The sequence below is a fragment of the Belnapia arida genome (assembly GCF_016773205.1).
In the GTDB taxonomy this organism is placed as follows: Bacteria; Pseudomonadota; Alphaproteobacteria; order Acetobacterales; family Acetobacteraceae; genus Belnapia; species Belnapia arida.
This window is the reverse complement of sequence record NZ_JAETWB010000001.1, coordinates 432,744-488,356: the sequence shown is the minus strand read 5'-3', so window position 1 is coordinate 488,356 and position 55,613 is coordinate 432,744. Positions and strand designations below refer to the sequence as shown.

Here is a 55,613-nt window from a genome sequence, read left to right as displayed (position 1 = left end):
CGGGCGGCAGCTCGCGTTGTCCATGGGCAAGGGGCTGGGCGGTGGCTCGAGCATCAACGTGGCGGTGTGGGCGCGCGGGCACCGTAGCGACTGGGACTTCTTCGCCTTGGAATCGGGCGATCCGGCCTGGGGCTACGAAAACGTCCTCGACATCTACCGCCGGATCGAAAACTGGCAGGGCGCGCCTGACCCGAAATTCCGGGGGACCGGCGGGCCGGTCTGGGTGCAGCCCGCGCCTGATCCGAGCCCGATCGCGGGCGCGATGCTCGACGCCGCGAGCGAGATCGGCATCCCCACCTTCGAACATCCGAACGGCCGCATGATGGAGGGTGATGGCGGTGCCGCCATCAGCGACATCCTAGTCCGCAACGGCCGCCGGCATTCGCTGTACCGGGCCTATCTTCGCCCCTGGCTCGACCGGCCCAACCTGACCGTGCTGACCGGCGCCTTCGTGCGTCGCGTGATGTTCGACGGCCGCCGTGCAACAGGTGTCGAATTCCTGCGCGACGGCCAGGTCACGACGGTGGGCGCCAGCACCGAGGTCGTGCTGTCGCTGGGCGCGATCCAGACGCCGAAGGTGCTGATGCATTCCGGCATCGGCGATCGCGAAGAACTCGGGCGGGTTGGTATCCCGCTCCTGCAACACCTGCCGGGCGTTGGCCGGAACTTCCAGGACCATGTCTCCTTCGGCTGCACCTGGGAGTATGCCGAGCCGATCGCGCCCCGCAACAGTGGCAGCGAGGCGACCCTGTATTGGAAGAGCCGGCCCGACCTCGATGCGCCGGACCTCCTGTTCTGCCAAGTGGAGTTTCCCGTCCCGAGCGACAGGACGGCAGCGCGGGGCGTGCCGGCGCATGGCTGGACGATGTTCGCGGGCCTCGCACAGCCCGTCAGCCGCGGGCGCCTGCGCCTGCGGGGTCCGGACCCATTGGCATCGGTTGCTGTGGATGCGGACTTCCTGTCCGATCCAGCGGACATGACAACGGCAAGAACCTGCGTCGAGCTTTGCCGTGCCTTGGGTAATGCGCGAGCCTTCCGTCCCTTCGTGCGCGGCGAAGCCATGCCTGGCGAGCTGAAAGGCGAGGCGCTCGACCTCTACATCCGCGATGCCGCCGTCACCTACTGGCACCAGAGCTGCACGGCCAAAATGGGGCGGGACGAGATGTCGGTCGTGGACAGTACGCTGAAAGTCTACGGCGTGGACGGCCTACGGGTGGCGGACGGCTCGATCATGCCGCGCGTGACGACCGGCAACACGCAGGCGCCCTGCGCCATCATCGGGGAGCGGGCGGCGGAGACGATCCGAAAGGCGCACGGATTGTAGCCGTCGCCGGTGCTTCGGGGCCCCTTGGCGTTGGGGTCCCGAAGGCGTCATCGGGCCAGCGGCAGCCTTGCCGCGCGGCGTAGGGCGGATCGCGATGATGGATATTGCGCCCCATTTTCCTCAGAACGGAGGTTCCGTGCGCCATCCTGCAATTCCCGAGCGCTGCGGGCCGGAGCCGTTTTGCGCCGACGGCGCCGTTCCGGGACGCGTGCTTGTGGTGGACGATGATCCCGGAACCCGCGGCATGTCCGTAAGCTACCTGGCCAGCCGTCAGTGCCCGTCCATCGGCGTCACCCACGCGGACGCGGCGCGTCATCTCAAGCGGGGTCTGTTCAGCCTGGTGGTGGTGGATGTCCGCGCCCTGCATGACGACGGAGCCGAGATGCTGCGGAGGATCCGGACGCAGTCCGAGGTGCCGGTCATCCTGGTCGCGGGACAGCACTGCACCGTCTTCGACAGGATCGTCTCCCTCGAACTCGGCGCCGACGACGTGCTCTGCGCGCCGTTGAACCTTCGCGAGCTGCTTGCGCGCGTGCGTGCGACCTTGCGCAGGCAGGAGGCGGGGCGCCGCGCCATCGCGCCCGGCTTCCAAGGTGGCTACCGCTTCGATGGCTGGGTGCTGGATCAGCGCAGCAGGACGCTGAAGAACCCGGCAGGCCGGATGGTGGATGTCACGAAGACCGAGTATGCGCTGCTGCTGGCGCTGCTCGAAGCGCCCCGCCGGCCGCTCGCCCGCGCGCAGCTCATGCGCGCGACCCGGGCGCATGAGGACATCCACGACCGCACAATCGACGCGCAGGTGATGCGGCTGCGGCGCAAGATCGAGGCCGATCCTTCCGCGCCGAAGCTCATCAGGACCGGCCGCGGAGCGGGCTACATCCTGGACGCCCGGGTCGAGACGGTCTTCTGATCACCTTTGACGGCCGGCCTTTCGAGTCCTGCAGTCCCGCGCTCCAGCTCACCGAGGAAACGTCCCACCAGGGCGTTGAAGGTGTCGGCGGCATGCCAGAACGGGGCATGGCCTGCCCCGTCCAGGCGATGACAGCGCCCTTCCCACAGGTTGCGGTAGGCAACGCCCTCGAGGTAGTCGAGCCTGATCAGAGGATCGGTCGCGCCATTGATGACGGCGATCGGCAGAGCGCTGCCTTCGACCGCGAGACGCTGATCGACGCCGAGCCCCGCCCGCGAAGCCTCGAAGAGTCCCTGTCGGCAGCGGCCGTCCGAGCGACCGATCGCGCCCTGGAGGAAAGGCTCGACCGGCGTGCCGAACATAGCCTGGGCGAAGGTGTCCACCTCCGCCTCGGAGAGGTGGCGGCGCCCCGCCAGGCCATCAGCCGGCGAGGAGACGAAGCCTTCCACGAAGCCGCCGCGCCGGATCGGAGGCGTGCCTGTGAGGATCAGGCCTTTCATGCCCTTGAACCGGGACAGCATCTCGATGGCGACATGGCCGCCGAGCGACCAACCCAGCACGACGGCGCTGCTGACCTCGAGACGCTCCAGCAACTCCACCGTGCAGTCGGCAAGTCCCGGCAGGGAGTAGGTGCGGGCGGGATCGTGCGCGTCCTCGGACTGGCCATGGCCCGGGAGGTCGAAGGTGATCAGGCGGCATCTCGCAGCGAGGTCGCTTCGGAGCTGCCGCGCGAAGACTTGGTGACTTGATGAATTTCCGTGGATCAGCAGTAGTGGAGTGCCGGAACCCCCGCCATCCCAGACGGACAGCTTGCCGTGTGATGTACAAGAAAGGCGAAACGGCTCAACTTCATACGGTATGGCCATGCCATGTTCCATCTCGGTATTCCGGCGCGTGCAGCGGTTAAGTTTACCTGCCATGGAGTGCCTGGCTTTCATCCGCCCCGTCAATTGAATGACGGCTTACTGTTTCAAGCGTAGTCAATATCAAAGCACGGACCAGGGCGGCCGGGCCGGCCGTCTCAGGGCTTCTGTTTGGATGCGACATCCCGGCGGCCCGCGTTGCCGCGGAGCGCCAGGTGAAATTCCTGGTTCAGCTGCTGGCACGGCTACACCGTCGGGATGGTTCCGCCGTCTATGACGTATTCCGCGCCGTGGATCGCCGACGCCCGATCGGAGGCGAGGAAGGCAATCAGCTCCGCCACATCCTCCGGCTTGGCGGGGCGACCGAGCGGGATTCCGCCGAGTGCATCCAGAATGCCCTGGCGCGCGGTTTCCGGGGTGCCACCGCTGCTGGCCGCGATCCGCTGCACCAGCGCATCCGCCGCTTCCGTGTAGATCCAGCCCGGCGAGACGACGTTCACCCGCACGCCCTTTGGCCCGACTTCCTTCGAAAGTGCCTTGCTATAGGTCGTCAACGCGGCCTTCGCCGCGGCATAGGCCGTCGTGGACTCGTGCAGCGGCAGGCGACGCTGAATGGACGCGACATGGATCACCGCTCCTGAACCGCGCGCGATCATCTGCGGCAGGAGCAACCGATCGAGCCGCACCGCCGGCATCAGGTTCAGGTCGAATGCAGCGCGCCAGTGTTCCTCCGTCAGGGCGGCAAAGCCCCCGCCCGGCGCAGTGGAGCCGCCGAGGACATGCACCAGCACATCCACGCCACCGAGGCGTTCCGTAACCGCCTCGGCAAGAGCACGCGCTCCGCCCGGCTCCATGAGGTCGGCCGCCACGAAGTCGGCGCCCATGGTCTCCGCGGGCCTGTGGCGCGCCGCGCTCATCACCCGGGCTCCCGCATCCAGGAAGCGTTGCACGGTCGCTCGACCGGCACCCTTGCTGCCCCCGGTGACGAGGACGCGGCGCCCCTCGAATTCGGCAGGATTGCTGTGCGGCGGCATCAGGCGATCTCCAGCCCGGCAATCGCGCCATCCCGCAGCATGAAGCTGAAGGTGAAACGGGTCGGGCTGCCGGGGAAGTCGCCGGCGGTCAGGCCAGCCACGACGATGCAGCCATCTCGTACGTGCCAGGTCTCAGGGGTAAAGACGGCTCGGCTTGCGACCGTTGCTGACTGGATCCAGGTCCTGATCTCATCAAGGCCCACATGGCGGCCGCCATCGTCGCGGACAACCGCATCCCGGGCGAATGGCGCCAGCATGCCGTTGGCATCGAGCCTGGCATTCGCCGCAACATAGGCTGTGATCGGTGTCGGCAGATCGCTGTTCATGGCATGTCTCCGAGGCTTTCTTGCGCTGGGATGAAGCTGTTTCTAGGCTGCCCGAATGACAAGAACGGACGAAAAGGTAAGCGACTTACCCCGCAGTAAGCGTGTGCCCTACACGCCGGAATCGGCCGCGCAGGGCGTGCAGAACGTCATCAGGGTGCTGGAAGGACGCTGGAAGTTGGTGATCCTGTTTCAGCTCTTCGGTGGACGGATCCGCCGCTTCTCCGATCTCGAGCGGGCCATTCCCGGCGTCTCGCAGAAGATGCTGATCCAGCAGTTGCGCCAGCTCGAGGCGGACGGCGTCGTCGCACGCATCGTCCACCACCAGGTGCCCCCCAAGGTGGAGTACCATCTGACCGATTGGGGGCAGTCGCTCTGCCCGGCGCTTGATGCCCTGCTCGCTTGGGCGGAAAGTGCGCCGTCCGAGATGGGCTCCTGACTCATCGAGGCGGCACGTTCCGATGAGCCAGGTCCACGCTGGCTTGTGGGCAGGCAACTGGCCCATCGATCCTTCGCCCGCCATGCTGCCGATCCACACCAGCAGGCCGCGCTTCGCGTCACGCATGTGGGGCAGTCGTCGCTGGCCGGAAACCTGCTGCCGCTGGAGTTCACGGTCGACGGCGGCCCAGGCGCCACGCTATCGCTTCGCGGCGGAGCTCGCCTCAGGCACGCCGATGGAGCTCCTCCCCGACTACCCGCCTGTCCTCACACCGCTTTACGCACTCCATCCGTACAACCGAAAACTCTCTCCACGCCTGCGTGTGTTCCTGGACTTCGCGGTCGGGACCTTCGCCCGAGCCGAGCTCCAGGGCGTTCACGCCGGCGCTTACAGCTCACGGAGACCACACCAGCGCCTTCCGAGACTGCACACCTAGCCATCGCGGCGGATGATGAAGCCGTTGGCAACGCGCTCCATGCCGAGCTTCGGGTACCAGCTCATTGGGTCGGGCGCAGAAAGCAGCAGCAGCATGCAGCCGGGGCCGATGATGCGCTTGGTCTCGGCGATGAGGCCGCGGCCGATGCCCCTCCCCTGCCCGGCCGGTTCCACGCAGAGGTCGGAGAGGTAGCAGCCATAGGCGAAGTCGGTGAAGCTGCGCGCGGCGCCGATCAACCTACCCGCCTCGTCTCGGGCGGTGACAATGAGGTTGGAGCCGGCAACCATCGCCGCCATGCGAGCCGCGTCGTCCACCGGGCGGACCAGGCCGGAGGCGCGGACCACTGCGGTGTATTCCATCGGGTCGAGGCGGCCCTCCTCGCGGGCGAAGGTGATGCCGGGAGGCGGCGCGGCGAGCGCGGCCCAGGCGGCGTGGCCGTTGACCAGGGAGTGGCCGGGCACCGGCGTCAGGCCCATAGCTTCGGGTTGCCGAGCAGCTCGGCCATGCGGGTGGCGATGGCATCGAGCAGGCGCTCCCCCTTCTCGGCTGTCGCCACGCGCGCATCGCCAATGACGCCGGAGGGCGAGATCGCCTTGAAGGAGCGGCGAAGCGCGAGGCCGGTGGGCTGGCCCTCGACGCGGGTGGAATGCGGGCCATGCGCCTCCGCCAGGCGCCCGGTACGAACGCTCTCGGGGCGGAGGTGGAGCATCAGGCTCGTCTCCGCCTCGCAGGCATGCATGAGGCCGGCCTGTCGCTCCAGGATGGGGGCGATCACCTCCGGCACCGCATGCCAGTAGGTGGCAGCGGCGACGCGGATGCCGAACTCGATCGAGAACTCGCCGGCGGCGACGGCCACGGCCTCGGCGTTGCCGCCATGGCCGTTCAGCAGCATCATCCGCCTGAAGCCATGGCGGGCGGCGGAGCGGACAATGCCGCGGAGGACGCCGGCGAAGCTCGCATAGTCCAGCGTGACGGTGCCGCCGAAGTCCATGTGGTGCTCGGCGAGGCCGGTCCAGACGCAGGGGGTAACGACGACCGGGCCACCCAGCCGGCGCGCCGCCCCTTCGGCGACGGCGGTGCCGAGGATGATGTCGACGCCGGTCGCCATGTGCGGGCCGTGCTGCTCGAGCGAGGCGACGGGGATGATGACCAGCGCATCCTCGGCGGCGCGGGCACGGAGTTCCTCCGCGGTGAGGCGCATCCATTCGATCTCGTCGGCCATGGTCCCCCCGGTGCTATGGGCGGCGATGATGCGCCGCGGCGAAGGCGGGTCAAGCCTCGGGGCGCATCTCTGGGCCGGCCAGGAAGCCAGCGGCCTGCGCCTGAAGGGCGGCGCGCTTCTCGGAGGGCATCTTGCGGAGGGTCTGCAGCGGCATGGCCATGCGCGGGTTGCCGGCGAAGCGGTGTTCATGCCGTGCGATGAAGTCCCAGTAGAGGGCGTTCATCGGGCAGGCGTCGGGGCCGGTCGCGGCCTTCACGTCATAGGCGCAGAGGCGGCAGTAGTCGGACATGCGGTTGATGTATGCGCCGCTCGCCGCATAGGGCTTGCTGGCGATGACGCCGCCATCGGCGTGCAACGCCATGCCATGGGTGTTCGGCAGTTCCACCCATTCATAGGCATCGGCGTAGACGGCCATGTACCACTCGTTCACCTCCGCCGGGTCGAGGCCGGCGAGCAGAGCGAAGTTGCCGGTGACCATCAGCCGCTGGATGTGGTGGGCATAGGCGAGGTCGCGGGTCTGCCGGACGACCTGCCTGATGCAGTTCATCCGCGTCTCGCCGCCCCACCAGGACCAGGGCAGCGGGCGGGTTGCCTCCAGCGCGTTGAGGCGGGCGTAGTCGGGCATTTTCAGCCAGTAGAGGCCGCGGACATACTCGCGCCAGCCTAGGATCTGCCGGATGAAGCCCTCGACGGCGTTCAGTGGGGCGCGGCCGGCGCGATAGGCGGCTTCGGCGGCCTCGCAGCAGGCGCGGGGGGAGAGCAGGCCGAGATTGAGGCTGGTTGAGACCAGGGCATGGAAGAGGATGGGCTGGCCCGCCGCCATGGCGTCCTGGTGATCGCCGAAGCGGGCGAGGCGGTGGGTGATGAAGTCGGCGAGCGCCGCCTCCGCCTCGGCCGCAGTCACCGGCCAGGCGAAGGCGTCCAGCGTGCCGAAATTGGCCGCGAAGCGGGATTCGACGAGGGCCATCACATCCTGGGTGATGGCGTCCGGCGCCGGACGACGGGGCGGCGGCGCGGCTAGGCCGGAGGTGAAGGGGCGGCGGTTCTCGGCGTCGTAGTTCCATTGTCCGCCAACGGGTCCGTCGGGATCCATCAGCAGGCCGGTCTCGTGGCGCATCTCGCGGTAGAAGAATTCCATCCGCAGCTGGCGCCGGCCCTGCGCCCAGCGGCGGAAGCGGGGGAGCGGGCAGAGGAAGCGGCTGTCCTCGCGGATCTCTATGGGGAGGCCAAGGCCCTCCTCCCAGCCGCGCATCGCCTCCAGCACCCGCCACTCTCCGGGGAAGGTGCAGATGATGCCCTCCGGTCGGTGGCGGGCGATGGCGCGCGTCAGCTCGTCGGTCAGGGTCCCGCTGTTATCGGGGTCGTCCAGGCGGATGTAATCGACGGCGATGCCTCGGGCGCGGAGCTCCGCCGCGAAATGCCGCATGGCGGAGAGCACCAGCACCAGCTTCTGCTTATGGTGCGGGACATAAGTGCATTCCCGCATGACCTCGGCCATGAGCACCACGTCGTGGGCGGGGTCGAGGCCGTCGAGGGCGGCGATGTTAGGAGAGAGCTGGTCGCCGAGGACGAGGCGGAGGACGCCCATCAGGCCCTTTCATAGGTGACGAGGCTGCCGTCGTCGCCCTTGGTGCGCCAGGCAAGCCAGGTGCCGCCGGCGGCGTACTGCCCCTCCCCCTCCTCGTCGCCGGATACGCGCCAGGTGGCGCCGGTGCCGGGGCCGGGGGTGCGCGTCCATTGCAGACGGAGAGGCTTTCCGGTCTCGCTGTCGAACAGCGGGCGGTCGAACCGGCGCGGATCCCACCAGCTCAACGGCGCCGCCTCGGCGGAAAGGCGGAGCGGGCCCTCGGGTCCCTGGACGAGGATGGCGCCGCCCTCGGCCCGCGCCGTCATGTCCTTCACCGTGCCGTTCCGGTCATGGTGCGAGGCGACGGAGCGGAGACGGTCGCCGGCCCAGACCTCGGTGAAATTGTGAGTCAGACGGAAGACGGTGATGCCCACGAGCTTCACCTGCACGATGACCTCGGTGCGGGCGGTCAGTTCGCCGCCGGCCTCGCTCAGCGTCACCGTATGGCTGCCGATGGCGCTGCCCTCCCGCATGATGCGGAAGCGGGTGACGGTGGGGATGGCGCCGGCCGGGCTGGCGAGCAGCGGCAGCGCCAGCAGCGGCAGGTGGCGGCGGCGCATCAGCCGCGGCCGCGCAGGCTGGAGCGGCCGCCATCGACGCCGATCACCTGGCCGGTGATCCAGCCCGAAGCGTCGGAGAGGAGGAAGTCTGCCAGCGCCGCCGCATCCTCGGCCTCGCCGAGGCGGGGGATGGGGTGGAGCTTGGCGATGGCCTCGGCCATCTGCGGGTTCTTCGTCATGGGTGTGGCGATGCCGGTGCGGGTGAGGCTGGGAGCGATGCAATTCACCCGTACGGATGGCGCCAGTTCCGCGGCGAGGGCAAGCGATAATCCCTCGACCGCGGCCTTGGCCGCGCCGATCACGGCATGGCCGGGAAAGCCGGCGCGGGCAGCAACGGAGGAAAAGAGGACCACGCTGCCCTGCCCGGCCGTCAGCGCCGGAGCGGCGGCCTGGACGGCAATCGCGGCGGCTGTCGCGTTGAGGGCGAAGGTCTCGGCGAAGTCGGTCGGGGTCGTCCGGGCGAGCGGCTTCATCACGATGGAGCCGACGCAGAAGGCGAGGCCGGCGAGCGGCGTGCCGGCTGCGACAAGGGCGGCCTTCAACGCCGCCGGGTCGGTGACGTCGCAGGGAGCGGAGGGAGCGCCCAGTTCCGCGGCCAAGGCGGCGAGACGAGCGGCGTCGCGGCCGATGAGGAAGAGCGGGGCACCGCGCGCGGCGAGGCGGCGGGCGAGCGCGCCGCCGATGCCGCCGGTGGCGCCCAGAATCGCAATAGGTCCCGCCATGCCCTCTCCTGATCTTTCGCCTCCGAGATGGGGCTGCGGGGCAGGAGCGGAAGGGGCCTCTTGCCGCGGCGGGACGGCGGGGACAGGCTGCGCGCCCTTCCCTTCGACGAGGCCCGCATGAGCACCGAATCCGCCGTCACCGCCTGGCTCGCCACCCAGGAGGAAGCCATGTTGAAGGTGCTGGAAGCCATGGTGAACACCGATGGCGGCAGCTACGACAAGCCGGGCGTCGATGCCGTCGGGCGGATCGTCCGGGACTTCATGGCGGCCGAGGGCATACCGGTCGAGCTGGTCCCGCAGGAGATGTATGGCGACTGCCTTAGGGCCCGCGTGGCCGGCGGCGAGGCAACCTCTTCAGGCAACGAGAAGCAGGCGATCGTGCTGATGGGGCACCGGGACACGGTCTTCCCCAAGGGCGAGCCGGAGCGGCGACCCTTCCGCATCGAGAACGGCATCGCCACCGGGCCGGGCGTCGCCGATATGAAGGCGGGGCTGGTGATGAACATGTTCGTCCTGGCTGGATTCCAGCGCTTCGGCGGGGCGCCGGGGCCGCTGGTCGGGCTCTTCACCGGCGACGAGGAGATCGGCAGCCCGGAGGGCCGGGCAGTGATCGAGGCGACGGCGCGGGAGGCGCGGGTGGTCTTCAACTCGGAGCCCGGACGGCCCAATGGCGGGGTGGTGACAGGGCGTAAGGGCGGCGTGTTTTCGATCTTCGACATCGAGGGGAAGGCGGCGCATTCGGGCGGCAATTTCGAGGCCGGCATCAGCGCCATCGGCGAGCTGGCCGCCAAGGTCACCGCACTGCACGCGCTGACCGACCTCGCGCGGGGGATCACGGTGAATGTGGGCCTCGTTTCGGGCGGGCAGAGCGTCAACACGGTGGCGCCCTGGGCGCAGGGACAGATCGACCTGCGTTACAAGGATCCATCCGACCGGGACGAGGTGATGGGGAAGATCCATGCCATCATCGAGCGGGCCCATGTCCCGGGGACACGGGCGCGCCTCACCATCCGGGGCGAGTTCCTGCCGCTGAACGAGACGCCGGCCTCGGCCCGGCTCTTCGGCATGTACCGGGACGCGGCGGCGGAGAGCGGGCTCGCCGTCACCGGCGAGTTCAGCGGGGGCTGCGCCGATAGCGGCTTCACCGCGGCCCTTGGGGCGCCGACCATCTGCGCGGTCGGGCCGGTAGGCGGCAAGGCGCACAGCCCAGAGGAATACTTGGAGGTGGCGAGCCTCGTGCCGCGGGCACAGGCCATGGCAAGGGCGATCCTGCGGCTCGACCGGGCGGGACTGTAATATTTCTTAAAGATGACACGTCGTTCATGTTCGGCTATCTCGCGGACGCTTCAACCCTTCGGGAGATGTCCATGTTCGGCATGTTCAAGTCGCAATCCGCAGCACTCGACCTCACGCCGCGCACCTGCCTCGCCGTCTCGCTGATCTATTGCATGGCGGCGGATGGAGAGATGGACGAGGAGGAGGTCGGGCACCTCCTCTCCGCCCTCGGCCGCGGGATGACGCGGCAGGGGCTGGATGCGGCGCTGCGCTATGCGCAGGCGACGAAGCCGGAGCAGTTCCTCGCCGATGCCACCCCGCGGCTGCGGCCGGAGCAGCGGCTCTGCATCCTGCTCAACATGATCGACAACGCCATGAGCGACGGCGAGGCGGAGCAGGGCGAGCAGGACCTCGTCCGCCGCTTCGCCGAGGCCTGGGGCCTGTCGGAGGAGGCGCTGGCGCCGCATTTCCGCACCCTCGTCGCCAAGAACCAGCGCAGCGTCCTCGATGCGTGAGGGTCCGCGCCCCTTTGCGGGCGGCGCGGTTTCGCCTAGGTAGCCCCTGAATTCAGGGAGGCTGGCATGGCGGATCGGGTAGAGGTCGCGGGGCTCGGCGTCGAACGAGCCCTCAAGGAGTTCATGGAGCAGGATGCGTTGCCGGGCACCGGGGTGTCACCGGAGCGGTTCTGGTCTGCCTATGCCGCCATCCTCCGCGACCTCGGCCCGCGCAATGCCGCCCTTCTGGCCAAGCGGGACGAGTTGCAGGCGAAGATCGACGAATGGCACCGGGCGCACCCAGTCCGGCCGGTCGATGCCGCCGCCTATACCGGTTTCCTCAGGGAGATCGCCTATCTCGTGCCGGAGGGGCCGGCCTTCCAGGTCGCCACCACCAATGTCGATGCCGAGTTCGGCACCGTCGCCGGGCCGCAGCTGGTCGTGCCCGTCTCCAATGCGCGTTATGCACTGAACGCCGCCAATGCGCGCTGGGGCAGCCTCTATGATGCGCTCTACGGCACGGATGCCATCCCGGAGACGGATGGGGCCGAGCGCGGGCGGGGTTTCAACCCGAAGCGGGGCGAGAAGGTGATCGCCTTCGCGCGTACGACGCTGGACAAGGTTGCGCCGCTGGCGGGCGGGGCCTCCCATGCAGAGGCGAAATCCTATGCGATCGCCGCCGGGGCGCTGGCGGTCGGGCTGAAGGACGGGCGGAGCGTCGGGCTCGCGCAGCCGGGGCAGTGCGTCGGCTATCTGGGCGAGCCGGCGGCACCTTCGGCCATCCTCTTCGTGCATCACGGGCTGCATGCGGAGCTGGTCATCGACCGTGACCACCCGATCGGCAGGGACGACCCGGCGGGCGTCGCCGACCTGGTGCTGGAAGCGGCCGTCACCACCATCATCGACTGCGAGGACAGCGTCGCAACGGTGGATGCCGAGGACAAGGTGGTCGTCTACCGCAATTGGCTCGGGCTGATGGCGGGGACGCTGGAGGCGAGCTTCGAGAAGGGCGGCAAGACGCTCGTTCGCAAGCTCAATGGCGACCGGACCTATCTGAAGCCGGGCGGCGGGGCGATGACGCTGCACGGGCGCTCGGTGATGCTGGTGCGCAATGTCGGGCATCACATGATGACCGATGTGGTGACGCTCGACGGCGCCGAGACGCCGGAGACCATCCTCGACGCCATGTGCACCGTCGCCATCGCGCTGCATGACCTGCGCGGCCAGGGCCGCGGGCGGAACAGCCGGGCGGGCAGCGTCTACATCGTTAAGCCGAAGATGCACGGGCCGGAGGAAGTGGCCTGGGCGAACGAGCTGTTCGGCCGCGTGGAGGATGCCTTCGGCCTGCCGCGGGCGACGTTGAAGATGGGCATCATGGATGAGGAGCGCCGGACGACGGTGAACCTCATGGAGTGCATCCGCGCCGCCAAGGACCGCGTCGCCTTCATCAACACCGGCTTCCTCGACCGCACCGGCGACGAGATCCACACCTCCATGGCCGCCGGCGCGATGCTGCGCAAGAACGACATGCGCGGCACGGCCTGGATCAAGGGCTATGAGGAGTGGAATGTCGATGTCGGCCTGGCCTGCGGGCTGCGCGGGCGGGCGCAGATCGGCAAGGGCATGTGGGCCGCGCCGGATGCGATGGCCGAAATGCTGAAGCAGAAGGTCGGCCATCCGAAGGCCGGCGCCAACACCGCCTGGGTCCCCTCCCCCACCGCCGCGGTACTGCATGCGCTGCACTACCACGAGGTCGACGTGGCGGCGCGGCAGGAGGAGCTGGCGCAGGGCGGCCGCCGGGCGAAGCTCGACGACATCCTCAGCATCCCGCTGGCGAGCGACACCAACTGGCCGGCGGATGCGGTGCAGGCGGAGCTCGACAACAACTGCCAGGGCATCCTCGGCTATGTCGTGCGCTGGATCGACCAGGGCGTCGGCTGCTCCAAGGTGCCGGACATCCACGATGTCGGGCTGATGGAGGATCGGGCGACGCTGCGCATCAGCGCGCAGCACATCGCCAACTGGCTGCAGCACGGCATCACCACCGAGGCGCAGGTGATGGAGACGCTGAAGCGGATGGCGAAGGTCGTCGACGGGCAGAATGCCGGCGACCCGCTCTATACGCCGATGGCGCCGGGCTATGAGGGTGTGGCCTTCAAGGCGGCTTGCGACCTGATCTTTAAGGGTGCGGCACAGCCGAATGGCTACACCGAGTTCATCCTGACGGCCCGCCGCCGCGAGGCGAAGGCCGCAGCCTAGAACTCGAGGGGTCCAGGGGCCCTTCGGCCCTTGGCGGGTGGAGCTTGAGGAGGGCACCGCCCTCCTCAACCTTGCTTCCGAGACTCCCGCCGCGCAATCCAGCTCGTGCTGGCGAAGATGACGAGGCCGCCGATCCAGGTGGCCGTCCCCGGCACGTCGCCCCAGACGGCGAGGCCGAAGAGCGAGGCCCAGACCAGTTCGAGGAATTTGATCGGCTGGGTCACCGACATGTCGGCCAGCTTGAAGGCGCGCGTCAGGCAGATATGCCCCGCCGTGCCGACGACGCCGCAGAAGGCGAAGGCGGCCCATTGCGCAGGTGTCGGCCAGTCCCAATGCGGCAGAGCGAAGGGCAGGCTGAACAGCGCGACGGCTAGCGACTGCCACACGACGATGACATGCGGCGCGTCCCGCCGCGTCAGCGCCTTGGTGATGAGGAAGGAGGCGGCAAAGAGCGGCGAGGAGGCCAGCATCACGAAGCCATAGGCCCCTGCCCCGCCCGAGAGGTTGGGCGAGACGACGATCAGCACGCCGCAGAAGCCGATCAGTGCCGCGACCCAGCGGGCGGCGACCATCCGCTCGCGCAGGAAGACGACGGCGCCGAGCATGATGAAGAGCGGCGTGGTGAAGCCGAGCGCCGTCATATCGGCCAGCGGCACATGCGGCACGGCGATGAACCAGAGCAGCAGGCCGGAGGTGTGGATGGCGCCACGCCAAATCTGGCCCGAGAGATTGGCCGGGCGGTAGGCGGCCCAGCCGGCGCGCAGGATGAAGGGCAGCATCACCAGCACGCCGAAGCTGTAGCGCAGGAAGCCGGTGACGAAGGGGTCGAGCTGCTGCGCCAGCAGCCGCAGCGTGCCATTCAGCAGGATGAAGAGCAGGCCGGAGGCGAGCATCCAGAGGATGGCGCGGGCGGTGTCGCTCGCCGCGGCGAGCCGGGGCAGGCTCAGGCTGGTGCGGCCCAGGCTCATGCGGCGAGGAAGTCGAGGGCGGTCAGCGCATGCACCTGTGCGACCTGGCGCAGTTCCTCGACCAGGACGTACTCGTCGGCACCGCCCATGTTGTGGGGCGTGGGGCCATAGACGATGGTCGGGAGCCCGGCCATGCGAAACCAGCGTGCGTCGGAACCGCCGACGCGCATGTTGACGGCGCAGGGGCTGCCAAGCACCTCGCCCGCCGCGGCAGCGGCGCGGCGGGCGAGCTCATGGCCCGGGTCGGTATGGTTCGGCTCGAAGCGGCGGAGGATGCGCCAGGCGATGCCTTCGCGCCCGTCCAGCGCTGCTGACAGGGCGGCCTCGGCGGCGGCGCAGGAAAGGCCGACGGGGAGGCGGATATCGATCCCGGCGCGGGCTCCGGCGGGCACGAGGTTGGTGGAGGTGCCGCCCTCGATCCGGCCGATATTGACGGTGACGCTGCCAAGCACCTCGGCCTCGCCGGCACCGGATAGCGGCTCGGAGACGGGACGCGCCGCGGCGATGGCGGCGGTGACGGTGGGCGGCGCCTCGGGCCGCAGGGCGCGCAGGCCCCGCACCGCATCAAGCGCGGCGCAGAGACGGTCGAGCGCGTTCACGCCGAGATGCACATGAGCGCCATGGCTGGCGCGGCCCTCGGCCTCCACCTCGATCCAGAGGAAACCCTTCTCGCCGAAGCGCAGGACGCGTGGGCTGCCGGCATCGCCGATGATGACGGCATCGCCGCGCGCCTCGGGGATGTGGTCCATGAGCCATTTCGTGCCGAGCGGACCCATGGATTCCTCGTCTCCGGCCAGGGTCAGCACGGCCTCGCCGCGCCAGAGCCCGGGATGGGCGGCAAGCAGCGCGAGGGCGGTAACGGAGGCGGCGATGCCGCCCTTCATGTCGGACGTGCCGCGGCCGTAGAGGCGCCCGTCGCGCAGCAGGCCGCCGAGGGGCGGCACGGTCCAGGGCAGGGCCTCGTTCACCGGATAGGTATCGAGATGGCCGTTGAAGATCAGGCGGCGGCCGGGAGCATGGCCCCGCACCACGGCGACGAGGTTGGTGACGCCCTCGCTCGTGGGATGGAGGGCGACCTCGGCAGCCGGGATGAGGCCGCGAATCAGCCCGGCGGCCGCCTCGGCGCAGGCGCGGACATCGCCAGGCGGGTTGGGGGATGGGATGGCGACCAAGGCCCGGGTCAGGGCGATGACGCGCTCCTCGCAGGCGGCGGCCTCGGCGGCAAAGGCGGTGCGACTCATCCCGCGAGTGTAGCGGACAACGCGTCCGCTGCCGCCATGCCGCTTGCCCAGGCGCCGCCGACCGTGCCGGCATAGCGGGTATGGCAGGCCTCACCGGCGAAGCGGATGCGGCCATCGGCAAGCCGGGCTTCGGCGAGCGCTGCGCGGGCGCCGGCGCTGCCAGGGCGGGCATAGGTATACGCGCCGAGGAAGAGTGGGTTCTCACCCCAGTCCGTAGCGACGGCCGGATGCGGGAAGGCACGCGCCAACCCGGCCTCGCCGAAATAGCGGGCGAGCTCGGCGCGGGCATTGGCCTCCGCGGCAGCGGGGCCCTCGCGGGCCAGCGCCCAGGCCGCCTCGCCGCCGAGGAAGCCGATCGCGTGGTCGCGGCCGAAGGGACTGACCACCCAGGACATCGGCCGGTCCCCCTCCCCTTCGACGCGGCGGCCGAGACGGGCGAAGGGGTCGAGGCCGAGCCCAGCGCCGCCCCGCAGCGCGATCTTGGAGAGGAGTGCCATGGGCAGGCCATGGATGGCGGCCTCCACCTCCGCCGGCAGGCCGGGAGAGAAGCGGAGGGCACCCGATGCCAGCACGCCGGTCGAGACGGTGACGATGCAGCCGCGGGCGCGGATCGTGCCGTGGGGGCCTTCCAACGTGATGTGTCGGTCGGCCTCCAGGCGATGGATGGGGGCCGCCAGCTGAATCGGCAAGCCCACGGCAAGGCGGGCGACCAGGGTGCCGAAGCCTTCCCTCACCTGCGGATTCTCGCCGTCGAGGCCGGTGTCGATGTAATCGCGCAGGCTGTTCCGCTCGGGCTCCACGCCGCAGATGGTGGTGCCCAGCCAATGGGAGACGGTCGCATCCCAAGGGCCGCCATGCGGCACGGCCTCGGCGATGGCAATGTCGGGGCCGCCCTGCGCAGCGCGAGCCTCGGCCACCGCCTCCCAGGTATCGCAGGCGGCGTCATGGGCGGCCTTCTCGGCGGGCGTCGCCGGACGGTCGCCGATCAAAAGGATGTCGCGGCGGCGGCGCTCGCCCTCGAAGAGGGTGAAGCCGAGGCGCCGGGCAATGGGCGTCAGCGGGTTGTGCTCGGCGACATGCACCCAGGAGGCGCCGTGGTCGAAGGGCGTGCCGAGGCTGGCGCTCTCGGTAAAGGCGCGGCCGCCGGGGCGGGTGCCCGCCTCCAGCACCAGGCAGGACCGGCCGAGTTCGGCGAGGCGCGTGGCTGCGGCGATGCCGGCGGCGCCGGCGCCGATGATGGCAATCTCGGTTTCGGTGGGCATCAGACGGTCCGGAAGCGGGCAACCTCGCCTGGTTCGACGCGCAGCCGACCCTGGCGTTCCAGACGGCGGAGATGGGCCAGCGTCTCGCCGACGGTGAAGCCTACCTGCCCCATCTCCTGTGCGGCACGGGGAAAGAGGAATTGCGCCGCCTCATAGGCCGTCAGCGGCTCGCGGCAGGCCTCGGCCAGGGCGTCGAGGCGCTCGCCATGGTGCGCGGCGAGCATGTCGAGGCGGCGATGCAGGGTGGTGAAGGGTTCGCCATGGCTCGGGAGAACCAGCGTGTCCTCCGGCAGGGCGCGGAAACGGTCATTGCTGGCAAGGAAGTCGCCGAGCGGGTCGGCCTCCGGCTCGCCGGGATGCAGGCCGACATAGGGGGAAATGCGGGGCAGGATCTGGTCGGCGGAGATCAGGATGCCGCGCTCCGGGCTGTAGAGCGTCGCCATGTCGGGGGCATGGCCGGCGCCGGTCACAACCCGCCACTCATTGCCACCGATAGTGACGCTGCGCCCGTCCTTCAGCGCGTGGAAGCTGCGCGGCAACTCGCCGACTGAGCGCTGGTAGAGGGCGCCTCGGCCCTCGACGAAGGCAAGGAATTCGGGTGCGCAGCCGGCGCGGGCGTAATGTTCGATCTGCTGCGCCATCATGTCCGGGCCGCTGTCGTACCAGAGCGCGCGGGCCATCAGCCATTCGATGCGGGTCATCATCGGCAGTATGCCGAAGCGCTCGCAGAGCCACCCGGCGAGGCCGACATGGTCGGGATGGAAATGGGTAACGAGCAGCGCGGTCAGCTTCCGGCCGCCCAGCGCGGGTTGGGCAAGGAGCTGGTCCCAATGGCCGCGGGTGGTGCGGCTGGCGATGGCGGTGTCGATGGCCAGCCAGCCGCCCTCATGCTCCAGGAACCAGATGTTCACATGGCCGGGGGCAAAGGGCAGCGGCATGCGGGCGCGGAGCAGGCCGGGCTGGATGGTGCGGATCTCGCCGGGCGGCGGGGCCTCGGGCGGCAGCGGGGCCGGGACATAGGCGGGGGGGTTGGTCTGGTCGGGTGGCATCCGGCTCTCCCGTTGGGCGGGAAGGATAGGGCGCTATCGGTCGGCCTGTCGATGCGGCGCTTGCATCACGGGGGTGCGGGGTGGGTATGCTCGCGCGGTTCGGTGGAGGTCGATGGATGGCGCCGGAAGTCTTCGTCCTGCTCAGCGGCGGCCTCAGCTTCGGGGTGCCGCTGGTCTTCGCCATCCGCGAGTTGCGGAACCTGCGGCGCGGCGATGGCGGCGGCTGGCGGCCGGAGCCGCGGCCGCCCTCGCCCAGGCCTCGGCCGACGGGGGGAAGCGGGAAGCCGCTGCCCGACTGTCTCATCCCGAAGCCGCAGCCGGCGAGGCCGCGGGAGTTAGAGAGGGTTTGACTACAACTGCACGCCGCGGGTGAGCGCGCCATCGATCACCAGGTTGGTGCCGGTGGTGAAGGAGGAGGCGGGGCTTGCCAGGAAGACGACGCCACGGGCGATTTCCTCGGGCGTCGCCATGCGGCCGGTTGGGTTGAGCGCCATGGCCTCGGTAAAGAGCGCCGCGTTGTTCTGCTCGATCCACTGCCAGATGCCGCCCGCGAAATAGGTGTTGCCGGGGGAGACGGTGTTGGCGCGGATGCCCTTCCCCGCCAGACGGTGGGCGAGGCCCTGGGCGTAGTGGACCAGAGCGGCCTTGAAGGCGCCGTAGGCCGGGCCGGTGAAGTCGATCTCGCGGCCGGAGACCGAGGCGATGATGGTGATGGAGGCGGATTTCGACGCCTCTAGATGCGGGAGCGCGGCATTGACCGTGCGGATGGTGTGCATCAGGTCGGTCTCGAAGCCGCGGTGCCAGGCCTCCTCGCTGTCGTCGACTGCCAACGCCGAGACATTGGCGACGACCATGTCGATGCCACCAAGGGCGGCGGCGCTGGCGGCGACCCAGGCTTCGAGCGCAGATTTGTCGGCGACATCGACGGGTTTGCCGAAGGCGGTGACGCCCTGCGCCTGGAGTGCGGCGACGGTGGCCTCGACCTCCGCCGCGTCGCGGGCGCAGAGGGCGATATGGGCGCCCTCTGCGGCGAAGAGTTCGGCACAGCGGCGGCCGATCCCCTTGCTGCCGCCGGTGACGATGGCCCTGAGGCCCTTGAGACCAAGATCCATGTCCCTCTCCTCTCGCTTTTGCCCGGGGAGGTTCGGTCAGCGCATCGGCCGGCGCAATGCCCAGAAGGCGACCGATCCCGCCGCATAGGCCGCGATGGAGAGCAGGAAGGCGATGCGGTAGCTGGCGGTGACGTCGAAGATCCAGCCCGCGGCCCAGGAGCCGATTGCGGCACCGAGACCGGAGCCGATGGTAATGACGCCGAGGATGGTGCCGAGGCGGGGGCCGGGGAAGAGATCAGCCGTCTTCGCCGTGATGGCCGGGCCGCGGGCGCCCCAGGTCAGGCCGAAGCCGCAGCCATGCAGCCAGAGCAGCAGGTGCTGGTCGGGCGAGGTGATCAGCAGCGCGCAGACCACGCCGAGGATGGAGATGCCGTAGGTCAGCAGCGCCGAGGCCTCGCGGCCGATATGGTCGGAGAGGGTACCGGTGAGGATCACCCCGGGAAAGGCGAGGAAGGCCCCCATGCCGAGAACGCTGGCCGCATAGAGCGGGTCGAAGCCGATATCGACGGCGAAGGCGATCTGATGCAGCGAGACGAGGAAGCTGCCGATGCTGGTGCACATGTAGACGAGGAAGAGCAGCCAGAAGGCGCGGGTGCGGATGGCCTCGGCGAGGGTCCAGTGACGCGGCACGGCGGTTGCCGCACCCTCGGCCGCGGCAGGGATCTCGGGGCTGCGGCGGAAGATGGCGGCGAGCGGCAGGATCAGCACCGCCATCGCCGCGGCGGTGGCGAGATAGGCGCCACGCCAGCCCAGGCCGCTGATCAGCATCTGGCTCGTAGGCGCGGAGAGGGCGCGGCCGAAGGCATTGGCCGATTGCAGCACGGAGACGGCCATGCCGCGCCGGCGGTGGAAGATGCGCGAGACCAGCGGCACGAAGACCAGCAGGCCAAGGCAATTGGCCCCGATGGTCATCACTACGCCGTAGAGGAAGACAACGTGCCAGAGTTCGCTGGCGAAGGCGCTGCCGAGCAGGCCGAGGGTCAGCAGGCAGCCGCCGAGCAGCACGCAGCGGCGGGCGCCGACACGGTCCACCAGGCCGCCGACGAGGGGCGAGCTGGCGCCGCCGACGAGCTGGCCGACCGAATAGGCGAGCGAGCTCTCGGCCCGGGACCAGCCGAAATCGGCGACGAAGGCGAGCAGGAAGACGGTGTAGGAATGCATCAGGCTGGCGCCGACGGTGAAGGCGGCGAAGGCGCCGGCGAGCATTAGCCAAGCCTGGCGGGAGGGTCTTTCGGCGGTCCCGGCTTTGACTGGCATGGCGTCATGCTGCGGGCGCCGGGCAGGCCGGTCAATCGGCGGACCTCGGAAAGTCGATACGGGAATCGGCGGCGGAACATGCCCGGCCGCCGGTATGCGGAGGGCCGGCATCGCGGTAGAGCAGCGTGGCAGGCCTTCCAGAGGACTCGTATGCGGCGTCGGTTGATGGCTCTCCTTCCTGTCCTGATCGTCACCGGCCCGGCGGCACGGGCGGCCGAGTTGGAGGTGGTAAGCGCCCGGACGATGGAGCCGGGGCTGGCGCCGGCGGTTCAGGCCTTCCGCAACGCCTCTGGCCACGCGGTACAGATCCGCTACGCGACGGCGCCGGCCATGCAGCAGGCGCTGGCGGATGGGGATACGCCGCAGCTTCTCATCGGGCCGGACTCGCTGATGGCGGGGTTGGCACAGGCGGGGCGCCTGGCTGGGCAGCCGGTGCCGCTCGGCCGCGTCGGGGTGGGGATGGTGGCGCGGCCGGACCTCGCCGTCGCGCCGGCGACGGATGCCGAGGGACTGCGGCGAATGGTGGCCGACATGCAGTCGGTCGTCTTCAACCGCGCCTCGTCCGGCCTCCACATGGAACGGATCTTCGAGCGGATGGGCCTGACGGCGCAGGTCGCGCCCAAGGCGCGACGCTACCGCAGCGGGGCCGAAGTGATGGCCCATCTGTTGCACGGCAGCGGGCCGGAAATCGGCTTCGGCGCCATCACCGAGATCAGGATGGTGCGAGAGTTGCGCTACCTGGGGCCACTGCCCGCAGAGCTGCAGTCCTACACAACCTACAGCGGGGCGCTGACGCCGGGCGCGCCGGTCGCGGCGGAGGCGTTGCTGCGCTGGCTGGCAGGGCCGGAGTCGCGCGGCAGCTTCGATGCGGCGGGGATCGAGCCGGTGCGCTGAGGGGCAAGCCCCCTCAGCGATGCCGACACCGGGAATGCGCCTCGGGGCGCATTCCCGAACGGGCTCCTACAGGCCGGCCTGGCTGACGAACTTGGTGTTCAGATAAGCCTCGATGGCCTCCGAACCGCCCTCGGAGCCGTAACCGCTGTCCTTGATGCCGCCGAAGGGCACTTCCGGCAGGGCGAGGCCGAGATGGTTGATCGTCATCATGCCGCTCTCGACCTTGGCGGCGATGGCGTTCGCCGTCTTGGCCGAGCGGGTGAAGGCGTAGGAGGCGAGGCCGTAGGGCAGCCGATTGGCCTCCTCCACCACCTCGTCGAACTCCTTGAAGGGCGCGATCATGGCGAGCGGGCCGAAGGGCTCCTCGTTCATCATCCGCGCCTCCTTGGTGACGCCCGTGAGCACCGTGGGCTGGAAGAAGTAGCCCTTGTTGCCGATGCGCTCGCCGCCGGTGCGTACCTCGGCGCCGCGCTGGCGGGCATCGGCGATGAGGCCCTCCATCCAGGGGATGCGGCGCTCATGCACGAGCGGACCCATCTGCACGCCCTGCTCCGTGCCGTTGCCGACCTTCACGGCTTTGGCGGCGGCGACGAATTTCTCAACGAAGGGCTCGTAGTGCTTCTCCTGCACGAGGAAGCGCGTCGGGCTGACGCAGACCTGGCCGGCATTGCGGAATTTGGCGCCGGCGAGGGTCTTCACCGCAAGGTCGAGATCGGCGTCGTCGAAGACAATGGCCGGGGCATGGCCGCCCAGTTCCATGGTGACGCGCTTCATGTGCTGACCGGCGAGGGCCGCGAGCTGCTTGCCGACCGGGGTGGAGCCGGTGAAGGTCACCTTCTTGATGGTCGGGTGCGGGATCAGGTACTCGCTGATCTCGGCGGGGATGCCGTAGACGAGGCCGACGACGCCCGCGGGCAGGCCGGCATCGATGAAGCAGCGGATCAGCGCGGCCGGCGAGGCAGGCGTCTCCTCCGGAGCCTTCACGATGATCGAGCAGCCGGTGGCGACGGCGGCGGAGAGCTTGCGGACGACCTGATTGATCGGGAAGTTCCAGGGCGTGAAGGCGGCGACGGGGCCGATCGGCTCCTTCACCACGAGCTGGTAGACGCCCTCGGCGCGGGCGGGGATGACGCGGCCATAGGCGCGGCGGGCTTCCTCGGCGAACCAATCGATGATGTCGGCGCCGGCCAGCGTCTCCATCTTTGCCTCGGGCAGGGGCTTGCCCTGCTCGGCGGTCATCAGCGCGGCGATCTCGTCGGCGCGGGAGCGGAGAATATCGGCGGCCTTGCGCATCAGCTTAGCGCGCTCGAAGGCGGAAACCTTCTTCCAAACGGCGAAGCCCCGCTCGGCCGCCTCCAGCGCCTCGTCCAGATCATCGCGGCCGGCATGAGCCACCTCGCCGATCACCTCCTCCGTCGCCGGGTTGATGACTTCGAGGGTCTTGCCGGAGCGGCTGGCGCGCCACTCCCCGTTGATGTGGAGCTGGACGGTCGGATAGGCCATGGGGGTCTCCTTGGCTATTTGGGCGGGGCAGGCCCCGCCGGGGTCGGGGCGCAATGTGGGCCTGTCGCGGGGCCGGGGCAACCCAGGGCGCTATAGTCACCGACCTATAGCGTGACGAACTGCCCCTGCCCCGCCCCGCGCAGCAGCGCCTCGATCAGCCGCTGCACCGCGAGGGCACTGGCGCCGGAATTGGAGGGCGGGCGGCCGGCGGCGATGGCGTCGAGCACTTCCGTATGAAGGGCACGGTGCGGGCCATGGTCGAATGCCATCGGATCGGCCCCGCCACCGCCGGCGCTGCCATGGTCGATGACCTCGGGCGCGACGTCCGCGAGGTGGAGCTCCAGCCGTTCGGAGACCAGCATGGCGCTGCCGCCGGTGCCGGCGATCTCGATCCGCTCCGGGAAGCCTGGACGGGCGACCGTCGTCGCATCAAGCGTGCCGATGGCGCCATTGGCGAAGCGGAGGGCGCCGGCGACGATGTCCTCCGTATCAATGGCGCGGAGCGGGCTGGTACGGGCGAAGGCGGCGGCCTCGGCCACGGGCCCCATCAGGTGCAGCAGCAGGTCGATGGTATGGATCGCCTGGGTGAGCAGCACGCCGCCGCCGTCGCGCGCCTTCATCCCCCGCCCAGGTTGCGCGAAATAGGCCGCATCGCGCCACCACCGGATGGTGGCGGAGGCGGAGAGCGGCGTGCCAAGCAGGCCAGCCTCGAGCGCCGCTTTCAACCGGAGGGCGGCAGGGCGGAAGCGGTGCTGGAAGACCACGCCGAGGGTGACGCCGGCACGCCCGGCCATCGCCACCAGAGCCTCGGCGCGGGCGAGGTCGAATTCGAGGGGCTTCTCCACCAGCAGGTGCTTGCCGGCCGCGGCGGCCGCCTCGGCCACGGGAAGATGGGCCGCGGGTGGCGTCAAGACCAAGACGAGGTCAAGGCCGGGGGCGCCGAGCAGGGCGTCAAGGCTGTCGAAGACGGGCGCATGCCAGCGGGCGGCAAAGCCGGCGCGGCGCTCGACCGAGGGGCTGAAGCCGCCGACGAGGCGGGCGCGGCCGGCGGCCTCGAGGTCGCGGAGCGCGAGGGCATGGGGCGCGACGGCCATGCCGAGGCCCACCATCCCGACGCCGATCATTCCTGGCATGACTTCCCTTCCCCCTCTTCCGCCTCCTATCGTGCCGCATCGGCCGGCGCGGGCAAACCGTGCGGCCAGTGCCCTGGGAGGGGTCCGATGGAGCTGGACGAAACCGCGCGGCCGATCGCGCGCCGGGACGTGCTGCAATTGCTGGGGCTGGGTGCGGGTTCGGCGCTGCTGCCGGCGGGCCAAGCCTATGCGCAGGCGCGCGGCGCGACGCTGGTGCTCGGCATCGACATCAGCGACACCATAACCCTCGATCCGGTCAGACAGGCGCAATACACGGCGCCCATGACGCTGGCCGCAACCTATGACCCGCTGGTGACGCTCACCCCCGGCGACTACATCGAGCCGAAGCCGGCCCTCGCTACGGCCTGGACGCGGACGCCCGATGGCAAGGGCTGGCGCTTCACCCTGCGCGAGGGGGTAAAATTCGCCTCCGGCGCCCCGGTGACGGCCGAGGACGTACAATTCACCTTCGAGCGGCTGATCCGGATGAAGGAGCAGACGCAGCAATACGTGAAGGCCATCGACCGCTGCGAGATCGTGGACGTCAAGACCATCGACCTGGTCATGAACGACCCGGCCTCGCCGCTACTCAACATCCTCTGCGCGCCGAGCTTCGGCATCACCGAGAAAAAGCTCGCCATGCAGCACGGCGGCAGTATGGCCGCGGATGCGAAGGAGACGGATAGGGCGACCGAATGGCTGAACCAGAACAGCGCCGGGACAGGCCCGTACCGGCTGGTGCGCTGGGAGCGGAACCAGCAGATCCAGCTGGTGCGCAACCCGCATCACTGGCGCGGGGCGCCAGCCTACGAGCGTGTGGTGATCCGGCATTTCAGCGACAGCGCGGCACAACTGCTGGCGATCCGCCGCGGTGACATCCAGGCCGCCTTCAACCTGATCCCCGAGCAGATCGCCACGCTGAAGGATGAGCCGCAGGTGCGGGCGGAGCGGCTGCCGAGCCTCGACTTCGTCTACATGGCCATCACGCAAAACCCGGAGTTCAACCGGGCGCTGGCCCAGAAGGCTTGCCGGCAGGCGATCGGGCACGCCATCGACTTCGACGGCATCGTCAACAGCATGCTGGGCGGCGCGGCGCTGCGGCCGGCGCATTTCCTCCCCATCGGGGTGAATGGCAGCACGGAGACGGTGGCGCGGGAGGTCGGGTTCCGGCAGGATCTCGACAAGGCGAGGCAGCTGCTGCAGCAAGGCGGCTTCGCGGAGGGGTTCGAGTTCGAGATCGCCTATGGCAATGCGGCGGTGGCGGGCGTCTCGTACCAACTGCTGGCGCAGAAGATCCAGGCGGACCTCGGCCGCGTCGGCATCCGCGCGAAGCTGGCGCCGATGGACCAGGTCAATCTCCGCACCAGCTTCACCACCGGGCGAGCGCAGGGCGGGGTGCTGACCTTCTGGAATCCGCCGGCGGTGGAGAACGAGCTATGGGCGGCGGCCGTTGTCGAGCGGGTGGCGAGGCGCGTCCACTGGACCGTGCCGCCGGAGATGACGGACCTCGTCAAGCGCGCGGCGCAGGAGACGGACAAGGCGAAGGCCGCGGCGCTCTGGGTGGAGTGGCAGCGGGCAATGGTCGATCAGGCGAACCACATCATCCTGTTCCAGCCCATCTATCAGATCGCCGTACGCAATGCGGTGAAGGAATTCTCGCTGACGGCGGCGGGCTGGCAGGTGGAGATCGGTCAGGCGAAGCCGGCCTAGATGCGGATGCCGAGGCGCGAGAGGCGATGCGCGCGGTCGGCATTCACCGCATGGTCCGGCAGGCGGCCTTCGGCGAGGGCCGTCACCTGACGGACGGTGTCGAAGGCTTGGTGCTCGATGGCCGCCGGGGTCAGGCCGCCGACATGCGGCGTGGCGATGACCTTCGGGTGGGCGGCAAGCTCGGGCGTCGGCATCTGGTCGGGCGCGCGGCCGACATCCATGGCGCAGCCGGCGAGCTGGCCGGCATCAAGCGCGGCGCGCAGGGCGGCTTCGTCGACGAGGTTACCGCGCGAGGGGTTGATGAAAAAGGCGCCGCGCTTCATCCGGGCGAAGGCCGCCGCGTTCAGCAGGTTCTCGGTCTGCTCGTTGGCAACGGCGAGGCAGACGACGAAGTCGCTTTCGGCGAGCAACCGGTCCTGCTCGACCTGCTCGATGCGGGCCTCCTCGACCTTGGCATGCGGGTCCGTCACCAGCACGCGCATGCCGAGCGCCAGGCCGATCGGGGCGAGGTGGCGGGCGATGGAGCCATAGCCGATGATGCCGAGCGTGCTGCCGCTGAGCTGCGCGCCCATCCGCGCCGAGGGCACCTCGCCGCGATGGTAGCTGGCCGCCGCCGCGCCGACGCCGCGGGCGAGGTCGACCATCTGGCCGAGCACGAGCTCGGCGACGGAGGGGATGAAGCCGGGCGTCGCCTGCGTGACCAGCACGCCGACGGCACTGGCGGCCGCGACGTCGACGTTGCGGATGTCGACGGCGCAACGGAGAAAGGCGACGAGGTCAGGGGCATGCTCGAAGGTCGCGGCCTCGCCGGGCGACTGGCGGTAGCTGACGATGGCCTGGCAGCCGGCGGCGGCCTCGGCCAGATCGCGCCCAGCGAGGTGACGGCCGCTCTCGTTCAGCCGGACCTCGGCCACCTGGCGCAGCGCGGCCAGCGCCCGGGGGCCGTAGTAGTTCTCCAGCGCGTCCGGCGTGTGCGTGAGATAGACCTGCATGCTTCCCTCCCCTTCGTTCGGGGCTAGACTACAGGCAAAGAGGCAGGGGAGAAGCGGGGCGGATGCTGCGGACCGTGGTCACGCGACTGGCAGGCGCCGCCGTCATGGCCGTGCTGGCGACCTTGGTGATCTTCCTCATCGCCAATACCGTGCCGGGGGACCCGGTGCTGGCGCAGCTCGGCGACATCGCCGCGAGCAACCCGGCAACTGTGGCCGAGTGGCGGGCGAAATGGGGGCTCGACCTGCCGCTTTGGGAGCAATACCTGATCTTCCTGCGCGGGCTGGCGCATGGCGATCTCGGCACCTCCATCGCCTCGCAAAGGCCGGTGCTGGAGGATATCGCGCAATACGCACCGGCGACGGTGGAGCTGGCGAGCATCGCCTTCGTGCTCGCGCTCGGCATCGGCATCCCGCTCGGAATCGCGGCGGCGGTATGGCGCGACAGCTGGGTGGATGCGGCGGCGCGGGTGGTCTCGCTGATCGGCGTCTCATCGCCGACCTTCTGGCTCGCCTTCATCATGCTGGCGATCTTCTATGGCGGGTTGCAGATCGCGCCGGGGCCGGGACGGTTGGACCCGATCGCCTTCCCGCCCGATGAGGTGACGGGGCTGTTTCTGGTCGACACGCTGCTGGCGGGTGATTGGGAGGGGTTCCATGACGCGGCGGCGCATCTGGTGCTGCCCTCGATCGTGCTGGCGGCGGCGACCATCGGCCTCATCACCCGCACCACGCGGGCGGCGATGCTGGAGGCGATGGGGCAGGACTATGTGCGCGTTTCCCGCGCCAAGGGGATGCGGGAGCACTACACCATCCTCCGCCATGTGCTGCCCAATGCGCTGATCCCGGTGGTGACCTTGGGCGGGCTCGCCTATGCCAACCTGCTGGCGGGGGCGGTAATGACGGAGACGGTGTTCTCCTGGCCGGGGCTCGGGCGCTACACCTTCCGCAGCGCGGCGGCGCTCGACTTCCCGGCGATCATGGGGATCACGCTGGTGGTCTCTGTGACCTACCTGCTGGTCAACCTCGCCGTCGATCTCTCCTACGCCCTGCTCGATCCGCGGGTGCGGCGGTGAGCGCGAGCATCGCCCTCCCCGCGCCGCGCTCGCGGCGGGCTCGGTTGTGGCGGCGCTACGGGCTGGCGGGGATTGGGGCGGGGATCGTGCTGGGCTGGGTGCTGGTGGCGGCCTTCGCGCCGTGGCTGGCGCCCTATCCGCCGGATTTCGTCGACGTGACGAACCGGCTGCAGCCGCCTTCGGCGCTGCATTGGCTGGGGACGGATGCGCTGGGGCGGGACTGCTTCTCGCGGCTGCTGTTCGGCGCGCGCATCTCGCTGCTGGCGGGGATCTCCGTTGTGGCGCTGGGAGCGGCCTTCGGCACGCTGATCGGGATGGTCGGGGCCTATGCGCGGGGCTTCGTCGATGCGGCGCTGATGCGGCTCACCGATCTCGTGCTGTGCTTCCCGCCGATCATCCTGGCGCTCGCCATCGCGGCGGCGCTGGGCATCGGGACGTCCAACACCATCATCGCCATGCTGGTGGTGTGGTGGCCGAAATTCGCCCGGCTCGCGCGCGCGCTGGCGCTGGTGCAGCGCAGCCAGGACTATGTGGAGGCCGCCGTCGTGCTCGGGCTGAGGCCGGCGCGCATCCTCGGGCGGCATATCGTGCCGAATGCCATCGGGCCGCTGGTGGTGCTGGTGACGCTCGATATCGGCAATGCGATCATCACCTTCGCCGGGCTGTCCTTCCTTGGCCTCGGCGTCGTGCCGCCGACCGCGGAGTGGGGCGCGATGGTGGCCGAGGGGCGGGAGTTGGTGGAGCAATGGTGGGTGGCGACCTTCCCCGGATTTGCCATCCTCTCGATCGTGCTCGGGTTCAACTTTCTCGGCGACGGGGTAAGGGATTGGCTCGATCCGAAGGCGCGGAGCCGGTGAGCGCCCCTGTCCTCGAGGTCGAGGACCTTCGTACCGTCTTCCTCACCGATGCCGGGGCGGTGCGCGCCGTCGACGGCGTCTCCTTCAGCATCGGGGCGGGCGAGACGCTCGGCATCGTCGGCGAGAGCGGCAGCGGGAAGAGCGTCACCGCGCTGTCCCTGATGCGGCTGCTGGAGGAGCCGGCGCGGATCGCGGGCGGCAGCATGCGCTTCCAGGGGCGGGACCTGCTGGCGATGCGGCCGGATGAGCTGCGGTCATTGCGAGGCGACCGGATGGCGATGGTCTTCCAGGACCCGATGACGGGGCTCAACCCGGTCATCCGCATCCTGCGCCAGCTCACCGAGCCGATGGTCGGGCATGGACGCTTCGCGGCGCCGGAAGCGAAGCGAAGGGCCATCGGTCTGCTCGGACGGATGGGAATCACGGCGCCGGAGCGAAGCGTCTCGCGCTTCCCGCATGAATTCTCGGGCGGTATGCGCCAGCGTGTCATGCTGGCGATGGGCTTCGCCAACGACCCGGCGCTGCTGATCGCCGACGAGCCGACGACGGCGCTCGACGTCACGATCCAGGCGCAGATCCTCGACCTGCTGCGCCGGCTCAATGCGGAATTCGGCACGGCGATCCTGCTCATCAGCCACGATCTCGGGGTGATCGGCAGCGTGTGCCGGCGTGTCGCGGTGATGTATGCGGGCGAGGTGGTGGAGGAGGCGGCGACCGAAGCGGTGCTGGCCGATCCGCGCCACCCTTACGCCTGGGCGCTGGTGAATGCGGTGCCGCGGATCGACCAACCGCTGGGCGCGGACCGGCGGCTTGTCAGCATCGAGGGGGCGCCGCCGGATGCGCTGAACCTGCCGCAAGGGTGCCGGTTTGCGCCGCGCTGTCCGTTCAAGGTCGAGCGCTGCGAGAGGGAGCATCCGCCGCTGGCCGAGGTGGCGCCGGGGCGGCTGGCGCGGTGTTGGGTGACGCAGGCGGGTGCGGTGTTGCCAAAGGCGGGGGGTGCTGGGTTCGGCGGGGTGCGTGCACCCCTTCCCCCGGCCGCTGAGCCGCTGCTATCCGTACGTGGGTTGGTGAAGCATTTCCCGCTGCCGCGCGAGAGCCTCTTCGCGCCGCGGAGGGTGGTGCATGCGGTGAACGGCATCGATCTCGACTTGGCGCGGGGCGAAACGCTCGGCGTCGTCGGCGAGAGCGGCTGCGGCAAGTCGACGGTGGCGCGGCTCGTCACCCGCATCCATGCGCCGACGGAAGGGAGCATCCTTTTCGACGGGCAGGAGATAGCGCAGGCGAGCCCGGCCGCGATCCGTCCGTTGCGGCGGCGGATGCAGATGGTCTTCCAGGACCCTTACGCCTCGCTCAACCCGCGCATGACCATCGGCGACACGCTGGCGGAGCCGCTGGTCGCGCATGGGCTGGCGCGGCGCGGGGCGGAGGCGCGGGAGCGCGTCGGGGCGTTGCTGGACATGGTAGGGCTCAATCCGGCCTGGGTCTCGCGCTTCCCACATGAGTTCAGCGGCGGGCAGCGGCAGCGCATCTCCATCGCGCGGGCGCTGGCGCTGGAGCCGGAGATGATCGTCGCCGACGAGCCGATCAGCGCGCTCGACGTTAATATCCAGGCACAGATCCTGAACCTGATGCTCGACCTGCAGCAGCGGATGGGGCTCACCTACCTCTTCATCGCGCATGACCTGGCGGTGGTGAGGCACCTCTGCGACCGCGTTGCGGTGCTTTATCTCGGCCGCGTGATGGAAAGCGCGCCGGCGGAGGCGCTCTTCGCCCGGCCGCTGCATCCTTACACCGGCGTGCTGATCTCCGCCGTGCCGGAGCCGGGGCGGCAGCGGGTGTTGCTGCAAGGGGAGCCGCCGAGCACGCTGGCGCCGCCGCAGGGTTGCCCGTTCCGTGGACGGTGCCCGATCGCGCAGCCGGTCTGCGAAACAATGCCGCCGCTTGTCGAAGCTGAGGCCGGGCGGTGGGTCGCTTGCCACTTCCCGGGCGGGTTCTCCCATGCTGGACTGGTGGCATGAAGGCCAATCTCACCGACATCCTCGCCCGCCTTGATGCCGATGCCCCCGCGGCGGAGGCACGGCTCATCGACTGGCTCCGCATCCCGAGCATCAGCGCGCAGCCGGCGCATGCGGGGGATTGCCTTCGCGCCGCCGAATGGGTGCGCGACCAGCTTGGCGGCATGGGGTTCGATGCGCAGATCAGGCCGACTGCGGGGCATCCCGTCGTCGTCGCCCATCACCCGGGGCCGGGCGGCGATGCGCCGCATCTGCTGTTCTATGGGCATTACGACGTGCAGCCGGCGGATCCGCTGGCGCTTTGGACCTCGCCGCCCTTCGAGCCGCTGGTGGTCGAGGGGCCGCATGGGCGGCGTGTCGTCGCGCGCGGCGCGGTGGACGACAAGGGCCAGACGGCAATGTGGCTGGAGGCGCTGCGGGCCTGGCATGAGATCGCCGGCGGCCCGCCCTGCCGCGTCTCCGTGCTCATCGAGGGCGAGGAGGAGGTGGGCTCGCCGAGCCTCGATGCCTTCCTCGCCGCCAACAAGGGCGAGCTGGCGGCCGATGTCGCAGTCATCAGCGATACGGGAATGTGGGATATCGACACGCCCGCCATCACCACGCGGCTGCGAGGCATGGTCTATGCGCAGATCGACCTGAAGGCGGCCTCGCGCGACCTGCATTCCGGCATCTATGGCGGGGCGGCGCTCAACCCGATCAATGCATTGTCCCGCATCATGGGCGGGCTGCATGACGAGAACGGGCGGGTGCAGATTCCTGGCTTCTATGAGGGCATCGCCGAGATCACCAATGCGCAGCGGGTCGAATGGGACAGCCTCGGCTTCGACGAGGGCGCCTTCCTCGGCGATATCGGGCTGGCAACACCGGCCGGCGAGCGCGGGCGGAGCGCGCTGGAGCGGCTCTGGGCAAGGCCGACCGCGGATTTGAACGGCATCTGGGGCGGCTATACAGGCGATGGCAGCAAGACCGTCATCGCGGCGGAAGCGCATGCCAAGCTCTCTTGCCGGCTGGTGCCGGGGCAGGATCCGGCGAAGGTGGCGGAGGGCATCCGCCGCTTCGTCGCCGAGCGGCTGCCGCCCGACGCCAAGGCCGAGGTGCAGGTCTTCACCACGACGCCGGGGATCGAGGTGCCGGCGGATAGCCGCTGGGTCGGCGCGGCGCGCGGGGCGCTGGCCGAGGAATACGGCCGGCCGGCGGTGCTGATCGGCAGCGGCGGGTCGATCCCCGTGGTCGAGAGCATGCAGCGGCTGCTCGGGCTCGACAGCCTGCTGGTCGGCTTCGGGCTGAATGACGACCAGGTCCACAGCCCGAACGAGAAATTCGAGCTGCGCTGCTTGCACAAGGGTGCTCGCAGCCATGCGCGGATGCTGGCGGCCTTTGCTCGCGGTTAGTTCGAGGGGAGCACCTTCCCCGGGTTCATGATGCCCTGCGGGTCGAGGGTCGCCTTGATCCGCCGCATCAGCTCCAGCGCCAGCGGGTCCTTCAGCGCCTGCATGGCGTGCAGCTTGCTGGTGCCGATGCCGTGCTCGGCGCTGAAGCTGCCGCCGAGCGAGGTGGCGATCTGGTTCACCAGCATGTCGGCGCCGGCGGCGCGGGCGACCCAGTCGGCATGGGTCGTGCCGGGTGGCGCCTTCAGGCTGACATGGATGTTGCCGTCGCCGGCATGGCCGATGGCGAACATCCGGCCTTCCGGCCAGCGCTCGGCGAGCGCCGCTTCGGTGCGGGCCAGGAATTCGGGGACGGCGGAGACGGGCACGGCGGTGTCGGTCGGGATGGAGGGGCCATCCATCCGGCCGAATTCAGGAAAATCCTCGCGGATGCGCCAGAAGGCGAGGCGCTGGGCCTCGCTTTCGGCAGGGACGGCATCGGTGCATTCCCCGGCCTCCAGCGCGGCTTCCAGCGCCGTCTCCAACATGGCGCGGACGGGCACCGCCGGGTGTGGCGCGGCAAGTTCCACCATCACGTACCACGGGCTCTCCAGCGGCAGCGGCAGGCGGAGCTGCGGGCCATGCCGGGCCACCATCTCCAGGCAAAGGCGATTGATCAGCTCGAAGGCGATCAGCTCCGCCCCCGCACCCTGCATGCGGCCCAGCAGCGAGAGCGCGGCATCGGGCGAAGGGACGGCGAGGAATGCGGTCTCGACGGCGAGCATCGGCGGCACCAGGCGGAGCGCGGCGGCAGTGATGACGCCGAGCGTGCCCTCGGCGCCGATGAAGAGGTGGCGCAGCGCATAGCCGCTATTGTCCTTGCGCACGCGGCGCAGGTCGTTCAGCACGCGGCCATCGGCGAGTACGATTTCGAGGCCGAGCACCAGCTCCCGCGCATTGCCCCAGCGGATGGTACGGATGCCTCCGGCATTCGTCCCCAGCATGCCGCCGATCTGCGCCGTGCCCTGGGCACCCCAGGCGATGGGGAAGAGCCGGTCCACCGCGAGAGCGGCCTGCTGCACCTGCTGGATGACGCAGCCGGCCTCGGCGACGAGGGAGAAGTCGCGCGCATCGACGTCGCGGATGCGGTTCAACCGTTCGAGGCTGAGGACCAGGGAGGGAGGGCCACCCGGCCTCGGCACCGCGGCGCCGGCGAGGCCGGTGCGGCCGCCGGCGGGCACCACGGGGATGCCGGCCTTGCTGGCGAGGCGGAGGACGGCCGAAACCTCCTCGACCGTGCCGGGCTTCAGCACGGCGAGCGGCACGGCGCGGGAGGTGCCGCGCCAGTCCACCGCATAGGCGGCCATCTCCTCCGGGGTGGTCAGGCAGTTTTTTGGGCCGACGGCGTCGGCCAGGGCGTCGAGCATGGACATGGCCGCCAGTCTCCCGCCGCGGATTCCACTCGGCAAGCCCCTTGGCGCGCGGGTGCAACACGGCTTCACTGGCACCCATGCGGGAGGAAGCGCAATGAGCGACAGCGTGCCGTTGAGCGCGGATTACGTGGTAGTGGGTGCCGGCTCGGCCGGATGCGCGGTGGCGGCCCGGCTCTCGGAGGATCCCTCGGTGCGGGTCGTGCTGCTGGAGGCCGGGGCGCGGGACCGGAACCCCTGGCTGCATGTGCCGATCGGCTATGCCAAGACCATGTACCATCCGACCCTGTCCTGGAACCTGACCACCGAGCCGGAGCCCGAACTGGGGGGACGCCGCGTGCCTTGGCCGCGAGGGCGGGTACTGGGCGGCTCATCCGCCATCAACGGCCTGCTCTATGTCCGTGGTCAGCACGAGGATTACGACCACTGGCGCCAGCTCGGCTGCACCGGCTGGTCCTTCGAGGACGTGCTGCCCTTTTTCCGCCGGGCCGAGGACCAGGAGCGGGGACCGAGCGCCTTGCACGGTGTCGGCGGGCCGCTTGCCGTCAGCGACATCCGCGACCGCAACCCGCTGGCCATGTCCTTCATCGAGGCGGCGGCGGAGCTCGGCTTCCCCCGCAACGACGATTTCAACGGCGAGACGCAGGAAGGCGCCGGCCTCTACCAGACCACCTCGCGCAAGGGCTGGCGGGTGAGCGCGGCGACGGCCTATCTGAAGCCCGTCCGCAACCGGCCGAACCTCATCGTGGTCGCCGACGCCCACAGCACCGGCCTGCTGATGGAGGGCCAGCGTGCCGCGGGCGTTCGGTTCCGCCGCCATGGCACCGACCTCACCATCCGCGCGGCCCGGGAGGTGATCCTCTGCGGTGGCGCCATCGCCTCGCCGCATCTGCTGCTGCTCTCCGGCATCGGCCCGGCGGAGCACCTGCAGGAGATGGGCCTGCCGGTGGTGCACGATCTGCCATCGGTCGGAACCAACCTACAGGATCATTTCCAGGCGAGGCTGGCCTATCGCGTCAACAAGCCGGTCAGCATGAACACTCGGACGCAAAGCCTTTGGGGCCAGTTTCTGATGGGCGCCGAATTCGCGCTGCGCCGCACCGGGCCGCTGACGGTCAGCGCCGGCACGGCCGGGTTGTTCGCCCGCGCCCTGCCCGGCAGCGCGACGCCCGATGTGCAGTACCATTTCCTGCCCTTCAGCACCTCGAAGACGATGACGGAGCTGCACCCCTTCCCCGGCATGACCATCAGCGCCTGCCAGCTGCGGCCCGAGAGTCGGGGGACGATCACCTTGGCGAGCCCCGACCCGGCGGCCAAGGCGCGCATCCAGGCCAACTATCTGTCCACCGAGACCGACCGGCGCTGCATGATCGAGGGCATCAAGCTCGGCCGGCGCCTGGCGCAGACGCGGGCTCTCGGGCAATGGGTCGAGGAGGAGATCGTGCCCGGCGCCGCGGCCGCCAGCGACGAGGACATCCTCGCCTTCATCCGCCAGACCGGCAACACGATCTACCACCCGAGCGGCACCTGCCGCATGGGCGGCGACCCGCAGAGCGTGGTGGACCCCGAACTGCGGGTACGCGGGATCGAAGGCCTGCGCATCGCCGACGCCTCGATCATGCCGACGGTGGTGTCCGGCAACACGAACGCACCGGCCATCATGATCGGTGAGAAATGCGCGGACATGGTCAAGGCCGCGGCGCGGGCACGGCTGGCCGCGTGAGCGGCACGGGGCGGGTGCCCGCCCCGGCCACACTTCAGTCACCGAGTGTCAACCCGCCATCCACCACCACCGTCTGCCCCGTCACCATGGCGGCGCCGGCAAGGAGGAAGAGCATCACCTCGGCAAGGTCGTCCGGCGAGCAGCGGCGCTTCAGCAGGGCCTTGTCGATGCTGCCGCTGCGCTGCTCATTGGTCCACTCGATCATCCAGGTGCTGTCCACCGCGCCGGGCGCCACCGCATTCACCCGGACCTCGGGCGCGAGGGCGCGAGCAAGGTTCTTGGTCAGGCTGATGACGCCCGCCTTGGTCGCGCCATAGGCCATGGAGGAGCCGGGCGAGTTCAGCCCGGCGATGGAGGCGGTGTTCACCACCGCGCCGCCGGCGGCCTTCAGCGCCGGGGCGGCCGCCTTGGTGCAGCGGAAGACGCCGACGAGGTTCACCTGCACCAAGGTCTGCCACAGCTCCTCCGTGATGCGGTCCAGCTCGTGGCTGGCGATGCTGGTGCGGCTGCCGGGCGTGCCGGCATTGTTGGCGAGGAAGTCGAGCCGACCGAGTTCGGCGATGGCCTGCTCCACCATGCGCGGCCCGTCGGCCGCATCGCCGACATTGCCGGGCGCGGCTATGACATCGAAGCCTTCCGCTTGGAGGCGCGCGACCTGCTCCGCGCCGCGCGGATCATCCGCCAGGTGGTTGAGCGCGACCCGCGCACCGTTGCGGGCGAGCTGCGTGACCAGTGCAAAGCCGATGCCGGAGGCGGCGCCGGTGACGAGCGCCGTGCGGCCGGCGAGGTCGTAGCAGATCATGTGCCCCGCTCCAGCCCAGCCATGGTGCCGATCTCCCGCATCGCCTGCTTGAGCGCGATGAGGCGCCGGTCGCGCGCCTCGAACAGCGCCGCCGGATCGCTCGGCCAGTCGTAATAGCCGGCGCCGGCGAGCACGCCGGTGCGGCCCTCGGCGACCAGCCGGTCGAGCGTGTCGCTCCGCCCACGCACCGGCGGCGGCGCGTAGCTCTTGTTGGCGAGGATCGCCTGGGACAGGGCAAGCCCCGTGAAATCCGCCTTGGCGAAGACGCCGAGCACCGGCAGGCGCAGCGCCAAGCCGTGGATGATGGCCGCATCGATCTCGGGCGCCGTCGCCACGCCCTCGTCCAGCAGGTGCTGCACCTCGAGGCCGATCGCCGCCTGGATGTGGTTGGCGACGTAGCCGGGGACGAATTTCTTCAGGCCGAGCGGCTGCTTGCCCATGCCGCGCAGCATCCCCATGACGCCTTCGACGACGGTGGGCTCGCAATGCGGGCCGGGGATGACGTCGACGAGGTCGACCAGATAGGGCGGCGTGTACCAATGGGCAATCAGCGCCCGCGCCTGCCGCGCCTCCGGGATCAGAGGAAAAACGTCGAGATGGCTGGTGTTGCTGGCGATCACCGCCTCGGCCGGCGCCAGGGCGTCCAGCTGGGCGAAGAGCGCGCGCTTGGCCTCCGGCGTCTCGATGATCGCCTCGACGATCAGCTCAGCGCCATCCACTGCCGCCGCGAGGTCGGCATGCCGCGTCACGGCCTGGGCGAGATGCGCCGTGGTCCAGTCCGCCAGCGCCTCGCCACCCTCGACCAGCGTGGCCAGCGCCTTCTCCATCAGCCCCTGTGCGCGGGCGAGCGTCGCCTCGCTGCTGTCGGTGAGGCGCACCTGATGCCCACCGAGCGCGAAGACCAGCGCCAGCGCATGCCCCATCGTCCCCGCCCCGATGACCGCGACCCGTGCCATGGCTTTCCTCCTTGCCGTATTCGGGCCGATACTGCCGTCAGAGCGGAGGAAACAGAATGGCCGATCTGCTGATCCAACAGGGACAGGGCGCCGGGCTGCGCTACCAGGACCTCGAGAACGAGGCGGATATTTGGCACTGGCTGGAGGCACCACCCGTGGGGGCAACGGGCGGCATCCCCTATGCCTTCGTCGCTTCGCTCGGCGACGTGTCGCGGCCGGCGCCCTTCCTCTACACGGTCGAGCTCGACATCGCCGAGGCCGACCTGCCGGCGATCTTCGACTGGTACGAGCGGGAGCACCTACCGATGCTGACGAGTTGCCCCGGCTGCATCGGCGGCACGCGCTACCGGCGGCTGGATGCAGGGGCGCCGAACCTCCTCGCGGCCTATCGCTTCGAGCGGCCGGAGGTGAACCAGACGCCAGAATGGATCGTGGCGCGCTCCACGCCCTGGACGGAGCGGGTGCGGCCGATGTTCCGCAGCTCGCGCCGCTTCACCCGACGGCTGCTGGCGTGACGTAGCCCAGCGCCAAGTCGCGCGCTGCGGCCTCGGGTGCACGGCGCGCCGGATCGCCGAAGCCGCCGCCACCCGAGGTCTCGAGGCGGATGCGGTCGCCGCGCTGCAAGGGCACGTTGTCCGATTTCGGCGGCATCAGGCTCTCCGCGCCGTCGCGCGTCAGTACCAGCTTGCCGGTGCTGGCCGGCGTCCCGCCGGCGAGGCCGTAGGGAGCATGAACGAAACGGTCCATGTTGGCGGTGAAGAAGCAGCGCGGGCTGTCGATGCGCCATTCCCGCAGCAGGCCGAGCCCGCCGCGATGCTCGCCCGCGCCGCCGGAGTCCGGTAGCAGCACGTAGCGGGTTATGGTGAGCGGCGCCTGCGCCTCGATCATCTCGATCGGGATGTTGCTGTTGTTGTGCATCCCGGCCGAGAGGGCGTTGACGCCGTCCTTCTTCGGATGCGCGCCGGTGCCGCCGATCTCGATTTCGACCAGCACCTCGCGCTTCTCGTCCGCCGCGACGGTTTGGAAGGTGCAGACATAGGAATTGCCGTAATAGGCCGCCGGAATGCGGTCCGGCACCGCCTGGTGCAGCGCGCCGAACATGGCGTTCAGCAGCCGGTGGGTGACGGCGATCCGATGCACGACCGGCGCCGGGGCGCGCGCATTCACGACCGAGCCCTCCGGCGCGATGGTCGTCACGGGCCGATAGCAGCCGGCATTGGCGGCGAAGGGCTCGTCGCAAGCGCACATGACGGCGAACATCACCGCCGCGTTGCTGCTGGCGAGCGTCGCATTGGTCGGCCCCTGCACCTGGGGCGAGCAGCCGGAGAGGTCGACCGAGATGGCATCGCCCGCGATGGTCAGCGCGACATGCAGCCTGATCGGCTTGTCGAGGTCGATGCCGTCATCGTCGAGCCAATCGGTGAACTCGTAGGTGCCATCCGGCATGCGCGATATTGCGGCGCGCATCGCCTGCTCGCTCATGTCGAGGATGCGACGCCCGGCCTCGATCATGCCCTCGGCGCCGTAGCGACTGGCGAGACGGCGGAGCGCGGCGGCGCCCACTTCGAGCGAGGCGATCTGGCTCTGCAGGTCGCCCAGCAGCAGGTCGGGCTTGCGGATGTTCTGCCGGATCATCGCCCAGACGCCTTCGTTGCGGCGGCCGTTCTCGATCAGCTTCAGCGGCGGGATGCGGAGGCCTTCCTGGAAGATCTCGATTGCCTTCGCCGCGTAACTGCCGGCCACCAGCCCACCGACATCGATGTGGTGGCAGAGCGTTCCGACGAAGGCGATGCGTCGGCCCTCGTGGAAGACCGGCTTGAAGGCACAGATATCGGGCAGGTGCTGGCCGCCGCAATACGGGTCGTTGGAGATGACGACATCGTCCGGCCCCCAGCTCGCCGAATCGACGTAGCGGTCGAGGATCTCCCGCAGGAAATGCGACATGCTGTTGAGGTGGCTTGGGATGCGGGCGGACTGGGCGAGGTTGTTGCCCTCCGCATCGAAGACGGCGGTCGAGTAGTCGAGCAGCTCGCGCACGATGGTGCTGCGCGAGGTGCGCCAGACTGTGACGTCCATCTCGGCGGCGGCAGCGGTCAGTGCGTTGCGGATGACCTCGATCTCAATGGGACCCAGGGGTGCTTGGGGCATCACGCATCACTCCGGGCGATGAGGGCGCCGGCCGCGCCGAGCGTGGCCGTCCAGCCGGAGCCGATCCAATGGGTGGCGAACGCTTCTTCCACGATGGCGGGACCGGTGATGCGCTCGCCGGGCTTCAGCGCTTCGCGGTCCCAGATCGGCAAGTCGCGCCATGCGCCATCAGCAAAGATGCGGCGTTGGCCCTTCAGCGAGGGCCGCTCCGCCGGATCAGGCTCCGCTGCATCCGGCTTCGGCAGGCGGCCTGTGGCGATGGCGCGGAGGGTGACGACCTCGGCCGCTTCCTGCTCATCGGCATAGCTGAAGCGCTGGCGATGCATCGCGTGGAAGCGGGCGAGCAACGCAGGAAGGTCCGGTATCTCCGGCCAGGGAACCAACAGTTCGAAGGCCTGACCGTGGTATCGCATGTCGGCGGCGATGACGATCTCGCGCTGCTCCGGCGGCACGCCATCGCGGGCGAGGCCGGCTTCCGCCTCGGTGCGGAGGGAAGCGATGACCTCGGCCATGGCCGGCAGGCTCGCCGGCGTCGCAGGCACCACGCGGGAACGGGCGATATCCTGCACGAGATCGCTGTAGAGGATGCCATAGGCAGAGAGGGTTCCGGGCTCACGCGGGAAGATCACCTCGCGGATGCCCATCTCGGCGGCCACGTCCGTCGCATGCAGCCCGCCGGCGCCCCCGAAGCTGAGCAGCGCGAAGTCGCGCGGGTCGAGCCCCTTTTCGAAGAGGGAGAGCCGCACCGCCGCGCCTAGATTGGCATTGGTGACCGTCAGCATCCCCTGCGCCGCCTGCTCGACGGACAGGCCGAGCGGCGCGCCGATCCGCGCTTCGATCGCCGTGCGTGTCGCCGGCATGTCGAGCTTCATCATGCCGCCAAGGAAATAGTCTGGATCTAGCCGTCCGAGGGCGAGGTTGGCATCCGTCACCGTCGGCTCCGTCCCGCCGCGGCCATAGGCGACGGGGCCGGGGCGGGAGCCGGCGCTGCGCGGGCCGACCGTCAGCCGCCCGCCGCTGTCGACGCTGGCGATGGAACCGCCGCCGGCGCCGATGGTCCGCATCTCGACCATCGGCAGGCGCACAGGCAGCCGGTCGATCTCACCCTGGGTCACAACGGAGACGCGGCCGCCCTGCACGACGGAGACGTCGTAGCTGGTGCCGCCCATGTCGACGGCGACGAGGTTCGGCCGATGCAGCAGCTCCGCGATACGGCCGGCCGCCAGCGCACCGCCGGAAGGGCCGGACAGCAGCAGCCGCGCCGGCTGCTCCGCCGCCTGACGCAGGCTGCACACGCCGCCGTTGCTCTGCACGAGGAAGACGAGCGGCTGGAACCCCCCTTCCCCCAGCCGTGCCTCGAGCCGGTCGAGATAAGCCTTCACCACCGGCATCAGCAGCGCGTTCAGCACGGTGGTGCTGCTGCGCTCATATTCGCGGATCTCCGGGCTGATCTCGCTCGAAAGCGAGACGGGCAAGGCAGGCCGCGCCGCGGTGATCAGCGCCTTCAGCCGCTGTTCATGCGCCGGATTGACGTAGCTGTGGAGCAGGCACACCGCCACCGCTTCGGTACCCAGTTCGTCCAGCCGGGTGATGAGGGCGGGCAGCGCAGCCTCGTCCAGCGCGACCTCCGCGCTGCCGTCGGCGCGCATCCGCTCCGGCACGCCGAGGCGGCGGTCGCGCTCGATCAGGCAGGGAAAGGAATCGAGATCGAGCTTGTAGAGTTCCCGCCGGACATGGCGGGTGATTTCCAGTACGTCCTCGAAGCCCGCCGTCGTCAGCAGCACGCCGCGGGCGAGTTTGCGCTCCAGCACTGCATTGGTCGCAATGGTGGTGCCGTGCAGCAGCAGCCCGACCTCAGGCAGGGCGAAGCCGAAGCGCGCCGCCGCCTCGGTCACGCCGCGCAGCAGGCCGGTGGACGGGTCCTCCGGCGTGGTCGGCGTCTTCCAGGCGCGGACGTTGCCGTCACGGGCATCGAGGATCTGCAGATCGGTGAAGGTGCCGCCGATATCGACGGCGATGCGGACGGGCTTCTCGCTCATCCCATCACCCGCGGCAACCACAGCGCGATATCGGGCCAGATCATCATCAGTACCACCGCCAGAAGATAGGCCCCGAGGAAGGGCATGACGCCCGCGAAGACATCGGTGATGGGCCCGGGCCGCGGCCGCATCCCCTGCAACACATACATCACCGTGCCGTCCGGCGGGCTGATCTGCGCGATCTCCACCAGCATGGTCACAATCACCCCAAACCAGATGGGATCGTAGCCGAGGGCCTGCACTACGGGGAAGATCACGGGCACGGTGGTGATGATCATGGAGAAGCCCTCCATGAAGGTGCCGAGCGCCAGGTAGAGCGCCAGGATCGCCGCCATGATCGCCCAGGGCGGCAGCGGCAGGCCGCCAATGAAGCCGGCGAGGGCCTGCGGCACGTTGATGGTCGTCAGCAGGTAGTTCAGCAGGTAGGCGCCGAAGATGATGAGGCCGAGCAAAGCGGTGTTGCGCGCCGTCGCCTCGGCGCTGGCGTTCAGCAGACGGAGGGAGAGCTTGCCCTCAATCGCGGCGAAGACCGCGGCGCCGACGACGCCGAGCGCCGCGGCCTCGGTCGGCGTCGCGTAGCCGGCATAGATCGAGCCGAGCACCAGGAGCATCAGCAGCAGCGTCGGCACCAGGTCGACGAGGGCGCGCAGCTTCTGCGCGAGCGGCAGTGGCGCCGGCTTGGGCAGTGGGTGCCGCAGCCCATGGACGGTGATGACCAGGATGAAGAGGCCCGTCACCAGGATGCTCGGCAATAGCGCCGCGATGTAGAGGGCGCCGACCGAGGTCTCGGTGATGAGGCCGTAGATGATGAAGGTGATGCCCGGCGGGATCAGGTTGCCGAGCGCCCCGCCCGCCGCGAGCGAGCCGAGCACCATCCGTTGGCTGTAGGCCGAGTTGTTGAAATAGGGCAGCGCGACCGAACCCATCGTCGCCGCCGTCGCCACGGAGGAGCCGGAGATCGCCGAGAAAACGGCGCAGGAGACAATGTTGGTGTGCAGCAACCCGCCGGGCAGCCGGTTCAGCCACACGTTGAGGGCGCGGTAGAGCCGGTCCGACAGGCCGGCGCGCAGCAATATCTCCCCCATCAGCAGGAAGAGCGGCACCGCCACCAGCACGAAATTCGAGGACGGGCCCCAGAGCGTCTGCCCGGCGAAGGCCCACCACGGCCGGTCGGAGAAGGCGAGGCCGATCAGCACGCCGAGCAGGCCGAGCACCGCCGCGACATAGACGCCGGCGCCGAAGAAGACCAGGAAGGCGCCGGTGAGCGCCAGAATCTCCACCACCGGCACCGCCTGCCCGCCCGTCGCCGCGGCGAAGACGGCGACGCCGAGCAACACCAGCATCAGGGCGACCGCGATCATGGCTTTCGCGCCATCTCGACCGCCTCAAGCGCCTCGGCCGCCTCGTCGTCGATGGTCCGCGAGCCGAGCAGGCGGTCCAGTTCTTCGGGGCGGCCGTTCAGCAGGGCAAGCGCGCCATCCAACGCGAGCACCACGATCATGGCGCAGAAGGCGAAGATGCCGAAGGCCCAGATGCCCTGCGGCAGCACCAGCGGCACGCGCAGCGCGCTGTTGTCATGCGCGTCGAACAGGATGCTCTCATCCACCAGTGACCAGGCGGCCCAGGCGCAGAAGGCGGCGAAGGCCCCAAGCAGCAGCAGCGACAGAAGGTGCAGCACGGCCCGCAGCCGCAGCGGCAGGCGGTTCACCCAGACATCGACGCGGATATGCGCCCGCTGCGCCAGCGTATGCGCCAGCGCCCAGGCGATGCCGCCGGCGAGCATGTAGCCCGTCACCTCCACCGTCGCGGAGGAGGAAATGCCGAGAAAGCTTCGCCCCAGGATGTCGAAGGTGATGAAAAGTGCGCAGGCCAGGTAATTCCAGCCCGCGACATAGGCCATCCCCGCCGCCAGCCTGGCGACGCCCCGTCGCAGCCCCCTCACCCGCCGAACCGGATGCCGGCGATGGGGGCGATGGTCTGGTTGTAGACCTCGCCGCAGCGGGCGCCGCAGCGACGGACGAAGCCGGGGAGCACGGTCTTCTCCAGGATCTCGCGCAGGGCGGTGCGGTCGGCTTCGGTGGCGGGCACCTCGGTCATCGGGCGGGCGGCGAGGCTGTGGATGCGGCAGGCATCGGCCTTGCCGATGGCGCAGTCGATGCCGTCCCGCGTCGCGGCGGCGCCGAGCTCCCACTGGCGGTTGCTGATTTCGCGGAGAGCGCCCTCCATGAAGGCGCGCACCTGCGGATCCAGCCTGTTCCACCAGGCGATGTTCACCATGTAGCCGGCCAGCGCCCAGGCGACGGGGAGGTTCGAGATATGCGTCGTCACCTCCGGCCAGCGGGCGGCGACGCCGCTGCCGCTGCCGGTGATGGCGCAGTCGACCACGCCACGCTCCAAAGCCGAGTAGACCTCGGGGAAGCCGATCGAGACCGGCTGGGCGCCGAGGGCGGTGACGAGGTCGACCAGCGAGTTGCCGAAGGTCCGCACCTTCCGCCCGCGCAGGTCTGCGAGGCTGGCGAAGGGCGTGCGGCAGAAGACCACCTGCGCGGGGAAGGGATAGATCACCATCAGCCGGGCGCCGAAGCGCTCCAGGTCGCGGTTGACGACGGGCAGCATGGCCTCGGCGATGCGCTTCGCCGCGCCGATCTCGGGGGCGAGGCCGGCGAGGTCCACCATGTCGAGGATCGGCACGTCGCCCGAGAGGGTGGAGAGCGTGCTGGCGCCGATATCCGCCTGGCCGGAGCGGACGAGGCGCACCAGCTCCGTGCCCGAGAGGTTGCGCTCGGCATGGGTGGAGAGCTGGACCTCGATGCGGCCGCCGCTGCGCTGGGCGACCTCCTCCCGCAGCACGGGGATGTCGACGCGGGTGTATTGCGGCTGGGTCGGCAGCGGCTGGGTGACGGCGACGACCGAGACCTTCGGGCCGGCGGGCAGGCTGGCGGGGACCTGGGCCAGGGCCGGGCGGGTGAGCGACAGGGCGGCCAGTGCCGCGATCCAGGCCAGTCTCATGCGGGAGCCTCTCCGTTGCGGGCGGAGCATGGCATGGGCGCCTGCGCTGTCTACCGGGGCGACGGGCGGGAAAGCGGGGTGCGAGGCGGGCTTTGCCTGCGGGCTGGGCAGGTGGGGCGCAGGGCTTGGGCAGAGGCGGCGTCGGCGGCTAAGCCATTGATGCAGCTTTCGGACAAATGCGGAGGCGGGGGTGCCGGACCTCTCGAGGGTGGAATTCCGGGCGGAGGGGGCAAGGCGCGATCCGGCTGTTGGCAGCCCGAAGGTAGGCCGCGCGGCAGCGGGATGGCAAGATTATTTTCCTGTCCGGCAGCGGCCCGAGTTGATACGTGGCCGAGGGACCTGCCGAATGCGGTTATGTCGTGGGCGGCGATGACAGAGGAGCGCTTGATCTCCTTGTCCGGCAGGTTCGGGATGAGGAACTGGTAACCTTCCAGCCCGCCGGGAACGTGGACCGTCACCGCGCCGCCCGCGACCTCCCGCTCCTTCACATTGCACTCGCGGATGTCTTTCCGATCGGAGTTGAGCTCGCTCCATTTGGCCTGCGATATGTCAGTGCCGCAGACGCCACCGGGATCGTCCAGCAACGCGATCTAGACGTCTTTATCGAGGTCGTTCCAGTCGATCCGCACCACCAACATGAACCGGACCATGGAGCTCATATCGATGCCATTCAGCCTAGCCTGCTGGTGGCGGCCAAGGACGCTCCCACCGTCCCCTTTTAAGAGCTTCACCGCGGACTACCAAGGGCCGACGGCCGATTGCCCTTTCGGCCCGCTGCCTATGGTCAGGTTGAAGAAGAGCATGCCCTTGGGCATCGTCGAGATCCGCCAGGAGGCGAAGTCGCCCTGGTCGGATTTGCGGATTTTCTAGAAGGCGGCAATGAAGAGGTTGGCGTTGAGTCTGAGCAGCCGTTTCACTCAGTCCGAATGGATGAAGCCAAACCCGAACCTAAAATTCAACATCTCATAGTTTTTTAAAAGACTGCAAGGCCCTTGCATCCAAGCGTCATATCCTGGTAAATTTTCTAGTTAATATAGTTCAATGGCGGAAACAAATGTTGGTTGACGACTTCAGGGCTGCCAGAAGCCGCTATGAGAAGCTTGAGCAAGCCTTGAAGCCACTTCTGACAAATTTAGCACTTCATAATAATATATCGTTATTGCCTATCGAAAGCCGCGTAAAGGAAATAGAAAGTTTTTCTGAGAAAATTGCGCGCCCAGATAAGGTAGGCAAATATAATTGTGTTGAAGATATTACTGATTTATGCGGTCTGAGGATTGTTACTTATAGCATTGCCGATTGCCACAAAATGATATGCGCAATTCGGAGTAACTTTATTGTTGATGAGAACAATTCGGTTGATAAATCTATAACGCATGACGTTGATCGATTTGGTTATCAATCAATTCATCTCGTCGTTTCAATCTCAGAGGAGCGTTCAAAACTTTTCGAGTTTCAGAACTTATCAAGGCTCAAAGCGGAAATTCAAGTACGAACGGTTTTGCAGCACGCCTGGGCATCTCTCGATTGGAAACTCAGGTACAAAAGTGAAATTGAAGCTCCGATCGAAATTCGTCGAAAACTATATCGTGTTAGCGCACTTCTCGAAGCAGCAGACGACACATTTTCTGACCTTTTAAGAATTACGTCGGACCTTCGCAAAAATTATGCACTGGACGTTGAAGCGGGCCATTTAGAAATCGCCATCAACAAGGATTCACTCAAGGAATTCATAGAGAAATCAGAGTCGTTTAAAAACATTCTCAAGGAATGTGAAAAGCGGGGCTTAGAGATATCTTTTGGTTCCTTCGAAAGTCCAGGTCCTTGGGACTACTTGATAATATTTCTGCTGAGGTGTGGCATTTCAACATTAAAGCAACTCGAAACTTCTTTCAAATCTTTGCAAGACAGAGATTTTGACGCACTCGTTGGAATCAAAAATCTTGCCGGCAAAACAATTCGTCATTTTGGAGTTTTCAGCCCGATTCGGATTTTAATTATTTCTCGGATGCCAAAAAAGGAACGAGCAAAATATCTTAGATCAGTACAAAGTTCAAATCCGACCAACATAGCGATAAAAAAATACTTTGAGTCCGAACAAGGAAAAGAGTAAAGTTTTCTAAAGTTAGAATTTTGAGAAATTGGCGAACATTTAAAAGAAAATTCTTCCACCAAACACCACTACCCCCCGCGCCGGATGCGCCCCAATCGCCTCCCCCACCGTCTCCGCCGCGATCGAAAACAGATGCGCCGGCGCCCCCACCGCCAGGGCCGGCGCCTCCTCCCCCATCACCGCCGCCCCGGCCGCGCTCACCATGTCGAAGACCTCGGCCAGCGCCGCATCCGTCCGCGCATCCAGCCGCCAGCCGATGATGGCGGCGCGCTCCAGCATGTCGCCGGTACCATAGGGGCTCCAGAGGTCGCGCAGGTTGTCGTTGCCGCAGAAGACGCGCACCCCCGCCGCGCGCAGCCGCAACAGCGGCGGCAGCGGGGCGCCGCCGGCGCCGTGGCTCACCAGCGCCATCCCGGCCTCGGCCATCATCGCCGCCGCCGCCTCCAGCCGGCTCTCGGCGAGCGCCCCGAGGCAGAAGCCGTGGCTGATCGTGACGCGCCCCTGCATGCCATGCGCCCGGGTCCGCGCCGCGATCTCGGCGAGGGAGAAGAGGCCGAGCTCGCCCGCCTCGTGCAGGTGGATGTCGAGGCCGACGCCATGCCGCTCCGCCAGGCGGAAGAGGATGTCGAGCTGGCCCTTGGGGTCGCGGTCCACCTCGCAGGGGTCTAGGCCGCCGAGCAGGTCGGCGCCGGCGCGGAGGGCGGCGTCGAGCAACGCTTCCGTCCCCGGCGCCGTCACCACCCCCGCCTGGGGGAAGGCGACGGTCTGGATGCGGACCTCGCCGGCATGGCGGGCCTTGGCCTCCAGGATCCCCTCCAGCATGGAGAGGCCGAAGGTCGGGGTGATGTCGGCGTGGGTCCGGATCAGCGCCGTGCCCTGGGCGACGCAGCGGCGGATGAGGTTGCTGGCGCGCTCGACCGGGGGCAGCGGCAGGTGGGGCATCACCCGCTGGTCGGTCTCGATGCGGCTGGCGCGCGTGGGGCCGGCGGCATGCGGCATCCAGGGCAGGCCCATCAGCGTCTTGTCGAGGTGGAGGTGCCCGTCGGTCAGGCCGGGAAGCAGGAGCTGGCCGCCGAGCGCGTGCGACGCCGCCGCCGGGGGCAGCGGAGCGCCGGGCGGCAGGATGGCGGCGATGCGGCCGCCGGCACAGGCGACGGCCATGCCGGTGCGGCCGTCGGGCAGGCGGGTTTCGGTCAGGAGGGTGTCAACGGGATCCATGCCAGGCATGGGAGGCGAAAGCCGCCCGCCCGGCAAGGGCCGCGGTTCAGCGCCCGGAGGTGACGGCCCGGACGGCGTCGGCCAGCGCCGACAGGGCGCGGGAGGTGTGGCCGGCAGCCAGCTCCTTCTGCGCGGCGCGGACGCCGCTGGTCGCGGCCTCCAGCGGCGGGGTCAGCCCCTTCTCGGCGACCAGCCGGCGGAGATGCGCCTCGGCCAGGGACAGGTTGACAGCGCCGGCCTTGGCGTGGTCGTCGCGCAGGTCATGGTCGGCGCCGAGCAGCAGGTCGCGCACATGCTCCGCCTCGGGCGACCCGGGCGGCAGGGGCAGCACGTTCGGGGCCGGCGGGTCCTTCATGTGGTCGAGCGCCGTCTGGCGCGGCACCAGGCTGGCGATGAAGGCGTCGAGATAGGAGTGTGGCTTGTTGGGCTGCATGGGCGGATGCCTTGCTCGGCGGCGTTGTCCGCCGCCTCTGGAACCTGGGGATTTCAGCGCCGCGACGAATAGCACGGCTGCGTGACGGCGCTGAAGCTTCGGTCACCCAAGGGTCATTCCTTGTAGTCGGGCTCGCGGCGGTCGAGGATCCGCTTCAGGGCCGAGAAGTGCCAATCTGCATTCGATCGCCCGCCATACTTGGTCGAGTTGTCGCGGAAGGCGGCGATGGTGCCGTCGATGACCGGCTGCGGCAGGTGGCGGAGCGGCTTGCCCGTCCACATGGCATAGAGCTGCACCTGCGCCACGCGCTCGATGTAGTAGAGCCGGTCATAGGCCTCGGCGACGGTGCGGCCGACGGTGGCGACGCCGTGGCTGGCCATGATGAGGATCGACTTGTCGCCAACGACGCCGGCCAGGCGCTCGCCCTCGGCCGGGTCATAGGCGAGGCCGGTATAGGTGAGGTCGTAGGCGGTGTTCAGCATGGTGCCGAGTTCGGTCTGGCCGATCGGCAGGATGCTCGGGTCTTCGAGGCGCGAGAGGGCGCTGGCGAAGGGCATGTGGGTGTGGAAGACGGCGGCGGCATTCGGCAGCAGCCGGTGCATGGGCGCATGGATGCAGTAGGCGGAGCGCTCGATCTCGCCCTCGCCCGAAAGGCGCGTGCCGTCATAGGCGATCTCCATGAAGCAGCTCGCCGTCACCTCGGACCAGTGGAGACCGAAGGGGATCTGGTAGTAGCGGTCATCCGTGCCGGGCACACGCAGGGTGAGGTGGTTGAAGATGCCCTCGTTGAAACCGTGCATAACCGCCAGGCGATGCGCGGCGGCGAGGTCGACACGCGCCTGCCAGCGCTGGTCGGCGAGCGAGAGGTCCTCGGCGGGGAGGGATTCCAGCGGCATGGTCGGCTCCTTCGGCGGGAAAGGACGATGGTAGGCCTATCCCGCGAGAGGGCAAGCGTTCAGCGCGCCGCCGCTTCCGCCTGCCGGCGCCGGCACCCGGCCATCCAGGCGACGCCCATCAGCAGCGCCGCGGACGGAGGTTACGCCTCAGCTGCAGCCGGGCGGGGCGGGGCGGTCGGCCAAGCCGATCAGCTCGAACCGGTAAGGCTCAGCGGCCTCCAGGTCGATCGTCACCACCACGGCCCGCGTGTCGCCATCGCCGGGGACCATGACGCGGGTGAGGTTCGGCGCCTCCGGTACCGGCTTGTCGCGCAGCCAGAAATGGCTGTCGCCATGCAGCAGCAGCACCGGGCGGCCGAAGTCGCGGGCTGCGGCGGCGAGGGCGTTGCGCGTATCCACATGCCCGGCGACGGTACCGCGGCCGCAGCGGTCGCGGTAATACATGTCGGCCTGCATGGCGACGACGATGGCGCGGCTGCCGGCGCTGCTGGCGGCGGCGAAACCCTGCCGCAGCCAGGCGAGGTTCGCGGCATTGCGCGCCGGGTATTCGCGAGCGGCGCCGGGCGGCGTGCCCGGCCTGCCATCCTGCGGGCGGTTGTTGTCGGAGCCCGGCACATGCAGGGTGAGAAAGGTGATGCCGTCCCGCTGCCACCGGACATTCTCGGGATAGACGCGGAAGGCAGGGTCGAGATCGGATTGGCGGCGCAGTGGCATCGGCGCCTGGCCAAGGCTCACCGGCGCGCTGAAGAAGCGGGCGCGCAGCAGCGCCAGCCGCTCGGCCGGGTCGAAGCCGCCGGCGCGCGGTTGCCAGCAATCGGTCCACTCATTGTCGCCCGGCGTATAGACCAGCGCGCCGCGAATGCGGTTGAACCAGGCGGCGGTGCGGTCGAGGATGATCGCATCCGAGCACGCCTCGCCGCCCGCCTTGGTGTCGCCGAGGAAGATGCTGAAGGCCGGGCGCGCGGCGTTGATCGCCTCCGTCAGCTGCTCGACGCGCGTGACCTCGGCCTCGCAGGGGGTGCCGCGGTTGCAGTAGGGCATGTCGCCGAAGGCGGCGAAGCGCAGCGGCTCGCCCGCAGCGGGAGCGGGGGCGGCGAACAGCAGGAGCAGGGGCAGGAGAGAGAGGCGCATGGCGGGACTCCTAGCCGAGGCGCAAGCGCGGGGACAGTGGCGTAGGCCCGGCGCCTCACGCGGATGCGAATTCCGCCTCCCCTGTTCGGGGGAGGCTGCGTGGGTCATCCCGGCGCTTGCATGGCGGCGCAGTTCGGAGGGACCCCCATGCGCCATCTCGCCCGCCTCGCCGCGCCTGCCCTGCTGGCGGCCGCGCTGTCCGCGCCCGGCCGCGCGGCGGCACAGCCCATGACCGACAGCTTCGACATGCTGCTGGCCCCGCCGCAGGGGCGGAGCCAGCATGTAGCGATGATGCTGGTGACGCCGCAGCCGGGGCGGGCGCTGCCTGCCGTCGTCATCCTGCCGGACGAGGCCGGGCTCGACGGCCGTACCGCGCGCCTCGCCGATGCGGTGCTGGCGCGCGGCTGGATCGGCATCGAGGTCGATCCGGAGCCGCTCTCGCTCGACGGTGCTGCGGTGCCGCCACCACCAACCCCTCCCCGCCTCGGCCGCCTGCTGCGAGCCCTGCATGAGGCGCTGCAGACGGATGACCGGATAGACCCGCGCCGCATCGCCGTCATAGGCCTCGGGCCGGGAGGGCGGGCAGCGATCCATGCCGCGCTCGGCGATGGGCGGCCCGGATTCGCAGCCCATGCCGCTTTCTATCCGGGCTGCACCGCCCTCGCCGCCGAGCAGGAGGAGCCGCCCGAGGCTCCTGCCCTGCTGCTGGTGCCCGGGGCGGAGGAGGCGGAGGAGGCCTGCGCCGGGCTCGGTGCCCTGGTGAAGCGCATGGCGGGCGCGACCTATGGCTGGGACCACCTGATGTCCGGCGCGATGCGGCGCTGGACCGCCACTGGCTCCACGCCGATCCGCTCCGACGTGGCGGTGGCCGCGGCGGCCGAGGCGGCGCTGACGGAGTTCCTGCTCGAGGCCTTCAGCCGGGTCCGCTGACGCCGGGTAGCCGGGCGACTAGGGCGGCAAGCGCCGCCTGGCTGCGCGCACCGGTGGCGTCGAAGCAGCGGGTGAGGTGGCTTCGCACCGTCTCGGCGGACAATCCGAGGGCAGCGGCCGTCCCCGGCACGCCGGCGCCGGTTGCAATGCAGCGCAGCACCCGCGCCTCGGCCTGGGTAAGGTCGAAGGCAGCCCGCAGCACTTCGGCCTCCGGCGGCGTGCCGGGGCCACCGGCCAAGACGGCGACGACGGGGTGGCCCACCGCTTCCGTCGCCATCGGCAGGGGCGTCACCAGCAGCGGCCAGCCGGCCTCTCCCGAGGGACGGCTGATCCGCATCCGCCCGCCGAGCCCGGCCGCTACCGCCCGGCCGATCAACTGGTGCAGTCGCCGCGCCTCGCCCGGCAGCGTGGCGGCAAGGCGGCCGGGCCCTCCCTGTTCCGGCAGCAGGCGAAGGCCATCGGACAGCCGCAACAACGCGTCGCCGGCCAGGTTGGCATGGCGGAGCCGTCCGCCGGTATCAAGGAGCATCACGGCAAGCGGCATGGCTTCGAGCGCCGCAGCGAGGCCCCGCTCGGCCGCGCGGCTGGCCTGGAGGGCACCGGCAACGTCAAGCGCCTGGCGGAAATGCGGCGCCAGCCGGGTGAAACGCCGCAGCGCCTCGCCCGGCGCATCCGCGGCCCGGGCGTCGAGGCAAAAGGCCAAGCCCCCACTGCCATTGCCAACATCCCAGGGCCCGTAATTCAGCATCAGGTGATCCTCGATGCCCTGCGGCAGCAGAATCTCGGCGTAAAGGGCGCTGCGCCCGGCCTCGCCATGGGGCGAGGGCGAGCTGGCCATCACCGGGTCGCCCCCCGATCGCCACTGGATGCCCCTTGCATGACCTTTGTCGGCATGGCGCTCGATACAGAGGCCGGTCAGCTCGGGATCGAGCCTGCCGACCATGATGAAGCCGCCGCCCCCGGCATGGGTATGCCTGGTGAGGAGGCCACCGGTGGCACCGAGATGGCTGGCGGCTAGGGTCAGGGCTTCGGACCAGCGGCCGGGGTCCTGCACCGCGCCATACATTGCCAGCAGCACGTCGTCGAAACCGATCTGCCGCATTGCCGCCTCCTGTCCGCGGACGGAAAGCCTGCCTGAAACGGCCTGCAATATTCATCACAAGCGATGAAACCGTTTCGATACGCATCATCACGACTTGTGGAAAGCGGCGTGGCTGCCGCCCGTCGCTGCGGCCTCAGAACAGCCGCGTGAAGGCAAGGATCATCGCGCCGTAGAGCGCCAGCAGCAGCCCGGCACCGATGAGGGTGACCGGCCGCCGCGAGGCGCCGAGCCACCAGGCGAAGCCCCTGCTTGCCCGCGGCACCAGCAAGTTGAGCAGCAACACGCTGGCAAGGTTGCCGAGGAAGAGCGCGACCGGGAAGGACAGGCCCAGCCGGTCCATCAGCCAGGGCGCCTGCACGAAGCTGCCGAACAGGAAGACGACCGGATAGAGCAGCAGCAGGACGAGCATGTTCTGCTTCCAGGCCGGAACCGGCCCCGCAGCGGCGACGCCGACATCGAACCAATGCTGGAAGCCCGTCCGGGCGGTGCGGGTGTGGAAGTGCTGGGTGAAGCCATCCACCTCGGCCAGCAGCCGTGCCCGCTCCGGCGAGTGTGTCCAGGCCCTCAGATCGTTGTCCGTGGCGAAGGTGACGATGGCCAGCCAATCTTCCTGGAAGCCGGGGATCGGCGGCTCCAGCCGGTACCCCTGGAAGCCCGGCGCCCGGGCCTGCGCCGCGGCCATCCGTCTCTCCCAGGCATGGAAGGCTGCCTCCTGGCCCGGCTTCAGGCGCGTCGAGACCACGAGCGAGACCGGCGCAGGCGGCTCCCCGCGCACCTCGCCGGCGACGAGATGCACGTCGTCCCGCCCCTCGATGAGAGGCTGGGCCTCGGCCAGACGCGCAGCGCGGAGCGGCGAGCGCAGCCAGGCGATGGCGGCGTCCCGGTCAGCGAAGTGCTGCAGGATGACCCAGTCGACCTGGGTGGGCGGATGCGGCGGGATCACTGCCTGGCGCAGGAAGCCGGGCGCCTCGGCGACGGCCTCGCTCATCCGCCTCTGCCACTCGCCGAACTCCGCCGCACGGTCGGCCAGCGGCGTGGTCTGGGTGACGATGGTCGTCCCAGTCATGGCCGTCACGCCATGCCGAGGCCGGTGAAGATGCGGTCCGGCGTGAAGGGCAGGTCGGTGAAGCGCGTGCCGACGGCATCGGCCAGCGCATTGGCCACGGCGGGCGCGACCGGGTTGATGGCGCATTCCCCCTGCGACTTGGCGCCGAGCGGCCCGATGCTGTCATAGGTGTCGGCGAAGAGCACCTCGGTGCGCGGCAGGTCGGCGAAGGCGGGGATGTGGTAGTTGCGGAAGGCGGCATTCACGACGCGCCCGTCGGCCGAGTGGACCATGTGCTCGGTCAGCGCCCAGCCGAGCCCCATGGCGACCGCACCGTCGATCTGGCCGCGGCACTGCATCGGGTTGATCGGCCGGCCGATATCGGCCGCGTGCACGCTCAGCAGGATGCGGATCTCGCCGGTCACGCGATGCACCGCGAGGCGGATGCCCTGGACGTTGAAGGCGACGGTACGCGGCGAGAGATAGGCCTTCCGCTTCGCCTGGAACCGATGACCCTCCCCAGTACCCGCCGCATGCAGCGCATCGAGCGGGATGCGCCGGTCGCCCCGGCGCACGGCGCCCAGCTCCAGCGACCACTCGGCCGCGGCCGTGCCGGTATGGTCCGCGGCGAAGCCGAGGATATTCGCCCGCAGCGCCTCGGCCGCAAGGTTCACCGCCTGGCCGGCCACCACCGTTCCCGTGCTGGCGAAGGTGCCGGTGTCATAGGGTGTGAGGTCGGTATCGGCATTGATCAGCACGATATCGGCCAGCCGCGCCGAAAGCCGGGCGGCGGCGATCTGCCCGTGCGCGGTGACGGAGCCGTTGCCCATCTCGGTCGAGCCGATCGCCAAGTGGAAGCGGCCATCGGGCAGCAGCGCCATCTCCGCCCCCGAACGGTGTTCGGTCGGCGGGCCGCATTCGAGCATCGCCATGGCGAAGCCGGCGCCGACCGCCCATTCCTCCCCTTCCGGGGCCGGCAGGCCGGAGCCGTCCGCCAGCCGGCGCTCCACCAGGTCGAGGCACTGGTCAAGGCCGTAGCTGCCGAAGCCGACATCGGAGACATCCTTCCAGACGCTCTCGATCCAGTCCTTCGGCCCGATCATGTTCAGCCGCCGCAGGGCGAAGGGATCGATGCCCAGCATCTGCGACAGCTCGTCCATCGCGCATTCGATGGCGAAGGTGGATTGCGAGGCGCCATAGCCGCGGAAGCCACCGGCCGGGACGATGTTGGTATAGACCGCGAAGCCGTCGGCCTTCTTGTTGGCGCAGCGGTAGAGGCTCATCGGGCTGGCGAGCGCGGCGGCGAGGGTCTCGCTTGCATGGCCCCCATAGGCGCCGGTGTTCGAGACGACGCGAATCTCGATCGCGGTCAACCGGCCGTCGCGCCTGGCGCCGAGCTTCACCCGCGTGGTCATCTGGTGGCGCGTGGTCGCTGCGTCGAACTGGTCGGGGCGGGTGAATTCCAGCTTCACCGGCCGTCCGGTCTTCAGCACGGCGAGCACCACCAGATCCTCGGTGATCATCTCCTGCTTGCCGCCGAAGCCGCCGCCGACGCGCCCGGTGAAGACATGCACGTCCCGCGCCCTGAGGCCGAAGAGGTGGACGAGCTTCTGCTGGGTGATGAAGGGCGCCTGGGTGCTGGTGCGTACATGGATGCGTCCCTCCGCATCGCGCCAGGCGATGGAGCCATGCGTCTCGAGATGCGCATGCTGCACGCGGGACGTGGAATAGGTCCGCTCATGCAGGATGTCGGCTTCGGCGAAGCCATCGGCGATGCTGCCGACCTCGCCGGAGATGTCGGCATAGATGTTGCCGCTTCCCTCGCCGCCCTTCCGGTGCAGCAGCGGCGCGCCGGGCTGCATCGCCGCCTCCGGGTCGAAGACCGCCGGCAGCACCTCGTACTCGACGTGCAGCGCGCGGCAGCCCGCCTCGGCGGCGGCCTCGGTGCCGGCGACGACGGCGGCGACGCGCTGGCCGACGAAGCGCACGACATCGTCGAGGATATAGGTGTCGTCCGGGTCGACGAGATGGTCCTCATGCGTCGCGGTGCTGAACAGCCGCCGCGGCACGTCCTCCCAGGTGAAGACCTCGACCACGCCCGGGACTGCGAGGGCCGCGCCGCGGTCGATGCCGGTGATGCGCGCATGGGCGTGCGGGGAGCGGAGCACCTTCAGGTGCAGCATCCCGTCCAGGGCGCCCTCCGGCGCCACATCCATGGTGTAGCAGGCATGGCCGGTGACGATGCCGGTGCTGAAGGGATTGGCGAGGCAGGCGCCGCCCGCCTCATCGGCCACATCGGGCTGCACCGCGCCGACGCCGCCGAGTGCGTCCTGGATGGAGCGGTAGCCGGTGCAGCGGCAGAGATTGCCCTTGAGCGCTCGCGGCAGGTCCGCGCGCTGCTCCTCATCGAGTGCGGCGGCGGTCATGATCATGCCGGCGGTGCAGAAGCCGCACTGGAAGGCCTGGGCATCATGGAAGGCCTGCTGCATCGGGTGCAGCCCGCCCTCGGCCGGGGCGAGGCCCTGGATGGTGGTGACGGCGCGCCCTTCGGCCCGGAAGGCCGGCACCAGGCAGGAATGCACCGGGATGCCGTCGAGCCAGACGGTGCAGGCGCCGCAATCGCCGGCGTCGCAGCCCTTCTTCACGCCGAAGACGCCCTGGTCGCGGATGAAGGTGCGCAGGCACTGGCCCGGCCGGGGCGTGGCGGCGACGGGCTT

General features: G+C 69.3%; 50 protein-coding genes (2 of these 50 cut by a window edge). 18 read left to right on the top strand and 32 right to left on the bottom strand.

The genetic code is table 11. From position 1 onward, the window contains the following. Positions 1–1,324: the 3' portion of a GMC family oxidoreductase gene (locus tag JMJ56_RS02500; RefSeq protein WP_202830019.1), read on the top strand. The gene continues 293 nt to the left of window position 1, outside the view; only the last 1,324 of its 1,617 coding nucleotides appear in the window; the start codon falls outside the window, past its left edge; the stop codon is at positions 1,322–1,324. A gap of 97 nt (positions 1,325–1,421) precedes the next feature. Beyond that, positions 1,422–2,234 carry a winged helix-turn-helix domain-containing protein gene (locus tag JMJ56_RS02495; RefSeq protein WP_236037388.1) on the top strand — a complete coding sequence of 271 codons (813 nt, stop codon included), beginning with the start codon at positions 1,422–1,424 and terminating at the stop codon, positions 2,232–2,234. Here JMJ56_RS02495 and JMJ56_RS02490 read toward each other — a convergent pair. The 3 genes from JMJ56_RS02490 to JMJ56_RS02480 form a co-directional block, all read right to left on the bottom strand. Beyond that, entirely contained in the window at positions 2,198–3,112 is a 915-nt protein-coding gene (locus tag JMJ56_RS02490) for an alpha/beta fold hydrolase (protein WP_202830017.1), read from the bottom strand. The two genes, JMJ56_RS02495 and JMJ56_RS02490, sit on opposite strands and share 37 nt — an antisense overlap. A gap of 230 nt (positions 3,113–3,342) precedes the next feature. Continuing rightward, on the bottom strand, positions 3,343–4,131 hold the full coding sequence (locus JMJ56_RS02485; RefSeq protein WP_202830016.1) for an SDR family oxidoreductase: 789 nt from the start codon (positions 4,129–4,131) through the stop codon (positions 3,343–3,345). Next, entirely contained in the window at positions 4,131–4,457 is a 327-nt protein-coding gene (locus JMJ56_RS02480; protein WP_202830015.1) for a nuclear transport factor 2 family protein, read from the bottom strand. The genes JMJ56_RS02485 and JMJ56_RS02480 overlap by 1 nt, the downstream gene beginning before the upstream one ends. A 103-nt stretch (positions 4,458–4,560) precedes the next feature. Between JMJ56_RS02480 and JMJ56_RS02475 the strand changes: the two genes are divergently transcribed. Then, the gene (locus JMJ56_RS02475) at positions 4,561–4,893 is read left to right on the top strand and encodes a winged helix-turn-helix transcriptional regulator (protein ID WP_328702240.1); all 333 of its coding nucleotides are present in this window, start codon (positions 4,561–4,563) and stop codon (positions 4,891–4,893) included. Positions 4,894–5,325: 432 nt separating this feature from the next. Here JMJ56_RS02475 and JMJ56_RS02470 read toward each other — a convergent pair whose 3' ends face one another. The 5 genes from JMJ56_RS02470 to JMJ56_RS02450 are packed head-to-tail and all read right to left on the bottom strand — an operon-like array spanning position 5,326 to position 9,460. Then, the gene (locus JMJ56_RS02470; RefSeq protein ID WP_202830013.1) at positions 5,326–5,805 is read right to left on the bottom strand and encodes a GNAT family N-acetyltransferase; all 480 of its coding nucleotides are present in this window, start codon (positions 5,803–5,805) and stop codon (positions 5,326–5,328) included. Then, positions 5,796–6,551 (bottom strand): creatininase family protein, encoded by a 756-nt coding sequence (locus tag JMJ56_RS02465; protein ID WP_202830012.1) that lies wholly within the window; start codon positions 6,549–6,551, stop codon positions 5,796–5,798. The genes JMJ56_RS02470 and JMJ56_RS02465 overlap by 10 nt, the downstream gene beginning before the upstream one ends. A 49-nt stretch (positions 6,552–6,600) precedes the next feature. Next, entirely contained in the window at positions 6,601–8,139 is a 1,539-nt protein-coding gene (locus tag JMJ56_RS02460; protein WP_236037387.1) for a cryptochrome/photolyase family protein, read from the bottom strand. Further along, a complete protein-coding gene (locus JMJ56_RS02455) occupies positions 8,139–8,738 on the bottom strand; it encodes a DUF6134 family protein (protein ID WP_202830011.1) in 600 nt (199 codons plus the stop codon). Before JMJ56_RS02455 ends, JMJ56_RS02460 begins: the two co-directional genes overlap by 1 nt. Continuing rightward, a complete protein-coding gene (locus JMJ56_RS02450) occupies positions 8,738–9,460 on the bottom strand; it encodes an SDR family NAD(P)-dependent oxidoreductase (protein WP_202830010.1) in 723 nt (240 codons plus the stop codon). The genes JMJ56_RS02455 and JMJ56_RS02450 overlap by 1 nt, the downstream gene beginning before the upstream one ends. Before the next feature lie 117 nt (positions 9,461–9,577). On the opposite strand from JMJ56_RS02450, the gene JMJ56_RS02445 reads away from it, so the two are divergent. From JMJ56_RS02445 to JMJ56_RS02435, 3 genes are all read left to right on the top strand, one after another. Then, a complete protein-coding gene (locus JMJ56_RS02445) occupies positions 9,578–10,756 on the top strand; it encodes a M20 family metallopeptidase (RefSeq protein ID WP_202830009.1) in 1,179 nt (392 codons plus the stop codon). Between the two features lie 71 nt (positions 10,757–10,827). Continuing rightward, on the top strand, positions 10,828–11,250 hold the full coding sequence (locus JMJ56_RS02440; protein WP_236037386.1) for a tellurite resistance TerB family protein: 423 nt from the start codon (positions 10,828–10,830) through the stop codon (positions 11,248–11,250). A 66-nt stretch (positions 11,251–11,316) separates the two neighbouring features. After that, complete coding sequence (locus tag JMJ56_RS02435; RefSeq protein ID WP_202830008.1) at positions 11,317–13,488, top strand: malate synthase G; 2,172 nt, start codon at positions 11,317–11,319, stop codon at positions 13,486–13,488. Positions 13,489–13,553: 65 nt separating this feature from the next. Here JMJ56_RS02435 and JMJ56_RS02430 read toward each other — a convergent pair whose 3' ends face one another. From JMJ56_RS02430 to JMJ56_RS02415, 4 genes are read right to left on the bottom strand one after another with little or no spacing between them, the layout of a single operon-like run. Next, positions 13,554–14,456, bottom strand: a complete 903-nt coding sequence (locus tag JMJ56_RS02430) for a DMT family transporter (RefSeq protein WP_202830007.1) — start codon at positions 14,454–14,456, stop codon at positions 13,554–13,556. Further along, positions 14,453–15,697: a M20/M25/M40 family metallo-hydrolase gene (locus tag JMJ56_RS02425; RefSeq protein WP_202830006.1), complete on the bottom strand. Its 1,245-nt coding sequence runs from the start codon at positions 15,695–15,697 to the stop codon at positions 14,453–14,455. The genes JMJ56_RS02430 and JMJ56_RS02425 overlap by 4 nt, the downstream gene beginning before the upstream one ends. Beyond that, complete coding sequence (locus tag JMJ56_RS02420) at positions 15,694–16,959, bottom strand: flavin monoamine oxidase family protein (RefSeq protein WP_202830005.1); 1,266 nt, start codon at positions 16,957–16,959, stop codon at positions 15,694–15,696. Before JMJ56_RS02420 ends, JMJ56_RS02425 begins: the two co-directional genes overlap by 4 nt. Next, positions 16,959–18,008, bottom strand: a complete 1,050-nt coding sequence (locus tag JMJ56_RS02415) for an MBL fold metallo-hydrolase (protein WP_202830004.1) — start codon at positions 18,006–18,008, stop codon at positions 16,959–16,961. The genes JMJ56_RS02420 and JMJ56_RS02415 overlap by 1 nt, the downstream gene beginning before the upstream one ends. A gap of 116 nt (positions 18,009–18,124) precedes the next feature. On the opposite strand from JMJ56_RS02415, the gene JMJ56_RS02410 reads away from it, so the two are divergent. After that, positions 18,125–18,358, top strand: coding sequence for a hypothetical protein (locus tag JMJ56_RS02410; protein WP_202830003.1), 234 nt, complete (start codon positions 18,125–18,127; stop codon positions 18,356–18,358). On the opposite strand, the gene JMJ56_RS02405 is transcribed toward JMJ56_RS02410, so the two are convergent. Then, the gene (locus JMJ56_RS02405; protein ID WP_202830002.1) at positions 18,359–19,120 is read right to left on the bottom strand and encodes an SDR family NAD(P)-dependent oxidoreductase; all 762 of its coding nucleotides are present in this window, start codon (positions 19,118–19,120) and stop codon (positions 18,359–18,361) included. Between the two features lie 36 nt (positions 19,121–19,156). Beyond that, the gene (locus JMJ56_RS02400) at positions 19,157–20,377 is read right to left on the bottom strand and encodes an MFS transporter (RefSeq protein WP_202830001.1); all 1,221 of its coding nucleotides are present in this window, start codon (positions 20,375–20,377) and stop codon (positions 19,157–19,159) included. Positions 20,378–20,542: 165 nt separating this feature from the next. On the opposite strand from JMJ56_RS02400, the gene JMJ56_RS02395 reads away from it, so the two are divergent. Then, complete coding sequence (locus tag JMJ56_RS02395; protein WP_202830000.1) at positions 20,543–21,271, top strand: molybdate ABC transporter substrate-binding protein; 729 nt, start codon at positions 20,543–20,545, stop codon at positions 21,269–21,271. Positions 21,272–21,337: 66 nt separating this feature from the next. On the opposite strand, the gene JMJ56_RS02390 is transcribed toward JMJ56_RS02395, so the two are convergent. After that, positions 21,338–22,774, bottom strand: a complete 1,437-nt coding sequence (locus JMJ56_RS02390; protein ID WP_202829999.1) for an NAD-dependent succinate-semialdehyde dehydrogenase — start codon at positions 22,772–22,774, stop codon at positions 21,338–21,340. Positions 22,775–22,878: 104 nt separating this feature from the next. Beyond that, positions 22,879–23,907: a Gfo/Idh/MocA family protein gene (locus JMJ56_RS02385; RefSeq protein ID WP_236037385.1), complete on the bottom strand. Its 1,029-nt coding sequence runs from the start codon at positions 23,905–23,907 to the stop codon at positions 22,879–22,881. An 87-nt stretch (positions 23,908–23,994) separates the two neighbouring features. On the opposite strand from JMJ56_RS02385, the gene JMJ56_RS02380 reads away from it, so the two are divergent. Continuing rightward, positions 23,995–25,617: an ABC transporter substrate-binding protein gene (locus JMJ56_RS02380; RefSeq protein ID WP_202829998.1), complete on the top strand. Its 1,623-nt coding sequence runs from the start codon at positions 23,995–23,997 to the stop codon at positions 25,615–25,617. Here JMJ56_RS02380 and JMJ56_RS02375 read toward each other — a convergent pair. Beyond that, entirely contained in the window at positions 25,614–26,609 is a 996-nt protein-coding gene (locus tag JMJ56_RS02375; protein WP_202829997.1) for an NAD(P)-dependent oxidoreductase, read from the bottom strand. The genes JMJ56_RS02380 and JMJ56_RS02375 overlap by 4 nt on opposite strands. Positions 26,610–26,671: 62 nt before the next feature. Here JMJ56_RS02375 and JMJ56_RS02370 point away from each other — a divergent pair, with 62 nt between their 5' ends. The 4 genes from JMJ56_RS02370 to JMJ56_RS02350 are packed head-to-tail and all read left to right on the top strand — an operon-like array spanning position 26,672 to position 31,945. Then, positions 26,672–27,682, top strand: coding sequence for an ABC transporter permease (locus JMJ56_RS02370; protein WP_202829996.1), 1,011 nt, complete (start codon positions 26,672–26,674; stop codon positions 27,680–27,682). Then, positions 27,679–28,539 (top strand): ABC transporter permease, encoded by an 861-nt coding sequence (locus JMJ56_RS02365; protein ID WP_202829995.1) that lies wholly within the window; start codon positions 27,679–27,681, stop codon positions 28,537–28,539. Before JMJ56_RS02370 ends, JMJ56_RS02365 begins: the two co-directional genes overlap by 4 nt. Further along, the gene (locus JMJ56_RS33625; protein WP_328702238.1) at positions 28,536–30,557 is read left to right on the top strand and encodes an ABC transporter ATP-binding protein; all 2,022 of its coding nucleotides are present in this window, start codon (positions 28,536–28,538) and stop codon (positions 30,555–30,557) included. Before JMJ56_RS02365 ends, JMJ56_RS33625 begins: the two co-directional genes overlap by 4 nt. Next, positions 30,554–31,945, top strand: coding sequence for a dipeptidase (locus JMJ56_RS02350; protein ID WP_202829994.1), 1,392 nt, complete (start codon positions 30,554–30,556; stop codon positions 31,943–31,945). Before JMJ56_RS33625 ends, JMJ56_RS02350 begins: the two co-directional genes overlap by 4 nt. Here JMJ56_RS02350 and JMJ56_RS02345 read toward each other — a convergent pair. Continuing rightward, positions 31,942–33,354, bottom strand: a complete 1,413-nt coding sequence (locus JMJ56_RS02345; protein ID WP_202829993.1) for an FAD-binding oxidoreductase — start codon at positions 33,352–33,354, stop codon at positions 31,942–31,944. The two genes, JMJ56_RS02350 and JMJ56_RS02345, sit on opposite strands and share 4 nt — an antisense overlap. Before the next feature lie 94 nt (positions 33,355–33,448). On the opposite strand from JMJ56_RS02345, the gene JMJ56_RS02340 reads away from it, so the two are divergent. Next, positions 33,449–35,074 carry a GMC family oxidoreductase gene (locus tag JMJ56_RS02340; RefSeq protein WP_202829992.1) on the top strand — a complete coding sequence of 542 codons (1,626 nt, stop codon included), beginning with the start codon at positions 33,449–33,451 and terminating at the stop codon, positions 35,072–35,074. A 34-nt stretch (positions 35,075–35,108) separates the two neighbouring features. Here the strand turns inward: JMJ56_RS02340 and JMJ56_RS02335 are convergent, their stop codons facing one another. Further along, a complete protein-coding gene (locus tag JMJ56_RS02335) occupies positions 35,109–35,876 on the bottom strand; it encodes an SDR family NAD(P)-dependent oxidoreductase (RefSeq protein ID WP_202829991.1) in 768 nt (255 codons plus the stop codon). Continuing rightward, positions 35,873–36,832: a 3-hydroxyacyl-CoA dehydrogenase family protein gene (locus tag JMJ56_RS02330; RefSeq protein WP_202829990.1), complete on the bottom strand. Its 960-nt coding sequence runs from the start codon at positions 36,830–36,832 to the stop codon at positions 35,873–35,875. The genes JMJ56_RS02335 and JMJ56_RS02330 overlap by 4 nt, the downstream gene beginning before the upstream one ends. Positions 36,833–36,888: 56 nt before the next feature. Between JMJ56_RS02330 and JMJ56_RS02325 the strand changes: the two genes are divergently transcribed. Continuing rightward, positions 36,889–37,347, top strand: a complete 459-nt coding sequence (locus JMJ56_RS02325) for a hypothetical protein (protein WP_202829989.1) — start codon at positions 36,889–36,891, stop codon at positions 37,345–37,347. Here the strand turns inward: JMJ56_RS02325 and JMJ56_RS02320 are convergent. The 5 genes from JMJ56_RS02320 to JMJ56_RS02300 are packed head-to-tail and all read right to left on the bottom strand — an operon-like array spanning position 37,325 to position 44,028. Further along, positions 37,325–38,980, bottom strand: a complete 1,656-nt coding sequence (locus tag JMJ56_RS02320) for a hydantoinase B/oxoprolinase family protein (RefSeq protein ID WP_202829988.1) — start codon at positions 38,978–38,980, stop codon at positions 37,325–37,327. The genes JMJ56_RS02325 and JMJ56_RS02320 overlap by 23 nt on opposite strands. Beyond that, positions 38,980–41,019, bottom strand: coding sequence for a hydantoinase/oxoprolinase family protein (locus JMJ56_RS02315; RefSeq protein ID WP_202829987.1), 2,040 nt, complete (start codon positions 41,017–41,019; stop codon positions 38,980–38,982). Before JMJ56_RS02315 ends, JMJ56_RS02320 begins: the two co-directional genes overlap by 1 nt. Beyond that, entirely contained in the window at positions 41,016–42,380 is a 1,365-nt protein-coding gene (locus JMJ56_RS02310) for a TRAP transporter large permease (protein ID WP_202829986.1), read from the bottom strand. The genes JMJ56_RS02315 and JMJ56_RS02310 overlap by 4 nt, the downstream gene beginning before the upstream one ends. Beyond that, on the bottom strand, positions 42,377–42,961 hold the full coding sequence (locus JMJ56_RS02305; RefSeq protein WP_202829985.1) for a TRAP transporter small permease subunit: 585 nt from the start codon (positions 42,959–42,961) through the stop codon (positions 42,377–42,379). The genes JMJ56_RS02310 and JMJ56_RS02305 overlap by 4 nt, the downstream gene beginning before the upstream one ends. Beyond that, positions 42,958–44,028, bottom strand: coding sequence for a TRAP transporter substrate-binding protein (locus tag JMJ56_RS02300; protein ID WP_202829984.1), 1,071 nt, complete (start codon positions 44,026–44,028; stop codon positions 42,958–42,960). The genes JMJ56_RS02305 and JMJ56_RS02300 overlap by 4 nt, the downstream gene beginning before the upstream one ends. A 326-nt stretch (positions 44,029–44,354) precedes the next feature. Between JMJ56_RS02300 and JMJ56_RS02295 the strand changes: the two genes are divergently transcribed. Both JMJ56_RS02295 and JMJ56_RS02290 read left to right on the top strand, forming a co-directional pair. Then, entirely contained in the window at positions 44,355–44,750 is a 396-nt protein-coding gene (locus JMJ56_RS02295; RefSeq protein WP_202829983.1) for a hypothetical protein, read from the top strand. A gap of 335 nt (positions 44,751–45,085) precedes the next feature. Then, positions 45,086–46,141: a GTP pyrophosphokinase gene (locus JMJ56_RS02290; RefSeq protein ID WP_236037383.1), complete on the top strand. Its 1,056-nt coding sequence runs from the start codon at positions 45,086–45,088 to the stop codon at positions 46,139–46,141. A 39-nt stretch (positions 46,142–46,180) separates the two neighbouring features. On the opposite strand, the gene JMJ56_RS02285 is transcribed toward JMJ56_RS02290, so the two are convergent. The 4 genes from JMJ56_RS02285 to JMJ56_RS02270 all read right to left on the bottom strand — a co-directional run bounded on the left by JMJ56_RS02285 (position 46,181) and on the right by JMJ56_RS02270 (position 49,819). Next, entirely contained in the window at positions 46,181–47,359 is a 1,179-nt protein-coding gene (locus JMJ56_RS02285) for an amidohydrolase (RefSeq protein ID WP_202829981.1), read from the bottom strand. 46 nt (positions 47,360–47,405) lie between these two features. Then, positions 47,406–47,792, bottom strand: coding sequence for a hypothetical protein (locus JMJ56_RS02280; RefSeq protein WP_202829980.1), 387 nt, complete (start codon positions 47,790–47,792; stop codon positions 47,406–47,408). A 113-nt stretch (positions 47,793–47,905) separates the two neighbouring features. Next, the gene (locus JMJ56_RS02275; RefSeq protein WP_202829979.1) at positions 47,906–48,688 is read right to left on the bottom strand and encodes a class II aldolase/adducin family protein; all 783 of its coding nucleotides are present in this window, start codon (positions 48,686–48,688) and stop codon (positions 47,906–47,908) included. A gap of 147 nt (positions 48,689–48,835) precedes the next feature. Then, a complete protein-coding gene (locus JMJ56_RS02270) occupies positions 48,836–49,819 on the bottom strand; it encodes a hypothetical protein (protein ID WP_202829978.1) in 984 nt (327 codons plus the stop codon). Positions 49,820–49,966: 147 nt separating this feature from the next. Here JMJ56_RS02270 and JMJ56_RS02265 point away from each other — a divergent pair, with 147 nt between their 5' ends. Next, complete coding sequence (locus tag JMJ56_RS02265) at positions 49,967–50,749, top strand: dienelactone hydrolase family protein (RefSeq protein WP_202829977.1); 783 nt, start codon at positions 49,967–49,969, stop codon at positions 50,747–50,749. Here JMJ56_RS02265 and JMJ56_RS02260 read toward each other — a convergent pair. From JMJ56_RS02260 to JMJ56_RS02250, 3 genes are all read right to left on the bottom strand, one after another. After that, the gene (locus tag JMJ56_RS02260; RefSeq protein WP_202829976.1) at positions 50,733–51,851 is read right to left on the bottom strand and encodes a helix-turn-helix transcriptional regulator; all 1,119 of its coding nucleotides are present in this window, start codon (positions 51,849–51,851) and stop codon (positions 50,733–50,735) included. The two genes, JMJ56_RS02265 and JMJ56_RS02260, sit on opposite strands and share 17 nt — an antisense overlap. 133 nt (positions 51,852–51,984) lie before the next feature. After that, the gene (locus tag JMJ56_RS02255; protein ID WP_202829975.1) at positions 51,985–52,917 is read right to left on the bottom strand and encodes an antibiotic biosynthesis monooxygenase; all 933 of its coding nucleotides are present in this window, start codon (positions 52,915–52,917) and stop codon (positions 51,985–51,987) included. A gap of 5 nt (positions 52,918–52,922) precedes the next feature. Further along, positions 52,923–55,613, bottom strand: partial view of a molybdopterin-dependent oxidoreductase gene (locus JMJ56_RS02250; protein ID WP_202829974.1) — the 3' portion only. 21 nt of this gene lie beyond the right edge of the window; 2,691 of the gene's 2,712 nt are visible here — the last part of the coding sequence; its start codon lies beyond the right edge, outside the window; it ends in the stop codon at positions 52,923–52,925.

Excerpts from the sequence above, each read along its gene's own strand:
- JMJ56_RS02495 (WP_236037388.1), top strand. The coding sequence starts at position 1,422 with ATGGATATTGCGCCCCATTTTCCTCAGAACGGAGGTTCCGTGCGCCAT.
- JMJ56_RS02490 (WP_202830017.1), bottom strand. The coding sequence starts at position 3,112 with ATGGAACATGGCATGGCCATACCGTATGAAGTTGAGCCGTTTCGCCTT.
- JMJ56_RS02485 (WP_202830016.1), bottom strand. The coding sequence starts at position 4,131 with ATGCCGCCGCACAGCAATCCTGCCGAATTCGAGGGGCGCCGCGTCCTC.
- JMJ56_RS02480 (WP_202830015.1), bottom strand. The coding sequence starts at position 4,457 with ATGAACAGCGATCTGCCGACACCGATCACAGCCTATGTTGCGGCGAAT.
- JMJ56_RS02470 (WP_202830013.1), bottom strand. The coding sequence starts at position 5,805 with ATGGGCCTGACGCCGGTGCCCGGCCACTCCCTGGTCAACGGCCACGCC.
- JMJ56_RS02465 (WP_202830012.1), bottom strand. The coding sequence starts at position 6,551 with ATGGCCGACGAGATCGAATGGATGCGCCTCACCGCGGAGGAACTCCGT.
- JMJ56_RS02460 (WP_236037387.1), bottom strand. The coding sequence starts at position 8,139 with ATGGGCGTCCTCCGCCTCGTCCTCGGCGACCAGCTCTCTCCTAACATC.
- JMJ56_RS02455 (WP_202830011.1), bottom strand. The coding sequence starts at position 8,738 with ATGCGCCGCCGCCACCTGCCGCTGCTGGCGCTGCCGCTGCTCGCCAGC.
- JMJ56_RS02450 (WP_202830010.1), bottom strand. The coding sequence starts at position 9,460 with ATGGCGGGACCTATTGCGATTCTGGGCGCCACCGGCGGCATCGGCGGC.
- JMJ56_RS02445 (WP_202830009.1), top strand. The coding sequence starts at position 9,578 with ATGAGCACCGAATCCGCCGTCACCGCCTGGCTCGCCACCCAGGAGGAA.
- JMJ56_RS02440 (WP_236037386.1), top strand. The coding sequence starts at position 10,828 with ATGTTCGGCATGTTCAAGTCGCAATCCGCAGCACTCGACCTCACGCCG.
- JMJ56_RS02435 (WP_202830008.1), top strand. The coding sequence starts at position 11,317 with ATGGCGGATCGGGTAGAGGTCGCGGGGCTCGGCGTCGAACGAGCCCTC.
- JMJ56_RS02430 (WP_202830007.1), bottom strand. The coding sequence starts at position 14,456 with ATGAGCCTGGGCCGCACCAGCCTGAGCCTGCCCCGGCTCGCCGCGGCG.
- JMJ56_RS02425 (WP_202830006.1), bottom strand. The coding sequence starts at position 15,697 with ATGAGTCGCACCGCCTTTGCCGCCGAGGCCGCCGCCTGCGAGGAGCGC.
- JMJ56_RS02420 (WP_202830005.1), bottom strand. The coding sequence starts at position 16,959 with ATGCCCACCGAAACCGAGATTGCCATCATCGGCGCCGGCGCCGCCGGC.
- JMJ56_RS02415 (WP_202830004.1), bottom strand. The coding sequence starts at position 18,008 with ATGCCACCCGACCAGACCAACCCCCCCGCCTATGTCCCGGCCCCGCTG.
- JMJ56_RS02410 (WP_202830003.1), top strand. The coding sequence starts at position 18,125 with ATGGCGCCGGAAGTCTTCGTCCTGCTCAGCGGCGGCCTCAGCTTCGGG.
- JMJ56_RS02405 (WP_202830002.1), bottom strand. The coding sequence starts at position 19,120 with ATGGATCTTGGTCTCAAGGGCCTCAGGGCCATCGTCACCGGCGGCAGC.
- JMJ56_RS02400 (WP_202830001.1), bottom strand. The coding sequence starts at position 20,377 with ATGCCAGTCAAAGCCGGGACCGCCGAAAGACCCTCCCGCCAGGCTTGG.
- JMJ56_RS02395 (WP_202830000.1), top strand. The coding sequence starts at position 20,543 with ATGGCTCTCCTTCCTGTCCTGATCGTCACCGGCCCGGCGGCACGGGCG.
- JMJ56_RS02390 (WP_202829999.1), bottom strand. The coding sequence starts at position 22,774 with ATGGCCTATCCGACCGTCCAGCTCCACATCAACGGGGAGTGGCGCGCC.
- JMJ56_RS02385 (WP_236037385.1), bottom strand. The coding sequence starts at position 23,907 with ATGCCAGGAATGATCGGCGTCGGGATGGTGGGCCTCGGCATGGCCGTC.
- JMJ56_RS02380 (WP_202829998.1), top strand. The coding sequence starts at position 23,995 with ATGGAGCTGGACGAAACCGCGCGGCCGATCGCGCGCCGGGACGTGCTG.
- JMJ56_RS02375 (WP_202829997.1), bottom strand. The coding sequence starts at position 26,609 with ATGCAGGTCTATCTCACGCACACGCCGGACGCGCTGGAGAACTACTAC.
- JMJ56_RS02370 (WP_202829996.1), top strand. The coding sequence starts at position 26,672 with ATGCTGCGGACCGTGGTCACGCGACTGGCAGGCGCCGCCGTCATGGCC.
- JMJ56_RS02350 (WP_202829994.1), top strand. The coding sequence starts at position 30,554 with ATGAAGGCCAATCTCACCGACATCCTCGCCCGCCTTGATGCCGATGCC.
- JMJ56_RS02345 (WP_202829993.1), bottom strand. The coding sequence starts at position 33,354 with ATGTCCATGCTCGACGCCCTGGCCGACGCCGTCGGCCCAAAAAACTGC.
- JMJ56_RS02340 (WP_202829992.1), top strand. The coding sequence starts at position 33,449 with ATGAGCGACAGCGTGCCGTTGAGCGCGGATTACGTGGTAGTGGGTGCC.
- JMJ56_RS02335 (WP_202829991.1), bottom strand. The coding sequence starts at position 35,876 with ATGATCTGCTACGACCTCGCCGGCCGCACGGCGCTCGTCACCGGCGCC.
- JMJ56_RS02330 (WP_202829990.1), bottom strand. The coding sequence starts at position 36,832 with ATGGCACGGGTCGCGGTCATCGGGGCGGGGACGATGGGGCATGCGCTG.
- JMJ56_RS02325 (WP_202829989.1), top strand. The coding sequence starts at position 36,889 with ATGGCCGATCTGCTGATCCAACAGGGACAGGGCGCCGGGCTGCGCTAC.
- JMJ56_RS02320 (WP_202829988.1), bottom strand. The coding sequence starts at position 38,980 with ATGCCCCAAGCACCCCTGGGTCCCATTGAGATCGAGGTCATCCGCAAC.
- JMJ56_RS02315 (WP_202829987.1), bottom strand. The coding sequence starts at position 41,019 with ATGAGCGAGAAGCCCGTCCGCATCGCCGTCGATATCGGCGGCACCTTC.
- JMJ56_RS02310 (WP_202829986.1), bottom strand. The coding sequence starts at position 42,380 with ATGATCGCGGTCGCCCTGATGCTGGTGTTGCTCGGCGTCGCCGTCTTC.
- JMJ56_RS02300 (WP_202829984.1), bottom strand. The coding sequence starts at position 44,028 with ATGAGACTGGCCTGGATCGCGGCACTGGCCGCCCTGTCGCTCACCCGC.
- JMJ56_RS02285 (WP_202829981.1), bottom strand. The coding sequence starts at position 47,359 with ATGGATCCCGTTGACACCCTCCTGACCGAAACCCGCCTGCCCGACGGC.
- JMJ56_RS02280 (WP_202829980.1), bottom strand. The coding sequence starts at position 47,792 with ATGCAGCCCAACAAGCCACACTCCTATCTCGACGCCTTCATCGCCAGC.
- JMJ56_RS02275 (WP_202829979.1), bottom strand. The coding sequence starts at position 48,688 with ATGCCGCTGGAATCCCTCCCCGCCGAGGACCTCTCGCTCGCCGACCAG.
- JMJ56_RS02270 (WP_202829978.1), bottom strand. The coding sequence starts at position 49,819 with ATGCGCCTCTCTCTCCTGCCCCTGCTCCTGCTGTTCGCCGCCCCCGCT.
- JMJ56_RS02265 (WP_202829977.1), top strand. The coding sequence starts at position 49,967 with ATGCGCCATCTCGCCCGCCTCGCCGCGCCTGCCCTGCTGGCGGCCGCG.
- JMJ56_RS02260 (WP_202829976.1), bottom strand. The coding sequence starts at position 51,851 with ATGCGGCAGATCGGTTTCGACGACGTGCTGCTGGCAATGTATGGCGCG.
- JMJ56_RS02255 (WP_202829975.1), bottom strand. The coding sequence starts at position 52,917 with ATGACTGGGACGACCATCGTCACCCAGACCACGCCGCTGGCCGACCGT.